At 40.7% G+C, this 57,671-nt stretch carries 58 protein-coding genes and 2 rRNA genes (1 of these 60 running past the window's edge); 45 read left to right on the top strand and 15 right to left on the bottom strand.

Going from position 1 to position 57,671, the window contains the following annotated elements; genetic code table 11:
* The first annotated feature begins 268 nt into the window (after window positions 1-268).
* The 3 genes from rrf (PSI06_RS10545) (at window position 269) to glsB (ending at window position 2,289) form a co-directional block, all read left to right on the top strand.
* Window positions 269-383 (top strand): 5S ribosomal RNA (gene rrf, locus PSI06_RS10545).
* A 63-nt stretch (window positions 384-446) separates the two neighbouring features.
* A 5S ribosomal RNA gene (gene rrf / locus PSI06_RS10550) occupies window positions 447-561 on the top strand.
* Between the two features lie 804 nt (window positions 562-1,365).
* Window positions 1,366-2,289 (top strand): glutaminase B, encoded by a 924-nt coding sequence (gene glsB, locus PSI06_RS10555; RefSeq protein ID WP_004588579.1) that lies wholly within the window; start codon window positions 1,366-1,368, stop codon window positions 2,287-2,289.
* A 34-nt stretch (window positions 2,290-2,323) separates the two neighbouring features.
* Here glsB and PSI06_RS10560 read toward each other — a convergent pair whose 3' ends face one another.
* Window positions 2,324-3,628 carry an inosine/guanosine kinase gene (locus PSI06_RS10560; RefSeq protein ID WP_004588578.1) on the bottom strand — a complete coding sequence of 435 codons (1,305 nt, stop codon included), beginning with the start codon at window positions 3,626-3,628 and terminating at the stop codon, window positions 2,324-2,326.
* A gap of 178 nt (window positions 3,629-3,806) precedes the next feature.
* Between PSI06_RS10560 and tadA the strand changes: the two genes are divergently transcribed.
* On the top strand, window positions 3,807-4,310 hold the full coding sequence (tadA, locus tag PSI06_RS10565; RefSeq protein WP_273603715.1) for a tRNA adenosine(34) deaminase TadA: 504 nt from the start codon (window positions 3,807-3,809) through the stop codon (window positions 4,308-4,310).
* Here the strand turns inward: tadA and PSI06_RS10570 are convergent.
* Entirely contained in the window at window positions 4,307-4,471 is a 165-nt protein-coding gene (locus PSI06_RS10570; protein WP_004588576.1) for a hypothetical protein, read from the bottom strand. The two genes, tadA and PSI06_RS10570, sit on opposite strands and share 4 nt — an antisense overlap.
* Before the next feature lie 245 nt (window positions 4,472-4,716).
* The gene (mltF, locus tag PSI06_RS10575) at window positions 4,717-6,231 is read right to left on the bottom strand and encodes a membrane-bound lytic murein transglycosylase MltF (protein WP_029773557.1); all 1,515 of its coding nucleotides are present in this window, start codon (window positions 6,229-6,231) and stop codon (window positions 4,717-4,719) included.
* 211 nt (window positions 6,232-6,442) lie between these two features.
* On the opposite strand from mltF, the gene purL reads away from it, so the two are divergent.
* The 4 genes from purL (at window position 6,443) to PSI06_RS10595 (ending at window position 13,463) form a co-directional block, all read left to right on the top strand.
* Window positions 6,443-10,333: a phosphoribosylformylglycinamidine synthase gene (purL, locus tag PSI06_RS10580; RefSeq protein ID WP_273603716.1), complete on the top strand. Its 3,891-nt coding sequence runs from the start codon at window positions 6,443-6,445 to the stop codon at window positions 10,331-10,333.
* Between the two features lie 133 nt (window positions 10,334-10,466).
* Window positions 10,467-12,923 carry a YdbH domain-containing protein gene (locus PSI06_RS10585; protein ID WP_273603717.1) on the top strand — a complete coding sequence of 819 codons (2,457 nt, stop codon included), beginning with the start codon at window positions 10,467-10,469 and terminating at the stop codon, window positions 12,921-12,923.
* Between the two features lie 2 nt (window positions 12,924-12,925).
* Window positions 12,926-13,123 (top strand): YnbE family lipoprotein, encoded by a 198-nt coding sequence (locus PSI06_RS10590; RefSeq protein ID WP_004588572.1) that lies wholly within the window; start codon window positions 12,926-12,928, stop codon window positions 13,121-13,123.
* 10 nt (window positions 13,124-13,133) lie between these two features.
* Window positions 13,134-13,463, top strand: coding sequence for a YdbL family protein (locus PSI06_RS10595; RefSeq protein WP_004588571.1), 330 nt, complete (start codon window positions 13,134-13,136; stop codon window positions 13,461-13,463).
* A 36-nt stretch (window positions 13,464-13,499) separates the two neighbouring features.
* On the opposite strand, the gene PSI06_RS10600 is transcribed toward PSI06_RS10595, so the two are convergent.
* Both PSI06_RS10600 and waaA read right to left on the bottom strand, forming a co-directional pair.
* Entirely contained in the window at window positions 13,500-14,048 is a 549-nt protein-coding gene (locus PSI06_RS10600; protein ID WP_273603718.1) for a DUF1415 domain-containing protein, read from the bottom strand.
* A complete protein-coding gene (waaA, locus tag PSI06_RS10605) occupies window positions 14,045-15,328 on the bottom strand; it encodes a lipid IV(A) 3-deoxy-D-manno-octulosonic acid transferase (RefSeq protein ID WP_273603719.1) in 1,284 nt (427 codons plus the stop codon). The genes PSI06_RS10600 and waaA overlap by 4 nt, the downstream gene beginning before the upstream one ends.
* Before the next feature lie 182 nt (window positions 15,329-15,510).
* Between waaA and PSI06_RS10610 the strand changes: the two genes are divergently transcribed.
* Together PSI06_RS10610 and hldE are read left to right on the top strand one after the other, a co-directional pair.
* Window positions 15,511-16,101: a D-sedoheptulose-7-phosphate isomerase gene (locus PSI06_RS10610; RefSeq protein ID WP_004588568.1), complete on the top strand. Its 591-nt coding sequence runs from the start codon at window positions 15,511-15,513 to the stop codon at window positions 16,099-16,101.
* Window positions 16,101-17,540, top strand: coding sequence for a bifunctional D-glycero-beta-D-manno-heptose-7-phosphate kinase/D-glycero-beta-D-manno-heptose 1-phosphate adenylyltransferase HldE (gene hldE, locus PSI06_RS10615; RefSeq protein WP_096740045.1), 1,440 nt, complete (start codon window positions 16,101-16,103; stop codon window positions 17,538-17,540). The genes PSI06_RS10610 and hldE overlap by 1 nt, the downstream gene beginning before the upstream one ends.
* A 98-nt stretch (window positions 17,541-17,638) precedes the next feature.
* Here hldE and PSI06_RS10620 read toward each other — a convergent pair whose 3' ends face one another.
* Window positions 17,639-19,144: a capsule assembly Wzi family protein gene (locus PSI06_RS10620; RefSeq protein WP_273603720.1), complete on the bottom strand. Its 1,506-nt coding sequence runs from the start codon at window positions 19,142-19,144 to the stop codon at window positions 17,639-17,641.
* 211 nt (window positions 19,145-19,355) lie between these two features.
* Here PSI06_RS10620 and PSI06_RS10625 point away from each other — a divergent pair, with 211 nt between their 5' ends.
* Window positions 19,356-20,429, top strand: a complete 1,074-nt coding sequence (locus tag PSI06_RS10625; RefSeq protein ID WP_273603721.1) for a glycosyltransferase family 1 protein — start codon at window positions 19,356-19,358, stop codon at window positions 20,427-20,429.
* Entirely contained in the window at window positions 20,426-21,508 is a 1,083-nt protein-coding gene (locus PSI06_RS10630; protein WP_273603722.1) for a glycosyltransferase, read from the top strand. Before PSI06_RS10625 ends, PSI06_RS10630 begins: the two co-directional genes overlap by 4 nt.
* On the opposite strand, the gene PSI06_RS10635 is transcribed toward PSI06_RS10630, so the two are convergent.
* On the bottom strand, window positions 21,491-22,219 hold the full coding sequence (locus PSI06_RS10635) for a 3-deoxy-D-manno-octulosonic acid kinase (RefSeq protein WP_273603723.1): 729 nt from the start codon (window positions 22,217-22,219) through the stop codon (window positions 21,491-21,493). The two genes, PSI06_RS10630 and PSI06_RS10635, sit on opposite strands and share 18 nt — an antisense overlap.
* A gap of 124 nt (window positions 22,220-22,343) precedes the next feature.
* Between PSI06_RS10635 and PSI06_RS10640 the strand changes: the two genes are divergently transcribed.
* From PSI06_RS10640 to glpG, 6 genes are all read left to right on the top strand, one after another.
* The gene (locus PSI06_RS10640) at window positions 22,344-23,405 is read left to right on the top strand and encodes a glycosyltransferase family 9 protein (RefSeq protein ID WP_273603724.1); all 1,062 of its coding nucleotides are present in this window, start codon (window positions 22,344-22,346) and stop codon (window positions 23,403-23,405) included.
* A complete protein-coding gene (gmhB, locus tag PSI06_RS10645) occupies window positions 23,402-23,965 on the top strand; it encodes a D-glycero-beta-D-manno-heptose 1,7-bisphosphate 7-phosphatase (protein WP_273603725.1) in 564 nt (187 codons plus the stop codon). Before PSI06_RS10640 ends, gmhB begins: the two co-directional genes overlap by 4 nt.
* A 168-nt stretch (window positions 23,966-24,133) precedes the next feature.
* The gene (locus PSI06_RS10650; protein ID WP_004588560.1) at window positions 24,134-25,330 is read left to right on the top strand and encodes a glycine C-acetyltransferase; all 1,197 of its coding nucleotides are present in this window, start codon (window positions 24,134-24,136) and stop codon (window positions 25,328-25,330) included.
* A 49-nt stretch (window positions 25,331-25,379) separates the two neighbouring features.
* The gene (gene tdh, locus PSI06_RS10655) at window positions 25,380-26,405 is read left to right on the top strand and encodes an L-threonine 3-dehydrogenase (protein ID WP_004588559.1); all 1,026 of its coding nucleotides are present in this window, start codon (window positions 25,380-25,382) and stop codon (window positions 26,403-26,405) included.
* Between the two features lie 64 nt (window positions 26,406-26,469).
* Window positions 26,470-26,787 (top strand): thiosulfate sulfurtransferase GlpE, encoded by a 318-nt coding sequence (gene glpE / locus PSI06_RS10660; protein ID WP_004588558.1) that lies wholly within the window; start codon window positions 26,470-26,472, stop codon window positions 26,785-26,787.
* Window positions 26,784-27,605, top strand: a complete 822-nt coding sequence (gene glpG, locus PSI06_RS10665) for a rhomboid family intramembrane serine protease GlpG (RefSeq protein WP_004588557.1) — start codon at window positions 26,784-26,786, stop codon at window positions 27,603-27,605. Before glpE ends, glpG begins: the two co-directional genes overlap by 4 nt.
* Before the next feature lie 2 nt (window positions 27,606-27,607).
* Here glpG and PSI06_RS10670 read toward each other — a convergent pair whose 3' ends face one another.
* On the bottom strand, window positions 27,608-28,006 hold the full coding sequence (locus PSI06_RS10670; protein ID WP_004588556.1) for a flagellar basal body-associated protein FliL: 399 nt from the start codon (window positions 28,004-28,006) through the stop codon (window positions 27,608-27,610).
* Window positions 28,007-28,160: 154 nt separating this feature from the next.
* Between PSI06_RS10670 and PSI06_RS10675 the strand changes: the two genes are divergently transcribed.
* Window positions 28,161-28,700, top strand: coding sequence for a chorismate--pyruvate lyase family protein (locus PSI06_RS10675; protein ID WP_064386916.1), 540 nt, complete (start codon window positions 28,161-28,163; stop codon window positions 28,698-28,700).
* Entirely contained in the window at window positions 28,697-29,575 is an 879-nt protein-coding gene (gene ubiA, locus PSI06_RS10680; RefSeq protein ID WP_273603726.1) for a 4-hydroxybenzoate octaprenyltransferase, read from the top strand. Before PSI06_RS10675 ends, ubiA begins: the two co-directional genes overlap by 4 nt.
* A gap of 63 nt (window positions 29,576-29,638) precedes the next feature.
* On the opposite strand, the gene PSI06_RS10685 is transcribed toward ubiA, so the two are convergent.
* The 3 genes from PSI06_RS10685 to PSI06_RS10695 all read right to left on the bottom strand — a co-directional run bounded on the left by PSI06_RS10685 (window position 29,639) and on the right by PSI06_RS10695 (window position 32,274).
* Window positions 29,639-30,259: a 2OG-Fe(II) oxygenase gene (locus PSI06_RS10685; RefSeq protein WP_055252920.1), complete on the bottom strand. Its 621-nt coding sequence runs from the start codon at window positions 30,257-30,259 to the stop codon at window positions 29,639-29,641.
* A 245-nt stretch (window positions 30,260-30,504) separates the two neighbouring features.
* Window positions 30,505-31,389, bottom strand: a complete 885-nt coding sequence (locus tag PSI06_RS10690; RefSeq protein ID WP_096042148.1) for a LysR family transcriptional regulator — start codon at window positions 31,387-31,389, stop codon at window positions 30,505-30,507.
* A gap of 447 nt (window positions 31,390-31,836) precedes the next feature.
* A complete protein-coding gene (locus PSI06_RS10695; protein ID WP_096740037.1) occupies window positions 31,837-32,274 on the bottom strand; it encodes a DUF2721 domain-containing protein in 438 nt (145 codons plus the stop codon).
* An 83-nt stretch (window positions 32,275-32,357) separates the two neighbouring features.
* Between PSI06_RS10695 and PSI06_RS10700 the strand changes: the two genes are divergently transcribed.
* From PSI06_RS10700 to tsaD, 3 genes are all read left to right on the top strand, one after another.
* Window positions 32,358-32,717 carry a putative signal transducing protein gene (locus PSI06_RS10700; protein WP_024034351.1) on the top strand — a complete coding sequence of 120 codons (360 nt, stop codon included), beginning with the start codon at window positions 32,358-32,360 and terminating at the stop codon, window positions 32,715-32,717.
* Window positions 32,701-33,291, top strand: coding sequence for a YjaG family protein (locus PSI06_RS10705; protein WP_004588549.1), 591 nt, complete (start codon window positions 32,701-32,703; stop codon window positions 33,289-33,291). The genes PSI06_RS10700 and PSI06_RS10705 overlap by 17 nt, the downstream gene beginning before the upstream one ends.
* Window positions 33,292-33,457: 166 nt before the next feature.
* Complete coding sequence (tsaD, locus tag PSI06_RS10710) at window positions 33,458-34,471, top strand: tRNA (adenosine(37)-N6)-threonylcarbamoyltransferase complex transferase subunit TsaD (RefSeq protein WP_273605018.1); 1,014 nt, start codon at window positions 33,458-33,460, stop codon at window positions 34,469-34,471.
* 9 nt (window positions 34,472-34,480) lie between these two features.
* Here the strand turns inward: tsaD and plsY are convergent, their stop codons facing one another.
* Window positions 34,481-35,089, bottom strand: a complete 609-nt coding sequence (plsY, locus tag PSI06_RS10715; RefSeq protein ID WP_273603727.1) for a glycerol-3-phosphate 1-O-acyltransferase PlsY — start codon at window positions 35,087-35,089, stop codon at window positions 34,481-34,483.
* Between the two features lie 230 nt (window positions 35,090-35,319).
* Here plsY and folB point away from each other — a divergent pair, with 230 nt between their 5' ends.
* The 8 genes from folB (at window position 35,320) to trmB (ending at window position 41,480) form a co-directional block, all read left to right on the top strand.
* Window positions 35,320-35,679 (top strand): dihydroneopterin aldolase, encoded by a 360-nt coding sequence (folB, locus tag PSI06_RS10720; protein ID WP_004588546.1) that lies wholly within the window; start codon window positions 35,320-35,322, stop codon window positions 35,677-35,679.
* Window positions 35,680-36,168 carry a 2-amino-4-hydroxy-6-hydroxymethyldihydropteridine diphosphokinase gene (gene folK / locus PSI06_RS10725; RefSeq protein ID WP_121637082.1) on the top strand — a complete coding sequence of 163 codons (489 nt, stop codon included), beginning with the start codon at window positions 35,680-35,682 and terminating at the stop codon, window positions 36,166-36,168.
* Window positions 36,165-36,965 (top strand): undecaprenyl-diphosphate phosphatase, encoded by an 801-nt coding sequence (locus PSI06_RS10730; protein ID WP_004588544.1) that lies wholly within the window; start codon window positions 36,165-36,167, stop codon window positions 36,963-36,965. Before folK ends, PSI06_RS10730 begins: the two co-directional genes overlap by 4 nt.
* 175 nt (window positions 36,966-37,140) lie before the next feature.
* Window positions 37,141-38,496 carry a UDP-N-acetylmuramate:L-alanyl-gamma-D-glutamyl-meso-diaminopimelate ligase gene (gene mpl / locus PSI06_RS10735; protein ID WP_273603728.1) on the top strand — a complete coding sequence of 452 codons (1,356 nt, stop codon included), beginning with the start codon at window positions 37,141-37,143 and terminating at the stop codon, window positions 38,494-38,496.
* Window position 38,497: 1 nt separating this feature from the next.
* Complete coding sequence (locus tag PSI06_RS10740; protein WP_004588542.1) at window positions 38,498-39,118, top strand: flavin prenyltransferase UbiX; 621 nt, start codon at window positions 38,498-38,500, stop codon at window positions 39,116-39,118.
* Window positions 39,118-40,047 (top strand): ABC transporter ATP-binding protein, encoded by a 930-nt coding sequence (locus tag PSI06_RS10745; protein ID WP_004588541.1) that lies wholly within the window; start codon window positions 39,118-39,120, stop codon window positions 40,045-40,047. Before PSI06_RS10740 ends, PSI06_RS10745 begins: the two co-directional genes overlap by 1 nt.
* Complete coding sequence (locus tag PSI06_RS10750) at window positions 40,048-40,815, top strand: ABC transporter permease (RefSeq protein ID WP_004588540.1); 768 nt, start codon at window positions 40,048-40,050, stop codon at window positions 40,813-40,815.
* Entirely contained in the window at window positions 40,815-41,480 is a 666-nt protein-coding gene (gene trmB, locus PSI06_RS10755) for a tRNA (guanine(46)-N(7))-methyltransferase TrmB (protein ID WP_054983169.1), read from the top strand. Before PSI06_RS10750 ends, trmB begins: the two co-directional genes overlap by 1 nt.
* On the opposite strand, the gene PSI06_RS10760 is transcribed toward trmB, so the two are convergent.
* Window positions 41,477-43,357, bottom strand: a complete 1,881-nt coding sequence (locus tag PSI06_RS10760; protein ID WP_407073070.1) for a bifunctional diguanylate cyclase/phosphodiesterase — start codon at window positions 43,355-43,357, stop codon at window positions 41,477-41,479. The genes trmB and PSI06_RS10760 overlap by 4 nt on opposite strands.
* Before the next feature lie 276 nt (window positions 43,358-43,633).
* On the opposite strand from PSI06_RS10760, the gene panP reads away from it, so the two are divergent.
* Window positions 43,634-45,262 (top strand): pyridoxal-dependent aspartate 1-decarboxylase PanP, encoded by a 1,629-nt coding sequence (gene panP / locus PSI06_RS10765; protein ID WP_273603730.1) that lies wholly within the window; start codon window positions 43,634-43,636, stop codon window positions 45,260-45,262.
* A gap of 79 nt (window positions 45,263-45,341) precedes the next feature.
* Here the strand turns inward: panP and argE are convergent, their stop codons facing one another.
* A complete protein-coding gene (gene argE, locus PSI06_RS10770) occupies window positions 45,342-46,493 on the bottom strand; it encodes an acetylornithine deacetylase (RefSeq protein WP_273603731.1) in 1,152 nt (383 codons plus the stop codon).
* A gap of 218 nt (window positions 46,494-46,711) precedes the next feature.
* On the opposite strand from argE, the gene argC reads away from it, so the two are divergent.
* The 12 genes from argC (at window position 46,712) to PSI06_RS10830 (ending at window position 56,407) form a co-directional block, all read left to right on the top strand.
* Window positions 46,712-47,722, top strand: coding sequence for an N-acetyl-gamma-glutamyl-phosphate reductase (argC, locus tag PSI06_RS10775; RefSeq protein ID WP_273603732.1), 1,011 nt, complete (start codon window positions 46,712-46,714; stop codon window positions 47,720-47,722).
* A complete protein-coding gene (gene argB, locus PSI06_RS10780) occupies window positions 47,722-48,489 on the top strand; it encodes an acetylglutamate kinase (RefSeq protein WP_004588534.1) in 768 nt (255 codons plus the stop codon). Before argC ends, argB begins: the two co-directional genes overlap by 1 nt.
* A gap of 7 nt (window positions 48,490-48,496) precedes the next feature.
* A complete protein-coding gene (locus PSI06_RS10785; protein WP_273603733.1) occupies window positions 48,497-49,429 on the top strand; it encodes an ornithine carbamoyltransferase in 933 nt (310 codons plus the stop codon).
* Window positions 49,426-50,628, top strand: coding sequence for an argininosuccinate synthase (locus tag PSI06_RS10790; protein ID WP_273603734.1), 1,203 nt, complete (start codon window positions 49,426-49,428; stop codon window positions 50,626-50,628). The genes PSI06_RS10785 and PSI06_RS10790 overlap by 4 nt, the downstream gene beginning before the upstream one ends.
* 51 nt (window positions 50,629-50,679) lie before the next feature.
* Window positions 50,680-52,545 carry an argininosuccinate lyase gene (argH, locus tag PSI06_RS10795; protein WP_004588531.1) on the top strand — a complete coding sequence of 622 codons (1,866 nt, stop codon included), beginning with the start codon at window positions 50,680-50,682 and terminating at the stop codon, window positions 52,543-52,545.
* A 290-nt stretch (window positions 52,546-52,835) separates the two neighbouring features.
* Window positions 52,836-53,042 carry a hypothetical protein gene (locus PSI06_RS10800; RefSeq protein ID WP_064386906.1) on the top strand — a complete coding sequence of 69 codons (207 nt, stop codon included), beginning with the start codon at window positions 52,836-52,838 and terminating at the stop codon, window positions 53,040-53,042.
* A gap of 15 nt (window positions 53,043-53,057) precedes the next feature.
* Window positions 53,058-53,591: a hypothetical protein gene (locus PSI06_RS10805; protein ID WP_273603735.1), complete on the top strand. Its 534-nt coding sequence runs from the start codon at window positions 53,058-53,060 to the stop codon at window positions 53,589-53,591.
* Window positions 53,592-53,617: 26 nt separating this feature from the next.
* Window positions 53,618-54,067, top strand: a complete 450-nt coding sequence (locus PSI06_RS10810) for a hypothetical protein (protein ID WP_273603736.1) — start codon at window positions 53,618-53,620, stop codon at window positions 54,065-54,067.
* Between the two features lie 225 nt (window positions 54,068-54,292).
* The gene (locus PSI06_RS10815) at window positions 54,293-54,724 is read left to right on the top strand and encodes a hypothetical protein (protein ID WP_095206722.1); all 432 of its coding nucleotides are present in this window, start codon (window positions 54,293-54,295) and stop codon (window positions 54,722-54,724) included.
* Window positions 54,725-54,865: 141 nt separating this feature from the next.
* On the top strand, window positions 54,866-55,375 hold the full coding sequence (locus tag PSI06_RS10820) for a hypothetical protein (RefSeq protein WP_232424005.1): 510 nt from the start codon (window positions 54,866-54,868) through the stop codon (window positions 55,373-55,375).
* Window positions 55,375-55,887 carry a hypothetical protein gene (locus PSI06_RS10825; RefSeq protein WP_273603737.1) on the top strand — a complete coding sequence of 171 codons (513 nt, stop codon included), beginning with the start codon at window positions 55,375-55,377 and terminating at the stop codon, window positions 55,885-55,887. Before PSI06_RS10820 ends, PSI06_RS10825 begins: the two co-directional genes overlap by 1 nt.
* On the top strand, window positions 55,880-56,407 hold the full coding sequence (locus PSI06_RS10830) for a hypothetical protein (protein WP_273603738.1): 528 nt from the start codon (window positions 55,880-55,882) through the stop codon (window positions 56,405-56,407). The genes PSI06_RS10825 and PSI06_RS10830 overlap by 8 nt, the downstream gene beginning before the upstream one ends.
* A gap of 42 nt (window positions 56,408-56,449) precedes the next feature.
* On the opposite strand, the gene coaD is transcribed toward PSI06_RS10830, so the two are convergent.
* Complete coding sequence (gene coaD / locus PSI06_RS10835; RefSeq protein ID WP_004588523.1) at window positions 56,450-56,941, bottom strand: pantetheine-phosphate adenylyltransferase; 492 nt, start codon at window positions 56,939-56,941, stop codon at window positions 56,450-56,452.
* A gap of 327 nt (window positions 56,942-57,268) precedes the next feature.
* Here coaD and PSI06_RS10840 point away from each other — a divergent pair, with 327 nt between their 5' ends.
* On the top strand, window positions 57,269-57,671 hold the 5' portion of the coding sequence (locus PSI06_RS10840) for a TetR/AcrR family transcriptional regulator (RefSeq protein WP_004588522.1). It continues 251 nt past the right edge of the window; only the first 403 of its 654 coding nucleotides appear in the window; it begins with the start codon at window positions 57,269-57,271; its stop codon lies beyond the right edge, outside the window.

Raw genomic sequence — 57,671 nt, forward strand, 5'->3', positions numbered from 1 at the left:
GCAAGATGTGGAAGTGGTGTGAGCCATTAAGCTAACTTGTACTAATTACCCGTGAGGCTTAACCATACAACGCCAAACGCGTTTTGTGACAGAAACAAGCGACAGAAGTTAATAGCTAAAGTAGATAGATACTTAGACTTAAAAAATATTATCAGAGTTTTCCAAATTTATGAGGTGACTCTTAGCGCGTAGCGTTAAAGTAGAGGCACCTTGCGCAAAGGAAATAGTAGCACTACGTGCTTATCATTACTCCTTTGCACCTAATTTGCTTGGTAACCATAGCGTTTTGGACCCACCTGACCCCATGCCGAACTCAGTAGTGAAACGAAACAGCGCCGATGATAGTGTAGCATTTGCTATGTGAAAGTAGGACATTGCCAGGCTCCAAATTCAGTCGAAGGACTTAAAGCTTAATAAATAAAAATAAGAAAATTGAACAGAATTTTCTTGGTAACTATAGCGTTTTGGACCCACCTGACCCCATGCCGAACTCAGTAGTGAAACGAAACAGCGCCGATGATAGTGTAGCATTTGCTATGTGAAAGTAGGACATTGCCAGGATTCAAATTAAAGAAACCCGTTACAGCGATGTAACGGGTTTTTTACTGTCTGGGGTTTAGTAAATAACCAAGAGCCCATGCCAAACTCAGTAGTCAAACAAAACAGCTCAAAGGCGAGCCCCGGCAACGATAGTGTAGCATTTGCTATGTGACTCTCCACCGCTGTGGGCACTACGACATTATCAGGAATTAGTTAAGAGAAACCCGTTACAGCGATGTAACGGGTTTTTTGCTGTCTGGGGTTTAGTAAGTAACCAAGAGCCCATGCCAAACTCAGTAGTGGCCGCTCCTGTACGCCGCGGCATTTGTATTCCTATACATCAAACGAATAGCTCGAAGGCGAGCCCCGGCCAACGATAGTGTAGCATTTGCTATGTGACTCTCCACCGCTGTGGGCACTACGACATTGCCAGGATTCAAATTAAAGAAACCCGTTACAGCGATGTAGCGGGTTTTTTGCTATCTGGAGTTTAATAAAAAGCCAAGATCTCATGCTAACTCAGTCTTTGTAATGCCCGCCCCTGTAAATTCTTTGAGCCATAACATTAGTATCCTTATAGAAAGCTAAGCCATTATAGGGAAAGTCACGGCACACATCGTGCTCAGTGTAATCAGTTTTTTATAGCCCCGCAAAATGATTAAGGCTTATTGCGGATTAGTATTGCTTTGATATAGAAAATATCACTTTGAAAATAAACATTAAGTTCATGCTTATCTGCTATTTTATTCATGTAACATAGCTAGGCGTGCAGAAGTTGTGCGTGTTAAAATCAAATTTTTATAAATGCCAAAATAGAGGTGTCAATTGCCCACTGCTGACTACCAAACTGTACTAGATGAAATAGCACACGAAGTGCGCCCTTTGTTATCACAAGGTAAGGTTGCGGACTATATACCTGCACTTGCTGAGGTTTCTAGCGAGCAGTTTTCTATTGCTATTTATACCACTGATGGCGAAACCATTTGTGCGGGTGATTGCTCAAAACGTTTTACTATTCAGTCAGTTTCTAAAGTAATGACGCTTACAATGGCGCTACAGCGCTATGGCGACGAGCTATGGCATCGGGTAGGCAAAGAGCCCTCAGGAACCGCGTTTAATTCTCTTACGCAATTAGAGTTTGAAAAAGGCGTACCACGTAATCCTTTCATTAATGCTGGCGCGATTGTGACGTGCGATGCTTTGTACAGTCGATTATCAGCACCTCGCCACTCAATGCTTGAAACGTTTAGGCTACTTGCAGGTAATAGTGCAATAGTGATTGATAAAAAAGTGGCTAATTCTGAATACGAGTTTAGGCATAGAAATGCAGCAATGGCGCATTTAATGAAGTCGTTTGGTAATTTTGAGAATGACGTCGATGATGTACTTTGGTCTTACTTCAATTTTTGTGCGATTGAGCTTAACTGTATTGAGTTAGCTAGAGCGTATAACTTTTTAGCGAATAAAGGGGTTGATTACAGCTCGGGTAAGCGCGTTTTGAGTAGTCGCCAGAATAAACAATTAAATTCGATTTTATTTACCAGCGGCTTATATGATGCGGCAGGTGACTTTGGCTACAGAGTGGGTATGCCGGGTAAGTCGGGTGTGTCAGGCACTATATTAGCGGTATTACCGGGTAAGTTTACAGTGGCAGTATATTCACCAGGGCTTAATGAATTTGGTAACTCGGTGGCGGGGATAGCAGCATTAGAGCTGCTATCTAAAAAGCTCGATATTTCGATTTTCTAAAATACCGCAATAGGGAGCACGCACAGTTCCCTATTTATTGATCCCAGTACACTTGCTCTAGGCAGTCTTCGCGCTCTGGCAACCCACGTGATAAACGTGGAGAGTGCTGTACTAATACCTCGTAACTTGCGCGGTTAGCGTACTTACTAATTTGTGCAAGAGAAGAGTAGGTAATGGCCTTTTGTTCGTGTTTTGCTGAGTTAGCGACATTTAACTTATGATAAACGTTTGCTGATAAATCGTGTAACACGGCAGCCAACGCACAATCGCCAGCACCATTGGTGTTTTTGATTGAATCAGGCCCACCCATGAATGGCGCCGTATGGCTATACGCTTTTATCGGGTTTTCGCAATCGGATTTTTTCATTGCACGAGAAAACTCATAGCGATTAAAATCGGCAATGGCACCTGGTAATAATGGGTACTCGGTTGCACGTTTAAAGCTCTCATCAACGTAACCGGCCATAAATAAGCCTTTTTCGCCAGCGGTACAAATAACTAAGTCTACCCAGTCAAGTGCTTTGTCTGCGGCTAATAACGGGTCTTCAAAGCCAGTAATTGCTAGCCCTTCTTCTTCGTTCATGGCAAGTATATCGACATGCTCGTTTACAAAGTTAGCCCACCAGGTTGGATCTTGCTCAATTAAAAACTTAGTGCCGAGTGTTAAAACTACCGGTACACCTGCATCGTTAGCGTATTTAACTGCTTGCATGGTTGCTTCAGTCATTGTTTCATCACCCTGCGTACGCATTAGGTAGGCGCTGATCACGAGTGCTGATGACTGCTCAATTAAGTGTTTATCGATAGACTCAGGCTTTAAGTGATTCATTAAACCGGCGCTAATTGCGAATGTACGCTCGCCTGTTTCATCAATTAAGGTAAAACAACGGCCAATAGGGCCATCGACAGGTTGTAAATAGTCTAAATCAACGCGGCTTGATGTGTTACATAAAAAGCGGTAGGCATAGCTGCCAATTTTTATGTTTTCACTCATGACACCGAGCAATACTGAACGGTCATCTGCTAGTACAGAGTAGTTATGCATTGTGTTACCAATGGTGCCACCGGCAAATTCGTAATCAACCATGTCGTTTAGTTTTAAACGGTCGTAAAGTGCGTTAGTAATATCGCTATCAATAACTTGCGACATTCCTCGGCGAAGTTGAAACTCATCTAAAAAAGCCTGATCGACTTTGGCTTCAATATCAACAACGATCTGATCGATCCCCGTAATGTAGCTACGTTGTAATCGCTCAGTTGCGTTTAGCTGATTAGTAAGTGGATCTTTAGCTTCCACTGGAAAATAATGTTTATGTCTGCGGCGTCCAGGAAATTTCATTTGCTACCTGTGTTGTGAGCTAAATAAAAAAAGCGTGAGATTATAGCGTAAATCACACTCTATGAGCCACGATAAACCACATTATTTTGTTTTATTTTTGCAATAATTTAATCAATTACGCATTTTAAACAGGCAAGTTGATATAATACCGAAAGAAAATTTATTTAAAGTAAGCACTATGAACGATCTTAAAAGCGATGAGTATTGGATGGAGCAGGCATTAGTTTATGCCAATAAGGCGCAGCAATTGGGCGAAATTCCGGTAGGAGCTGTCCTTGTTAAAGATAACACGCTTATTGCAGCGGGTTATAATCGTTCAATTACTGATAATGACCCCTCTGCGCACGCTGAAATGATTGCAGTGCGTGAAGGAGGGAGAGCTTTAAATAATTACCGTTTAATTGATTGCACTTTGTACGTTACGTTAGAGCCATGCTCTATGTGTGCGGGGCTTTTAGTGCATAGCAGAATAAAGCGCCTTGTTTACGGTTCGCCTGATGCTAAAACAGGCTCGGCTGGATCTATTATGAATTTATTGCAAGAGCCGAGGCTGAACCATCAAGTAGAAGTATTAGGTGGGGTGCTTGGTCAAACCTGTGGGAGTACTATTTCGGCGTTTTTTAAACAACGCCGAGAACAAATTAAAGCGGCTAAAAAAGCAGCTCGTCAAATTAGTGACTAGTTAGCCTTATCTGAATCTACTTCTATCATTTGCTGCATAGCAAACATACGACGACGCCAAATAATTTTTTTATGTAAGTTACGCAGCATAATACGACGTCTGGTGGCTGTTGAATGAATAATATTGCGTTTTAGTTTTTGCGTGCGTCTACGTTTTAGCATGTGTTCTCCTAATGCGTGAGAGTGAGAAAGGCACAAGATATATATTAAAAATCAGGTAAATATACTATAAACACACATTAGTGATCATTTCATGACAAGTAAACAGATTTTTAATTTAGTTACTAGAGTGGTTAGGCCTGAAGGGGAAATTAGCGCCTGCTAAAACGAGGAAAGAATCGTTTAATGCCCACATTTTAATGTTTCACAGGCCTGAGCAGCCCATTTAAAACGTAAATATAAACGCTTTACTGAGACTGCTGCGTGTTATTTTCACCTTGCTTACTTTTTTCTTCAGGTGAAAGTGAAGGGGTAGGTTCGGTTTTATCGTTGTTTACAGGCTTTTTGCTTGGCTGAGCTGCTTTTTCAACTTTAGGTGCTTCAGGTTCTGATTCAGGTTCTGGCTCTGGCGCTAGGGCATTATTTTCATCAAGCCATACAAGTGCATCGTAATACCTGCGAATGTTATCAACATATTTTACCGCAACATCGCCACGTGCATAGCCGTAACGGGTTTTACGGTAATAACGTTTTTTGATTAAAAGTGGTAAGCGCTTTTTAACATCGGCCCATTTATCAGGGCTCGCCCCTTGTTGTTCGGTAATAATGCGCGCGTCGTTAACGTGCCCCCAACCTACATTATAGGCTGCCAGTGCAAGCCAAGTTCTATCGGGCTGCGGGATTCTATCGGGGATGCGTTTAACGAGCTTAGCTAAGTATTTAGCTCCGCCACGGATGTTTTGCTCTGGCTCTAACCTATTTGTTACGCCCACCTGTTTAGCGGTACTGCGTGTCAGCATCATAATGCCTCTTACACCTGTAGGCGATTTAGCGCGAGGGTTCCACATAGATTCCTGGTAGCTAAGCGCAGCAAGTAAGCGCCAGTCAAGGCTACCTGCATATTGCTCAAACCAAGGCCTGTAAGTGGGGAGTGTTTCTTTTATAGCTTCTATGTATGCAAGCGTATTAACGTAGTTAAACTGGCGTACGTGCCCAAAGTACTTTTCTTCGAGCACATACAGCTGGTTACTTTGTTTTACGTCGCCAAAAAAGGGCACTAGCAGTGCATAAAGCGAATCATCTTTTGATTTATTAAGGATCCAAGCTATGGGGTCATTTCGGGTAACTGAAAAGCCAATACTTAAATTTGGGTGGTAACGTCTAAACAGCGAAAGCGTGTGTGAGTCGGCGAGGGTGTAATCTATTTCGCCATCGATAACGGCTTGTAAAAGCTCCTCTTCATCGAGTTCTTCGGTTTCTTGCCAGGTTAAATCTGGGTTACTCTTTTTTATTTTTTGTAAGGTTAAAGAGTGGCTACTTTTGGCTATAACTGTAAAGTTTCCATCAAGGTCGTCAAATTCGCGTGGGCGAACTCGACCTTGTTTATAAACCAACTTTTGGCTAATTGTTCTGTAAGTGGGGCCATAGCGATATTGCTGTGCACGTACTTTGTTGTAGGTAAGTCCTGAGGCTATTAAGTCTAAATCGCCGCTTTCAAGGCGCTCAAACATATCGGATAAATTAAAAAACGGCACTATTTCTAGTTCAACACCTAGGTAGTCGGCAAAAGCTTGAGATAGCTCGTATTCAAAACCTTGCTCGCCTTGCACGGCTTGGTAGTAGTTGCTGGCACTGGCAAGGGTACCTACACGTATTTTATTTTGTGCTTTAATTTGGGCAAGTTGAGTTTGTTGCTCCTGCATATTACACGCACACAACAACATAACTAAAGTGATGATAATTATTAGCTTTTCTTTCAACATTAACCGCCCCATAAAGCTCATACCCCGTTATACCAAAACTTCACTATGGCGTCACTTAGCGTTTAGCTTTTATTGGTAATTTTGCTACTGTTTATATAAATAAAAAGTTAATTTTCTGAAAAGCGCAATTTGGAGTTAAAACTCGGTGCTACATAGACTATAATGCCCGCCTAAAATATCGTTCAATCCCTAACCCCGGATGAAATTATCTATGTTGATCCTTCGTGGTGCACCAGCACTTTCAGAGTTCAGAGTTAATAAAATTTTAGCGCGTTGCAAACTATCGCAACTTCCAGTCACCAATGTATATGCCGAGTATGCACATTTTGCCGATTTAACCTCGCCTTTGAGTGTTGATGAGCAAACTAAGCTTGAAAAACTACTTACTTACGGTCCAACTATTGCCGAGCATACCCCAGCTGGCACACTTATTTTAGTTACCCCTCGCCCTGGCACCATTTCACCATGGGCATCTAAAGCAACCGACATAGCGCATAACTGTGGCCTTAAACAGGTTCACCGTGTTGAGCGTGGTATTGCTTATTACGTAGAAGGTGAACTAAGTGCAGATCAGCTTGCTCAAGTAACGGCGTTATTACACGACCGTATGACTGAGGCAACGCATAGCGAACTTGCTTCTGCAGCGCAATTATTCCGCAATGACTCACCTCGCGAAATGTCATCAGTTGACATTTTAGGTGGCGGGCGCGAAGCATTGGCTGCGGCAAACGTTGAACAAGGTTTTGCGCTTGCTGATGACGAGATAGACTACTTAGTAGAAAACTTTAAAAAGTTAGGCCGTAACCCTAACGACATAGAGTTATTTATGTTTGCCCAAGCAAACTCAGAGCATTGTCGTCATAAAATATTTAATGCTGATTGGACAATTGATGGTATTGAGCAGCCTAAATCACTGTTTAAAATGATCAAAAATACATTTGAGCACAATCCTGAAAATGTGCTGTCGGCGTACAAAGATAACGCAGCAGTAATGAAGGGCTCAAAAGCGGGTCGTTTCTTCCCGAATGCGCAAGGTGAATATGCGTATCATCAAGAAGACATAGAAATTTTAATGAAGGTAGAAACCCATAACCACCCAACAGCTATAGCACCATTTTCAGGTGCGGCTACAGGCTCAGGTGGTGAAATTCGCGATGAAGGCGCAACAGGCCGCGGCTCTAAGCCAAAAGCGGGTTTAGTTGGTTTTACTGTTTCTAACTTACGTATTCCGGGTTACGAGCAACCGTGGGAAAGCGACTTTGGCAAACCTAATCGTATCGTAAATGCGCTTGATATTATGATGGACGGCCCTTTAGGCGGCGCGGCATTTAATAATGAGTTTGGACGTCCTAACTTATTAGGCTACTTCCGTACCTACGAAGAAAAAGTAACAAGTCACAATGGTGAAGAGGTGCGTGGTTACCACAAGCCTATTATGCTTGCAGGTGGTTTAGGTAATATTCGTGCTGATCATGTTCAAAAAGGGGATATTCCAGTAGGTGCAAAACTTATTGCACTAGGTGGCCCTGCAATGAACATTGGTTTAGGCGGCGGTGCAGCATCAAGCATGGCATCGGGCCAATCAAACGAAGATTTAGATTTTGCTTCTGTACAGCGTGAAAACCCAGAAATGGAACGCCGTTGCCAAGAAGTGATCGATAAGTGTTGGCAACTAGGGGATGAAAACCCAATTGCGTTTATACACGATGTAGGCGCCGGTGGTTTATCTAATGCGTTTCCTGAGCTTGTAGATGATGGTGGCCGTGGTGGTAAATTCCAACTACGTGATATTCCTAACGATGAGCCGGGCATGGCCCCACACGAAATTTGGTGTAACGAATCGCAAGAACGTTATGTACTGGCTGTTGCTGTTGAAGACTTTGATCGCTTTGAAGCAATTTGTAAGCGCGAACGTGCGCAGTACGCAGTAATAGGTGAAGCCACAGAAGAGCGCCACTTAACTGTTGCCGACAGCCACTTTGATAACAGCCCTGTTGATTTGCCGCTTGATGTATTATTAGGTAAAGCACCTAAAATGCATCGCGATGTAACTTCAAAGCAAGTTACCGGTAAGGCAATTGATGCAGAGACGATTGATATAGCTGAGGCTGCTCAGCGTTTATTACGCTTACCTACTATTGCAGAAAAAACATTCTTAATTACTATTGGCGATCGCTCGGTTACCGGTTTAGTAGCACGAGATCAAATGGTGGGCCCTTGGCAAGTACCTGTGGCTAACTGTGCAGTTACCGCAGCAACGTACGACACATACCACGGTGAAGCTATGTCACTGGGTGAGCGCACGCCGGCAGCACTATTAAATTACGGTGCATCGGCGCGTTTAGCCGTGGCAGAGTCACTAACCAATATTGCCTGTGCCAACATTGGTAGTCTAGAGAACATTAAGCTATCGGCTAACTGGATGGCTGCAGCAGGTCACCCTGGTGAAGACGCCGGCCTTTACGAAGCTGTAAAAGCGGTGGGCGAAGAGCTTTGTCCTGCGCTTGGTTTAACTATCCCTGTAGGTAAAGATTCTATGTCGATGAAAACGACATGGAAAAACGAGGATGATAGTGCTGAGCAATCAGTTACTTCTCCGTTATCACTTATTATTACTGCCTTTGGTCGTGTTGACGACGTGCGTAAAACAGTGACTCCGCAGTTACGTACTGATAAAGGCGATACATCACTTATTTTAGTTGACTTAGGCGCGGGTAAAAACCGACTGGGGGCATCAAGCCTTGCACAGGTTTACAAGCAGCTTGGTGATGTTACTCCAGATGTGGACAGCCCTGAGCTACTTAAAGGCTTTTACAATGCCATGCAAGCACTTGTCGCTGATAGCAAGCTACTTGCCTATCATGACCGCTCAGACGGTGGTTTATTTACTACGGTAACTGAAATGGCGTTTGCTGGGCACACCGGTGTGACTGTTGATTTAGCTGGTTTAACCGGGGCAGATCTAGAAGCCCTTTATAACGAAGAGCTTGGCGCGGTAATCCAAGTTGCTAACAGCGATTTAGATGCCGTAAATGCTGTATTTGAGCAACACGGTGTTGCTGCAATTAGCCACGTGATTGGCTCGCTCAATAGCGACGATAGCATTGTATTTAAGCGCGGTGAGCAAACTGTACTTAATCATAGTCGTACTGAATTACGTACTATTTGGGCCGAAACAACGTACCAAATGCAAGCACGTCGTGATAACCCTGATTGTGCTAAGCAAGAGTTTGATGCCAAGTTTGATGCAAAAGATCCAGGCTTAAATGTAAAACTTAACTTTGACTTAAACGAAGATATAGCCGCACCGTACATTGCAACGGGCGCTAAGCCGCAAATGGCTATTTTACGTGAGCAAGGCGTTAACTCGCATTTAGAAATGGCTGCTGCGTTTAACCGTGCTGGTTTTGCCGCTGTTGATGTACACATGAGCGATATACTCGAAGGGCGTTTAACCCTTGAGCAATTTAAAGGCTTAGTGGCATGTGGTGGTTTCTCTTATGGTGACGTATTAGGCGCCGGTGAAGGCTGGGCTAAGTCTATATTGTTTAACGATATGGCACGCGATCAGTTCCAAAGCTTCTTCCACCGTGAAGACACCTTTAGCTTAGGTGTGTGTAATGGTTGTCAAATGTTATCAACATTGAAAGAGTTAATTCCGGGTACTGAGCATTGGCCACGTTTTGTAACAAATAAGTCAGAGCGTTTTGAAGCTCGCTTCAGTTTAGTTGAAATACAAGAAAACCCGTCTGTGTTCTTTAATGGAATGGCTGGGTCGCGTATGCCAATTGCTGTATCTCATGGTGAAGGTCATGCAGAATTTGCAAACGATGCCGCCACTAAAGCTGCGCTTGAAAGCGGCACTGTTGCGGTTAAATTTGTAGATAACTATGGTAACCCGACAACGCAATATCCGGCTAACCCGAATGGTTCACCAGAGGGTATTACCGGTATTACCTCTACTGATGGCCGTGCCACTGTAATGATGCCGCACCCTGAGCGTGTATTCCGCGCTGTTGCTAACTCGTGGCACCCAGATGAGTGGAAAGAGGATAGCCCATGGATGCGTATGTTCCGCAACGCACGTAAAAATGTAGGTTAAAAACGACATATACAAGTTAGATTCATAATCTAGCTGTAAAATAAAAAAGGCTGCACTGTGCAGCCTTTTTTGATTGCGTAGATTTAAAATTACGATAGTTTGTAAAGTATAAATAAAAGCTTATAAGGACAGTATGTTAAAGCGCGTTGGTTTAATTATGGGTGCTGTGTTGCTAAGTATAGTTTTGCTTGGCTATGTCTTTCGTTTGCCACTATTACAATGGGCTGTAGCGCCTGAGCTTGAAAAAGCAGGTGTTACTTTAAACTGCTTAGATTTTTCGCTTACGAGTAAGTTAAATGTGCACGTACAAAAAGCCTGTCTAAGTTACCAAAATCAAGAGCTTGCTCTTACAGGTATTACTGCTAATACTAAGCATGTTAAAGTTAAACACGCAGTACTTAATGTAAATCCATTTCCTCAAAGTAGTAAAACAAGCACTGCTGCCACAATTTTAGATTTAGCGCTTCCTGAAAAAAGGCCAACAATTACAGTTGAGCATTTAACTATACACAGTGCGCTTTTAAAGCGCCCGCTAATGCTAAATATCACCGAGCCCACTCTTAACCAGTTTGTAGTCAATGGTGATTTAAACGCAAGCGCAACGCTTTACAATAATAAGGTACAAGGGCAGCTTAAAGTTAATGATGGATTATTGAAGCTGCTACTTAAAACAGATAATGAGTTATTAAGTGGACTTAGCTTTAATGCAGCGCAGGCATTTAGCTTTAACGGAGTAGAGGCAAGCCTTACTGGTGATTTACAAGCCCAGTATGACTATAAAATACAAAGCTGCGATATAACAAACAGCTCCAAAGGTGTGCTAAGTGCTACCTATAATTTAAATAGCCAAAACCTTGAGCTTGACCCAAGCAAGCTTAAAAACAATGTAAAACTTAGTAATAACTGCCAATCTCTTATTCCTGAAAGTGCCTACAAGTCATTTGCTGTAAAGCAGCTTCCACTTAATTGGCAATGGGCTTTAGCTAAACCAATTAGCGTTGCACATAACAACCTAACCTTACCGTTAATAACGCTCAAAAGTGCAGAGCAAGCCAAGCAAAATATAGATATAACGTTTACAGATACGTTTATAAATACTGCTGCACCGTTACAAAGCGCACGCACACAGCTAAAAGCACAACTACATACAGATGAAATAGACGCTATAACGCTAAGTACGCAGCTTAAAAACGCTCAATTAAGCGGTAATTACGATATTGCGCTTAACTCTTTGCCTGAATTTTTACCGGCTGAGGCTAATAATATTAAAGCCAAGGGAGATTTTACAGTTACTCAACTTATTGACTTTAAGCCCGAAGGTAGTGCACGTATTGAGTTAAGCGTTGATAGCGCAGCTGCTTATGGCAGCGCTCTTAACGGCTACACAGGTAACCTTGAAGCAAGTATGAATGAAAAGCTCGATGCAAAAGTAACGCTTAAAAGTAAGCTTAAAAGCGTGCAATACAACGAATATAAACTCACTGGTATTAATAACACCCTTAGTGCAAGGGCAAACTTAGGTGTGGGTGAGTTATTTGCTCACTTAAATGCAAACACCCAAATAAATACACTCATTAGTCCAAATATCGATTTAAATACAATAAACGTAACGTCAACTGGGCTGCAAAGTCGCGCGCTTAAAGCGTCTCATCATGTATTTGTAAATGGTGTTGAGCTGGTGGCCAATCATCATGTTTCAAAGGTAGCGCATCCGTTTGAAGTGATTATACCGCAGCAAAGTGTGCTTTCGTTAAATTCAATCGTTAGCCAATTTGAGCCGTTAGCTCAGCTAACCCAAGGAAAATTGGGTGGGCGTATAAGTGGTGATGTAAATTTACAAAAAGCAAATTTTACTTTAACGATGACTGATACCAGTGCACTGTATAACGACTACTTAGCTAATCAATTTAGTATGCAGCTAGGTGGGCAGTACGATTCAGGGCAGCTTAATGTTGCCCCTACTACCTTTAATCTTAATGAATTACGTGCAGGCGCTGTAGTTAAAAGTATCACTGGTAATATTAAAGTGGTTAATAATAGCGCGCAGGCCTTTGATGTTGAAGGCGATATTTTTGGTGGTAAATTTTCTTTAGATAAATACACACTTTTAAAGCAGCAGCAAACAGCTAATGTTACGTTTGAAAATGTTGATGCCAGTAAATTAATAACGCTTGACGATAAGTCGGGTATTACCCTAACAGGTAGGCTAAAAGGGTCGTTGCCGTTTTATTTTGATGACACAGGGGTTGAGGTAAAAAATGGCAGCCTAGCCAATCAAGGCCAAGGGAAGCTTATTATTAGTAATAACGAAGCATTTGACGCTGTTATGCGCCAGCAACAAGAGTTACAACCTGTGCTTGGGTTGCTCAAAAACCTTGATATACAAAAACTTAATAGTACAGTAGCGCTTAAAAGTGATGGCTGGTTAAACTTAGGTGTTAACTTACAAGGCTTTAATGAGCCAGAGCAGCAACAAGTTAACTTTAATTATAATCACGAAGAAAACGTGTTTACGTTGCTAAGAGCGCTTAGACTGAGCGACGAAATAACGCAAAAAGTTGAGCAGCAATACTCTAAAAAAGGAAACTAATGATGAAAAATTTGTTGAGCATTAAGGCCGTTATTGCACTTGCTGCTATTAGCGCTTTAAGCGCATGTACCCACAGAGTAGAGGTGGCAGCGAAAGAGCCGATAACGATCAATCTAAATGTAAAAGTAGATCACGAAATTCGAGTAAAAGTAGATAAAGAACTCGATAACTTATTCAGTGACGACAGTGAATTATTTTAGGAGCTAAATGATGACTATAAAAAATAAATTAAGTATTGCCACTCTAGTAAGTGCGGTATGTTTGTCGTTTTCGGCGTGGGCTATTAGTTTAGATGATGCTAAAAACCAAGGCTTAGTGGGTGAAGATAGCTCAGGTTACTTAGGGCTTGTTGTACAAAACAGCGAGGCAAAAGCCGTGGTTGAAGAAATTAACGCTAAACGTAAAGCACAGTATTTAAAGTTGGCTAAAAAGAACGATTTATCGCTGGCACAAGTAGAAGCACTTGCAGCAGCTAAAACAATCGAAAAGACCAAAAGTGGCCACTATATTGAAGTGAATGGTAACTGGGTTAAAAAGTAATACAAGCAGCTAAACATATTAGTTAAAACCGAGCGTTTAGGCGCTCGGTTTTTTTATATTTGCTAAAAGTTGCTGCCAAAAGTCGAATCCTTTGCGCCTTGCAAGCTTTATATTGTGCTCTGGTATAGATTCAGGCTCGTTATAGTGATCAAGCGCTTCGCTCATACTCAGTTCGCGAATTAAATGCAGTGTAGGGTAGGGTGCTCGGTTGGTGTAATTTGCCGGATCATCTTCATCGCTGTCGGCAAACACGTAATCGGGGTGAAAATTAGCAATTTGGTATTTACCTTCAAAGCCTTGTGCTACCAGTAAGGCATTGGCTAAATCGACTAAATCTAAAAAGTCTTCAAAATCGCTAAAGCCGTTATCAAACAGTATTAATGTGGTTTCGCGCTCTGGATTTTGATCAAGCTGCACACACTGCTCTAGCATGTCCATTACAGCGTCATCAATTTTTGTTGCAGGGCTAAGCACATAATGAATACAGTTATTTTCTACTTCTTTACGGGCAAATGGGCAAAAGTTATATTTTACAATAACAGATGACACCCACTCGCGGGTTTGGGCAATTGCTTGATGAGTCATGCTTTTGGCTCTAAATACTGATTTATAATGGTTAATGTTTTTTCAATGGCGCCTTGGTTTTTTACAACACATTGCTGCGCTTTAATACCCAAGCTTTGGCACGCTTTGGTGTTTTGGCTTAAATTAATTAATTGTTTAGCAAGCTCATCGGTATTTTCAACAACGACAGCCCCTTTAAGTTTAATTAGCTCAGGGTAGATATGATCAAAATTATACGTATGTGGGCCTGTAATAACACCAACCGAAAAAGCAGCAGCTTCTAGTGGGTTGTGCCCACCTCGGCGAATTAAACTGCCGCCTATGTAACTTACATTCGCTGCGCCATATAAACACTGTAGTTCGCCCAGTGTATCAGCTAATAGTACTTGTTCGTTTTGATAGTTATTGTTGCTGCGACGACTAAAGCTAAGTGGGCTTTGAGTTAGCGTATCGGCTACTTTATCAAATTGCTCTGGGTGACGCGGTGCTATAACTAAAAGTGCATTAGGGTATTTTTTTAATAGCTGCTGATGGGCGTTTAATATCATTTCGTGTTCAAGCGGGTGAGTAGAGCCTGCTACCCATACAAAACGTTCTTTGGTTTTATACTCGGCTTTAAGATTTGCAACTTTAGTTAGTTGCTCATTGCTTGGCGTAATGTCGAACTTTATTGAGCCTGTAACATGGCTCTTTGAAGGGGGTAAACCAAGTTCAATAAAGCGCTTAGCATCATTTTTATTATGACTTGCAAGCACTGAAATTGAACGCATAATTATATGCGTTAAGCCTGCCACCTTTTGATACCCCTGTTGCGATTTTTCGCTTAGGCGAGCATTAAGTACTAATACCGGTATATTCTTTTTATGGCTTATTGCCATTAAATTAGGCCACAGCTCAGTTTCTAAAATACACAGTGCTTGTGGATTTACGCGCTTTAAAAATCGAGCGCTCGAACCTGCAAAGTCTATAGGTAAATAACAACACGCCACGGTATTTTTAAATTGTTCACTAATTTGCGCACGCCCGGTAGGAGTATTGCAGGTAATAAGTATATTAAACTGCGGGTGTTGTTTTTGTAGTGCTTTAATCAGTGGCGCTGCAGCAAGCACCTCACCTACAGAAGCGCAGTGGAACACAACCGGTTTAGCGCTATTATTAAATAAGTGTTTGCTAATAAAACCAAAGCGCTCTTTAAAGTGCGCGCGGTAGCCTATATTTTTTTTACCTCTTAGTACATACAAGTAAAATACAATCAGTGGGCTAATTAAAATTAAAGCGAGTGAGTAAAAAATGCGTGCCATACTGAACTTTTATTAAGGTAAGTGGCGCTAGTTTAACGCGAAAGTGATAATTTCTGAACATGTGAAGCACTAAATTATAATTCAGTTCAGCTATATTCCCATAAAATACACACAACTAAATAAAACTATGGAATAATGGATTTAATTTTTTCCTGCCATTTCAGTTCCTAGAGGAATTTTTCATGTCAATTATCGATTCTGTGGCAACAAGCTACGTTGAAAGTTTAAACCGTCATCAAGCCTTATTTGAAACGATGGAGGCTTATCATCAAGAGTCTATGCAATTATTAGAAGCGTGCCACAGTGCATTGCAAGCTGGTGGTAAGGTTATTTGGTTTGGCAACGGCGGAAGTGCTGCCGATGCACAGCATTTAGCTGCCGAATTTGTCGTGCGTTATAAGTTAGAGCGTGGCCCGCTTGCCTCAATGGCGCTGACCACAGATACCTCAATATTAACTGCGCACAGTAACGACTACCACTTTGATACGGTATTTGAACGCCAAGTTCAGGCTTTATGTAAACCAGAAGATTTAGTGATTGGTTTAACAACCTCAGGTACCAGCGCCAATATTAATTTAGCACTGGAAGCGGCTAACAAAATTGGCGCGTTTACGGTTGCCTTAACTGGACGCGAGGGCGGTAAAGTAAAAGACATTGCTAAATTGCCCATTATTATAAAAAATGATGAAACAGCCCGTATCCAAGAGGCACATATGTTTATTGGCCATTGGTTATGTGAAGCTATTGATATGGTTGTTGCGGAGCAGCAGTAATGGATTTATCGCTATTAAAAAACTTATCTAAAGCGCGTATTTTAGTTGTCGGCGATGTCATGCTAGACCGATACTGGTATGGCGATACAGGGCGTATTTCGCCTGAGGCCCCAGTACCCGTTGTTAAAGTAAGCAAGTTTGAAGATAAAGCGGGTGGCGCTGCAAATGTTGCAAAAAACATTGCTAGGCTTGATGCCAAAGTGGGCTTACTTGGTTTAATTGGTGAAGATGAAAGCGGGCAAATCTTAGAAACTATTTTAAAAGGTGAAAAAATACATTCACAGCTTGTTAGTGTATGCGATTTGCCCACTATTTCTAAAATGCGTGTAATTAGCCGCCATCAACAACTTGTGCGCCTAGATTTAGAAGAGACCTTTAGCGAGCAGCATAGCCAGTTGTTATTAAACCGTTTAGAGCTGGTGCTTGATGATTACGACTTTGTGGTATTTTCTGATTACAGCAAAGGCTCGCTGAGCTTAATTAAAGAAATGGTTAGCGTTGCTAAAGCGGCGGGTAAAACTGTGCTTATAGATCCTAAATCGCCCGATTTACACTTATACGAAGGCGCAGACTATATTACCCCTAATTTACATGAATTTAATTTGGCTGGGGGTAAAACAGGCTCTGAAGAAATATTAGCACAAAGCGCGCGTGAGCTAATTAGTAAAAATGGTATTAAAGCCATGCTACTTACACGCTCTGAGCAAGGTATGTCGTTAATTAACGCCGATGAAAAACACGACTTTGCAGCGCAGCAGCTAGAAGTAAGTGATGTAACTGGCGCAGGCGATACTGTTATAGCCACGCTTGCGGTGATGCTCGGGGCAGGTATGGAGCCTAAAGATGCGGTAGAAATTGCTAATTTAGCCGCAGGCATTGTAGTAAGTAAGTTGGGTGCGGCAACGGTTTCACCAGAAGAGCTTAGCCAAAAGCTTGGCCAATACTTGCACATCAATGGCGAGCACTACCAAACTCCGTTTGACGATGTGCTTCAACACATTGAGTTTGCTAAACAAAATGGCGAAACGATAGTGTTTACCAATGGCTGTTTTGATATTTTACACGCAGGCCACGTACGCTATTTAGCCCAAGCTAAAGCGCGTGGAGATAGACTCGTTGTTGGTTTAAATAATGATGATTCAATTACGCGTTTAAAAGGCCCTGAGCGCCCTATAAATCCACTTGATGAGCGCGCAATGGTATTAAGTGCACTTGCCTCTGTAGATTGGGTAATTCCCTTTGGCAGCGCGGACGAAAACGACACTCCCGCTAAATTAATCGAGCAAATAAGCCCCGATATTTTAGTTAAAGGTGGTGATTACACTGTAGAGCAAATAGCTGGCGCCGATCATGTGCTACGCCATGGTGGCAAAGTAGAAGTGCTGACATTTTTAGATGGTTGTTCAACCTCTAAGGTGATTAGCAAAATAAAGCAGTAATATTTACTGATTAAATAAAAAAGGGTTGAAAACTGCGTTTTCAACCCTTTTTTTGTTATAAATAGCTGGCTTTAAAATGCTATTTTTAAATATACGGTTTAAAAATTATATTCGTACTTAGCAAACGCTGATGTGTCGTTTTCTGCGCCATCGTTGTTTGATGCAAAAGCGCCGAGCGTTAAGCGCCCACCCATAGCCAGCTGCCTGTAGCGTAGCTCAACTTGTTTTGAGTTATAACCGGTTTTGGTAATTGTATTACCTAAATCGGGGTTACTAGGGTATCGGTCGAGATTATCGCTGTTGTAATCCACACTACGTAGTTTTACTTGCCAGTCATCGCCATTTGAAAGCTGACCTAAAAGTGTTAATACCACTGACTGTGCATCATTATCAAAGGTTGAGCCAATAGTGCGGCCGTGGTAACGATAGCCCGATTTATAATCGGAGTGTTCGTAGTAGCAGTTTTCATTGGTTGATTCGGCCGAGCACGATACACCTGTATCTATGTATTCAACGTTAACGAGCACATTTTGATTGTAAATGCGCTGCGTAGTTTGTACGCCAAATAAGTACGCTCTGTCGGCAGGTTTGAATTGCGAGCTGGCATCTTCGCCAATTGTACTTGCGTAGATTGCATAGGGGTGACTAAATAAAGTGTCAGACCAACGCACATCTATGCCAGCAAGCTGATTACCAATTTTAGACTCTAGTGAGCTATCACAATTTTCATTGCCATCAATACAACTAGTTTGCCCAGTAATAACATCAATAAAATCACCTGCTGAGCTTGGTTGGCCTTCACCGGCCCACTGCGCAGACCAACTTAAAGCAATTTCAAGCTGTTGTATCGGGCGAAAGTTAACACGACTACTCCAAAGCAGCGCATCAGGAATAACGCGGGTCGATTCTAACTTTGCCATTTGCGCGGTAAAGCTCCATTGCCCAAGCCAACTTAACCAAGGCGTTTCAAACGCTGTGCTTTGCTCACGGGTTACACTTAGTGCCGGTAGTGGCTTTGCATTACCCGACATAATTAAACTGTTATCAACACCTGGGCCCCAAAACTGCTCTACGGCACCGGCTCTAAAAATCCAATTGCCTAAGCGGTAGGCTAAGTAGCTATCGTCAAATGAGGTATCGTTACAATCTTCAAGTGCTTGTTCGTTAGTGGCTATATCATCGGTTGTTTTGCCATCAACTAAGCATTGCTTACCATCGTTACGGTAATTAATGGCTACCTTCGCCGCAAAGTTATCGCCAAGGTAGGCGTAGGCCGCAGAAAGCTCAGATTCTTGTGTGTTGGTTGCCCCAAAGCTGGTGGCTATAATTGGGTCTGATGCGGCAAACGCTGAGAGTTGCACACTGTGCGAGCTGCTGTTTTCTGACTTATAACGATGTTTTACACGAAGCAGTGCATCTTGCAGGCTGGGAGATAAAAGTTCAAGCTTGTTCGATTCTAGCTCGCCAATAAAGCTTTTCCACATTAGCGGGTAGGTGGTTACAGGCGCTAAAATAACACCGGCATCAGCCAGTTGTTGAATGTCGGCACGTAGACCGTAATCGTCTGGCTTTACCCAGGGCTCTGCCGTTACTGATGCGCTCATAGCGCAAAAAAGAGAAGAAAGTAGAAAGATTCTGTTTCGCAAAGTTCAGATCCTTGTGATTAAGATTGCGGCTAAGTTTACCAATCTAACATGGCTATTGCAGTAAATAATCTATTTTAGGGCGTTAAATTTGTGTATAAAAATGTAACCTAGCTATCGTAAAAACAATGGGATTGATATACTGCTGCGCAAATAGGAAATAGAGAATGCAATGAGCAACAAACGACTTTTATTTATACCCGTATCATCGCCACAAGGAATAGGTGAATACATGCGCTCGTTGTTGCTAGCCCAAAGCCTTGAAAGTGAATGTCTAGGTTCACTGACCATCCATTTTGTTTTAAATAAACACACGAACTACGCTAAAAGCTGCCCATATGATACCACCTTGCTTGAGCGCTCTGCGACTAAAGAGCGCGATAAAGTGTGTGAAGTTATAGCCGATTTTAAACCTGACATTGTAATATTTGATTGTGCAGGGCGCGCTGCTCACATGAAAGCTGCAAAAAAAGTGGGTGCCAAAGTGGTGTTTATTTCTCAGCATGCGAAAAAGCGAGCGAAAGGTTTAAAACTTAACCGTATTAACTTAATTGATAGCCATTGGGTGGTACAGCCTGATTACTGCATTGAACCGCTTAGCTGGGCTGAAAAAGCTAAAATAGATATGTTTTCTTTGGCTATGCCTAAAAACGTGGGCCCTTACATAGCATTTTCATCAGCGTGCGATACCAAACAGGTGTTAAAAAAATATCAGCTTGATGAACAAGGCTACTTTATTGTGAGTGCAGGCTCTGGCGGTCATGTACTAGATAATCAAAACTGTGCAGATGTATTTTTTGCCGCCGCAGAGCAAATTTCATTGCAAACAGGGTTAAAGGCGGTGGTGGTATTTGGCCCTAATTATGATAAAGCGTTGCCAGCATCAAATACGGTTATAAATTTGGATACGTTAGAAAATAGTGAGTTTTTGTCGCTTATGGAGCAAGCTAAATTTGCGTTGTTAAGTGCTGGCGACACCCTATTGCAGGCGATTGCTGTTAAAACGCCTGCTGTGGCATGCGCTATATCAAAAGATCAAACACAGCGCCTAGCAAGTTGCGCCACAACTGGCGTGGTAATTAAAGCAAACTTTGAGATTGAAGACATAGTAAATAAAGCCAGTGCTTTACTAATAGAGCCGCATTTTAACCAGCTACTAGAAAAATATTCTTTGCTTGAAAGCGCCCATAGCTATGAAGAAATAACGCAAGGGGTTAAAAGCATGATGATGGTTGCCGATAGATGAATATAGTGATTGTAATAGACTCGTTAGCGGGTGGCGGCGCCGAAAAAGTGATGCTAACCCTTGCTCAGCAGCTAGTAAAAACGCATAGCGTTACTATTTTATCGTTGGCTAATAAATATGAATACACGATCCCTGCGAATATAAAGGTTGAAAGTCTATTCAGTGATAAAGCCACTAAAGTGGATCGTTTTTGGAAAATAAATAAAAGTGTAGCAAAACTAGAGGCGTGGTTTAATAACAAACAAAAACAAACTGGCCCCATAGATTTAGTACTTAGCAATTTAGATAGAAGCAATAACTTATTGGCTAAAAGCCAGATTAAAAATGTTCACTTTGTTATGCATAACTCTGTTAATGCAGAGCTAGCGAGGCAAAAAAAGTTAGGCCCGTTTTCTTATTACTATCTTAAAAAGTCAAAGCAAAACTTAAACGGGAAATCCTTGGTGTGCGTGTCTAAAGGGGTAGAGCAAGAAATTACCCAAGGGCGTTTAATTAGCCCAAGCGCCATCACAACTATTTATAATCCCTTTAATTTAGTGGATATAAAGCGCCTCTCAGATGAGGTTAATACGCAAATTCCACAATCGCCGTATGTTATTCATGTAGGGCGGTTAGCTAAACAAAAGCGCCATGATATTTTATTTGCGGCATTTGCAAAGCTTGATAAAAAATACAAATTAGTCCTTTTATGCAATAAGCCTAGCAAAGCATTTAAGCTTGCAAAAACGTATGGCATTGAGGGACAACTTATAGTGCCAGGGTTTGAACAAAATCCGTATAACTGGATTAAGCAGGCTGAGGCATTAGTATTAAGCTCTGATTTTGAAGGGCTCCCTACAGTGTTAATTGAAGCATTAGCTGTTGGCACGCCTGTAGTAAGTACTAACTGTACGTTTGGGCCGAGCGAAATTTTAACAAACGACTTGGCTAAATATTTAGCGCCTGTAGGGCATAGCGATGAGCTAGCTGCAAAAATTGAGCTGGTTTTAAACACTAAGCCCAATGTAGATAATGCCGATATTTTACAAAAGGTAACGGCTGAACAGGTTGCTAAGCAATACCTAGCTTTGAGTGGTTAATTGCTCTTTATAAATAGCCAATAAAGTTTGCCAGTCATTACTTTGCCAATAAAAAGCGTTGTTACGTCCTTGCTCTTTTAAAAATGAGCGCTCTAAACGTGCCATATTACTTTGTTGCCATTGCTTGTTAGGTGGTTTTATTTCGCCGCGATCAAAGTCGATAATATAAACCTCGCCCGTTTCATTAAATAAAATATTATTTATATTCAAATCAGCGTGGTACACACCTTTAGAGTGAAATAGCGCAACAGTATTGGCAATGCGCTTGAGCTCATCTTCTGTTAGTGGGCGTTCAATTAAAATATCGAGCAGGCTTTTAGCCCCTTTTACAGCCTCTGTAATTATATCGCCACGATAAATTAAGCCTGCGGTTGTTACCTTAGCGGCAATGGGTTTTGGCACATTTAAGCCAAGCTCAATAAGCCTTATCATTAAGCTGAACTCTTTATACACACGGGTGTTTTTAAGCCCAGGGTAGAGGTACTGATCGCTTAACAACTTGCCAACTAAACCGCCGCGCCAATAGTGCCTAAGTACAGCGGTTAAATCATCGTGTTTAAAAAACCAGGCTGTGGCGCGGCCTTTTTTAGCACCGACTATTTTATTTTGCTGTTGCCAATAATCTGCATTGAACCAGTTTAAATCAACCTCGTTAAAATAATCTGGGTGGCTTAAAATAGTGTGCTTACCTTGCGTTAGTGTTTTAAACATAGCTCGTTAAAATAATTCAATAATGCGTGTATATTAACGTGTTTTATAGCGCAGCATAAGTGCTTGCATTAGTGCGAGTATAATTTAAGATCGCAGTCTATTATTTAAAGCCAAAGTGGAACGCGTGACTCAAGTGCCTAATTACTCCTCAATTTGTATTTTAAGACTCTCTGCCATTGGTGATGTGTGTCATGCCGTTAGTGCTGTACAAGCCATTCAAAAAGCACACCCCAATGCAAAAATAACGTGGGTAATGGGTAAAATAGAAGCCATGTTACTTGCCGATTTACCTGGGGTTGAGCTGGTGGTTTTTGATAAAAAACAAGGTAAGGATGCACTTAAAAAGTTAGCACATTCTTTTAAAGGGCAGCAGTTTGATGTGCTGCTTAATATGCAAGTCGCATTAAGAGCTGGCTTTGTTGCGGGCTGTATTCCGGCTAAAGTAAAAATAGGCTTTGATTGGGCACGTTCAAAAGAATTACATAGCTTGTTTATAAATAAACGAATAGCCCCACAAAAAGAAGCGCATGTGCTAGAGGGATTTAAAGGCTTTGCGGGCGCCATTGGAGCTAAAGACTATTCACCTACCTGGGATATGCCTTATACCTTAGCGGATGAGAACAAAGCAGATGCATTATTAGGGCCTGCATATTTGGCAAATAAGTTATTGGTAATATCTCCTGCGGCCAGTAAAGCACAGCGAAACTGGTTGCCAGAGCGCTACGCTGCCCTTGCTGATTACGCGCATGAGCAAGGCTTTAACGTGGTACTAACGGGCGGCCTAACTGAGCTTGAGATTAATTTAGCTAATCAAATTATAAAACACAGTCACTGCACTATTTTAAACTTAGTCGGTAAAACAAAACTTAAAGAGCTGCTATGTGTACTTAAGCGCGCTGATTTAGTTTTAGCCCCCGATACCGGCCCAGCACATATGGCGGTAACGGTAGGTACGCCGGTTATTGGTTTATATGCGCATTCTAATCCTGCACGTACAGGGCCTTATTTATATCAAGACTACGTAGTTGAGGTGTATCATCAAAACCTGCTAAAGCAAACGGGTAAAACAGCTCAACAATTGCCTTGGGGTACGCGCGTTAAGGGCGATGACCTTATGAGCCAAATAACCGTAGACAATGTTAAAGCTATGTTTGATCATGTGGTACAAAAAGAGTCTATAAAATGAGTGTAACAGAAAAAACCAAAGCGCTTTTTTTAGACCGAGATGGCGTGGTAAATATTGATCATGGCTATGTGTATCAAAGTGAAAAATTTGAATTTATAGACGGTGTGTTTAGTACCTGTAAAGCATTTTATGATGCAGGTTATAAAATTATCATAGTGACTAATCAATCGGGAATAGGGCGAGGTTACTACACTGAAGATGACTTTTTAACTTTAACTCAGTGGATGAAAACACAATTTAGTAAGCACAATACTAAAATTACAGATGTGTATTTTTGCCCGCACCATCCCAAAAAAGCGATAGCGCAATATTTAAAACAGTGCCAGTGCAGAAAACCAGCTCCTGGTATGCTGTTACAAGCTATGCAAGAGCATAATATTGACCCTTTGAGCAGTGTTATGGTGGGTGATAAGCTTAGCGATATTCAAGCGGCACAAAAAGCGGCTATTAGCACGCGAGTGCTAGTTCGCTCTGGCCAACAATTTGACGAAAACGCTAAACAATACGCCGATTTAGTGATTGACTCTATTAACGATTTACCAGCACACTACTTGGTATAAAGTGCGTTTATATTATCGCAACTAAAGTGTTAAGTATTGCTACCATTACCTGTATTAGCGACGAGCTGCAAACAGTGCATTTTACTTGTTAAACTTTTACAATACACCCCAACATAAACAGTGGCTTTAATGTTGTTGTTTACCCGTTCATTTAATTGGAGACTACAGATGAGAGCATCTGCTTTTTTTAGCCAACTACAAGAGCAAATTGAAGACGTTAAAGCGCAAGGTTTGTATAAAAGTGAGCGTATTATTACCTCGCAGCAACAAGCTCAAATAGAAGTTGCATCTGGCGATAAAGTTATTAATTTTTGTGCTAACAATTACTTAGGCTTAGCAAATAGCCCTGAGCTAATTAAAGCAGCGCAAGGTGGTTTAGATGACCATGGCTTTGGTGTTGCTTCAGTGCGTTTTATTTGTGGCACGCAAGATATTCATAAAACACTAGAGCAAAAAATTAGCGCGTTTTTAGAAACCGAAGATACAATTTTATACTCGTCTTGTTTTGATGCTAACACGGGCCTATTTGAAACTATTTTAGGCGCTGAAGATGCTATTATTTCTGATTCTCTAAATCACGCATCAATTATTGATGGCGTACGCTTATGTAAAGCTAAGCGTTTTCGTTATGCTAATAACGATATGGAGGATCTTGAAAAGCAACTTATTGCAGCTGATGAAGCGGGCGCTAAAACAAAATTAATTGCCACCGATGGCGTGTTTTCTATGGATGGCGTAATTTGTAACCTTGAAGCTGTGTGTGACCTTGCTGATAAGTATGATGCATTAGTGATGGTTGATGACTCACATGCGGTAGGCTTTATTGGCGAAAACGGTAAAGGCACGCCTGAGTACTGTAATGTGCTTGACCGTGTAGACATTATTACCGGTACGCTAGGTAAAGCGCTGGGCGGTGCATCAGGCGGTTATACATCAGGTAAAAAAGAAATTGTTGAATGGCTACGTCAGCGTTCGCGCCCTTACTTATTCTCAAATTCATTAGCGCCTTCAATTGTAACTGCGTCAATTAAAGTACTCGAAATGCTTGAAAATGGTGGCGAGTTACGCGCTAAACTTTGGTCAAATGCTAAATATTTCCGTGAGCAAATGGAAGCTGCAGGCTTTACGTGTGCGGGTAAAGATCATGCCATTATTCCTGTAATGCTTGGCGATGCTAAAGTTGCTTCATTAATGGCAGACAAACTACTTGCTGAAGGCATTTATGTAACCGGCTTTTCGTTCCCTGTTGTGCCAAAAGGCCAAGCGCGTATTCGTACACAAATTTCTGCTGCGCACAGTATTGAACAACTAGACACCGCAATTGCTGCCTTTACCCGTATTGGTAAAGAAATGGGCGTTATTTAATTTTTTATAAACCGAAGTATTGCTTCGGTTTTTTAGTTGAGTGTTAACTATGAAAGCTTTATCAAAATTAAAAGCCGAAACCGGCATCTGGATGACCGACGTACCCAAGCCTGAAGTAGGGCATAACGATCTACTCATTAAAATTCGTAAAACCGCGATTTGTGGCACCGACGTTCATATTTATAAATGGGATGAGTGGTCACAAAAAACCATTCCGACTCCTATGGTTGTAGGCCATGAGTACGTGGGTGAAGTGGTTGATATGGGCCAAGAAGTACGTGGCTTTGCAGTAGGTGACCGCGTATCTGGCGAGGGACATATTACGTGTGGGCATTGTCGTAACTGTCGTGCTGGTCGTGTGCATTTGTGCCGAAATACAACCGGTGTGGGCGTTAACCGCGAAGGCGCATTTGCAGAATATTTAGTTATTCCGGCCTTTAATGCGTTTAAAATTCCTGACAATATTTCTGACGAGCTTGCGTCTATTTTTGACCCATTTGGTAATGCTGTGCACACCGCTTTATCGTTTGATTTAGTGGGCGAAGATGTGCTTATTACAGGGGCAGGACCAATTGGTATTATGGCGGCGGCCGTTGCTAAGCATGTGGGTGCTCGCCATGTTGTGATTACCGATGTTAACGAATACCGTTTAGAGCTTGCGCGTAAAATGGGCGCTACACGTGCCGTAAACGTTGCGAATGATAAACTTGAAGATGTAATGAATGAGCTAGGTATGACTGAAGGCTTTGATATTGGCCTTGAAATGTCAGGTGTGCCAAGCGCCTTTAATTCTATGTTAAATAACATGAACCATGGTGGCAAAATTGCCATGTTGGGTATTCCGCCATCAGATATGGCCGTAGATTGGAATAAAGTTATATTTAAAGGCTTAGTGATCAAAGGTATATATGGTCGCGAGATGTTCGAAACGTGGTACAAAATGGCAAGCTTGATTCAATCGGGCCTTAATTTAGACCCTATTATTACGCATCAATATTCGGTAGATGACTTCCAAGCTGGCTTTGATATGATGATTTCAGGTCAATCTGGTAAAGTAATTTTAAACTGGGAATAGTTTAAAGTTTGCATACAGAGGCGGCTTTAGCCGCCTTTTTATTATATTTTTAAAAGAGATTTCAATGGCATTTAAACATATATCTATAGCACAAACGCACGAACTACTTGATAAAGAAGATGTAGTGATCGCAGATATACGCGATCCTAATTCGTACCAAGCAGGGCATATTCCTGGCTCTGAAGCGCTTTCAAATGCCAATATAGCTCAGTTTATGATGGAAAAAGAGTTCGATCAGCCTATTATTATTGTTTGCTACCACGGCATGAGCTCACAAGGTGCGGCTAGTTATTTAGTAGAGCAGGGCTTTGAAGATGTATATAGCATGGATGGTGGCTTTACAGCTTGGGAAGCGGCTTACAGCGAGAAAGTGGAACGATGATTGAGCTAGGTAGTTTAAATAATCCTCGTGCCGCACAGGGCTTTATAGATTATTTAAAAAGCCAAGGCTTAGAAGGGCAACTGCGCAGTGCTGATGGCAGTAATGTTATTATTTGTGTTGCGGGCGAGCACTTTCATCAAGTGCAACCTTTGTGGGCTGAATTTGTACAAAACCCCAATCATGAGCGTTATCAACAAGCCTCTTGGGATGTGGGCAGTACGCAATCTGGCTTAACGTATCAGGGACAGTCGCTTAATTTAGTGGCGCGCTTTAAAGCACTAAGCTGGCTAAATAAAACCGTAAGTATTGTAAGCGTTGCTATTTACTTTGCATTTTTATTGGGTGGCTTTGAGCAAATTTATACTGCTTTGCAGTTTAACCCGAGCCAACCACTTAACTGGTTAACGCCGGCACTTGTTCATTTTAGCGCAATGCACATTGTATTTAACCTAATTTGGTGGATGTCGTTAGGTGATAATATTGAAAAGCAATGCGGTAAGCTGAGTTTAGTTGGGCTATTTGTGGTTACTGCACTTATTAGTAACTGGGCTCAGTTTTTAATTGTGGGGCCTAACTTTGGCGGCTTAAGTGGCGTTGTGTATGGTTTATTGGGTTTTTGTTGGATCCACAGCTATTTAAATCCTAAGCAGCCTGCGCTAGTAAGCACTGCCATTATTGGCTTTATGTTAATTTGGCTGGTACTCGGTTTTGCTGATGTGTTGTTTGTTGGTATGGCTAATTGGGCGCATTTAGGTGGGCTTTTAAGCGGCATGGCTTATGCCGTAACCGCTAATTTATTTAATGCTAAAAAAGCGTAAGCTTAGTGGTATAAATACTTAGTAAATAATACTTCACGAATAATCTCTTGGCCTGTTTCTTCTTTTAACAGGCTTTTTAATTTTTCGGCACACTTTGCTCTAATTTCTTCACGCCCAGTAAGCGACTTTATTTTTTCTTCAGGTTCTTTAGATAGTATTTCTACTAACGCATCGCGTAAAAGCGGGGTATGGTGCTCTACAATAGCAATATTTTCATTATTGCTAAGCATTAAATCTATAGTCACGCGTACATAGCCCATTTTTTTACTTGAAGCGCCTATGTAATTGGTAATAATGTCTGGCTCAAAACCAAAATAGCCCACTGTCGATTCCGCTTTTGCCGAAAAGCTAAAACAGTTTAAGATCAGTGCTAAAAAACCTGCGTATACTATTTTTTTCATCTTTAGTGTGTTTCCATTTTCTTAATACAAATAGTTTATACTTAATAGCGCCTAATAAACAGCTCCTGCAATTATTTATCGGCAGTAAAACATCACTTTTTCAAATGCTTTGGCAATGTTATCATCGTCTCGGTTTTTATTTTATTGAGCTATTGTGATTACATTTCCGCTTTCTATATCTGCCAATTGGCAATGTGCTTCTTTGGTAAATAACTTATCTGCGTTAGAGCAAGAGTGGCTATTTGAGCTACATTCATTAACCGCTAAATTAAAAAGTAATGCACAAAGTTTTAGTGTAAAAGTGCTTAATGAGCAAACTTTTACCCTAAGCGATGCACAGCAACAACTACTTGGCTCAAATACAAATAAAGCGCTTAATCGTGAGGTGCTTTTATTGTGTGATAATACGCCCATGGTGTATGCCCAAAGTTGGCTGCCCAGTACACAAACGCAAACAACACTGCACAATATGGGCGCGCGCCCTTTAGGTGATGTTATTTTTCAGCACCCTGAACTTACCCGAAGTAATATTGAGGTAGGGCGCTTTGACTCAGAGCATGCGCTGCAATCACTTGTTAAAGAGTTGAATTTAACTACGCACCCTTTATTAGGTCGTCGTAGTGTGTTTTCTATTAATGATTATCACTTTTTAGTGTGCGAAGTATTTTTACCCGGAGCCTATTTGTACTCATGAAATTAGCCCCTTTGCAATTACAGCATAGCCCTTTTTATATTCAGCTCATGCGCATTGACAAACCTATCGGTACATTACTATTACTGTGGCCTACTTATTGGGCTCTATGGCTTGCAAACGCTGGTATGCCAAGCCTAGTTAACTTTATTGTATTTACCTTAGGCGTAATTGTTATGCGCAGTGCTGGCTGCGTTATTAATGATTTTGCAGATAGAAAAATAGACGGCTCAGTTAAGCGTACAGCAGGGCGGCCTTTAGCCACCGGACAAGTAAGTGCAGGTGAAGCACTGAGTTTATTTATATTACTGATAGCCATTGCTTTTGTATTGGTATTACTACTTAGCATCAACACTATTTTATTGTCACTTGGGGCGTTGGCACTGGCATTTTGCTACCCGTTTATGAAACGCTATACACATCTTCCGCAAGTAGTCCTAGGCGCTGCATTTGGTTGGGCGATACCTATGGCATATATGGCATCAGTTGACTCATTACCGCTGCAGGCGTGGCTGTTATTTGTTGCAAATATTTGTTGGACGGTAGCGTACGACACTATGTATGCCATGGTTGACAGAGATGACGATTTAAAAATAGGGGTTAAATCTACTGCTATTTTATTTGGTAAATACGACCGCCATATTATATTTTTATTAAACGCTAATTTTATAGCGTTGTTGGCGCTTATTGGCTTAATTAATCAGCTAGGCTTAGCGTTTGTTGCAGGTTTATTTACTGCCGCTGGGTTACTTATTTATCAGCAAGTGCTTATTCATAAACGTGCGCGTGATGCATGTTTTAAAGCGTTTTTAAATAATCACTATGTTGGATTAGCTATTTTTGTTGGCTTGTTCTTGTCATTTGTATTTGCGCGTTAATTTCATCTCAACGCTATTAATTTAACCTCAGCATAGCCACTAGTTGTTGTGGCTATGTTGGTTCTATCGTGGCGGGTCAATTACTCCACTTATTGAGGCGTTCTTTCTAAACCAGCCAGCAATAGAGTAGCGCTCATTAATGGCAGGTAATACCTCGTGTGCAAAACGCTCGCTTTCAAACATAACGAGTGTCCCCGCGGTGGGTTTAATTATTATCTCTACTTGCTTACTTTTTGGCTTGTAAATAACAAGCTCGCCGCCTTGCTCGGGCGTATTTAAATAAAGGATTGTTGTAAAAACGCGGTTAGATCGCCCTTTAAATGCATCAAAATGCTTTTTATAAAAGTCGCCTTGGGTGTATTTAGCGTAGTGGCACTCATAATCAAATAAGCCCATAAAAAACTGCCGATTAAGTGTGGTTTTTATACTTTCCATTGTTGCTTGATAAGTTAGCTGTGCTTGTGAGCTGCCATCAAACCAATAGGTTTTATCTTTACGAATGGTTTTATCTATTTGTAAGTCATTTAAACGGCCAATACCTGCAGCGCTAAAATGCGGGTTAATACGGTGGCAATCGGTGATTAAACTCTCTACTAGCTCGCTAATAAGTGCGTTAGGAATAACAACATAACCATGGGTTTCTATTGCATCTAAATAAACATCAGAACTAAAAAGTGTGTTCATTTATGTCTGTTGATTAAAAAAGGTGCGACAGTGTAGCCTAAAAAAATTTAATAGCTAGTGGTTTGTGCTCTGCTATTTAAGCAAATAAAAACCTAACGCGTAAGCATAAAAACTAAAAGGGCTTTTTAGGTTAAGCTGCTGTGCTGCAGATTTTGGTAACAAGAAGAGTAAATCAGTAAGGGCTATCTAAATTGGTTGCCCTTAAAAGGTTTAAGGGCAATGCGGTATGCTATTTTTATCTTGGCTTAAGTAATAGTCGTAGATGCTTTTTTGATAAGAGATAATAAATGGTCAATGTGTTCGCTAACTGCTGCTTGTTGGCTTGTTTGTATAACAAGTTGTTCGTGACTTAAGTCTTTATTTGTTTTTAGCTGTACAAGCTCTGTGTGCTCTGCAAGAGTGCTCGCGTGTTCAATACTTGCAATAGCAAAGTGATCTGATTTAACCAACCCTGACATTACTTGCTCAATGCTGCCTACCTTAATGCTAGCCGATTTATTGAGCATGTCGATGGCTTCGTTAAGCATGCTTTGTACTTGTTTAGACTGAGAAAAACAGCCGTACATAGGGTAGCTATCTAAATCGTGTTTGCTGATATCGCTTTTATTTGCTAACGGATGATGTTTAGAAACAAACAATACCAGTTGGTCTGGCAGGTGTATGTCGCTGCCGATGCTGTTAATTGCCTGCGAATAAACACTAATATCAATCTCGCCCTCTTGCAGTTTGCGTGCAAGTTCGTGCTGCTCTTGCAATTGCATTTCTATTTTAACATGGGGGTATTGTGCTAAAAATTGCCCGCATGAGATAGGCACTACACTGCTGGCTTTGTTGGTATAGCCAATAACTAACTTTTCGTCAGTATTGCCGTTAACCGATTGAGAAATTCGTTTTTTTGTATGCTCAAGTTCGGCAAGGGTGTTTTTGGCGTAATCAAGAAATAACTCGCCTTCGGGTGTTAACTTTACTGAACGTGTTGAGCGTTTCACCAGTTCGTACCCCATTTCGTCTTCTAGGGTTTGAATGCTGCGCGTTAGCGCTGATGTGCTAATTTGAGTTTGTTCGGCTGCTTGTCTGAAGTGGCGTAACACACCAAGCGCTACAAATTGTTCTAACTGTTCAAATCTCACTTTATAGTCCCTTTTTATAAGTAAGTCGCGTGTGCCGCGAACATCAATAATATTAGATTCGAGCTTTCAAAAAGCGAAGCCTAATATGTAACTGTGTTTGCAAATTTATGACATATTTGCAATCAGCATATCCCTCTTTTAGTATTATTTAAAGAGAAGACGCATTTAAAAGTATTACCAATTAGGCTTATTTATAGTGATTTATTACTCTATTTAAAACTAAGCTATGTTAGCAAGTAAGACTAAATACAATGACTTAGGTGCTTTGATGCTTTTAAAAGTAATACTTTAGACATAATTTAGCATTAATTAATAAAAAAGTATGCCAGAAAAAAGGCTATAGGAAAATCCTACGTAGTGATTTGTAATGAAGTGAGGCATAAACGTTTATAGTTTTAGGGTATGCCATCGCTTTATTATTGTTTAAGATTTTAGAAAAATAAGCCGCTAAGGCTTATTACTTTTGTTAGTAAAGTTTTTAGTAATGCGGTTACTTAAGGGTTTGTCTTCAATACTTTGTAGCTCTATTTCTATGGCGTCGCACGAAATATGAATTTCAAATAACGATGTTAATAACGAAAGGCTTAAGCACGCTAAGCTCACCCCAAACAAAATAATGCCTGTGGTATTAAATTCTATAAATAAGGCAAACATTGATAGCGTACACAATAAAAAAGACGCCACACCATACACTTGCATGGTACGTATTAGCTTAATGCGCTTTCTTAAGTTTGTTATTTGAGCCACAACAACGGGGCGAATAGATTCACCTTCTCGAGAATTTAATTCTCGGATTAATTGCGCTAGTACTAAAAAGCGGTTTGTGTAAGCAAGCAGCAACAGTGAGATTGCTGGAAAAAGTAAACCTGGGGTAGTAAGTGTCATTGTTTTATCCTAAAAAGTTACCTGCTATACACTTTAGTAGAGTATCGTAGGATATTGTAAACACAAAATAATTGAGGTGATAATTGCAAAATATTAATACTCATAGTACTCAGCAAGCTTTTCAGTGGGTAACGCTCTACAAAGCAGATAACACATTAGAGGCAAATATAATCAAAGGGCTGTTATTAAGCGCGGGAATTGAGTGCCAAATTCAAGGTGAAATGCTTCAAGGCGCCTTAGGCGAAATCCCCTTTGAACAAACCCAAGTAAGTGTGCAGGTTTATTCGATAAAAGAGCGCCACGCGCGCGAAATATTGGTAAACTACCAACAAGTAAAACAATCCGCTCCAGATTGGGTATGCCCTAACTGTAATGAGCATAATGGATCAACATTTGATTTTTGTTGGTCATGTGAGACGTTAAGAAATGACAAAAGCGAATAACTTTCAGCGTATTAGAGAGCTAAACTACTTACAAAAAGCGGTGTTAGCAAGTGCTTTAATTGAGCGTATGTTACCTAATTATGGTTTATTTAGTGAAGCCACCGGTTTTGGTGATGAAGCCTTATTACGCAGTGCGTTAAATGTTTGCTGGGAAAAAATATTACTACCAAAAAGTAAAATAGATCTCGAAAAACAAGTAGAAAAAATTGAGCCAAATGTACCTGAACTTGCCGACTTTGATATGTTTGGCACTTACCCCGCAATAGACGCTGCAACCTCGCTTTTGAGCCTAATGCACGGCTTGATGGGGCAAGACGAGCAAGAATTTATAAGCGTTAGTAAAATATCGCAAGCAACGGTGGCGCGTTTTATTGAATACCAAATGACGGTTGAAGGTGAAGTGGCTGACAATAAAGCCGTACGAGAACACCCATTAATGCAATACGAAATTGAAGTTTTGAGTGAGCTAATCGACTTTGTAGAAAATATGGGCCGCGTGACTTCTGAAAACGTTAAGGCACTTAAAAAGCAGGCCGTTGCAGATGGACAAACCAATATTGGTTTGGCGTTATAGTTGTAATTAATTAACTGTGGTTAATTGCTCTCTAGCAATTTTAGCGTTTATTACGCTGAACTTAGTAAAAACCTTAGCTAGAGAATGATAAAATAGTTTTAAATATGTGTGTAAATCTCTTAACCACAGTGCAGGTTAATCAGTAAATAAAGGCAGGAGAAGTAAAGTGCGAATTTTAGGCATTGAGTCATCGTGTGATGAAACCGGTATTGCAATTTACGATGATGAAAAAGGCTTATTGGCTCACCAGTTATACAGCCAAGTAAAAGTACATGCAGATTATGGCGGTGTTGTACCTGAGCTTGCATCGCGCGATCACGTACGTAAAACCCTGCCACTTATTGACGCTGCGTTTGCTCAAGCCGGTTGTGGTCCTGAAGATTTAGATGGCATTGCATACACCGCAGGCCCTGGTTTAGTAGGGGCGTTATTGGTAGGCACCTCTATTGGCCGTTCTTTAGCCTATGGTTGGGATATTCCAGCTGTTGCCGTGCATCATATGGAAGGGCATTTACTTGCTCCTATGCTTGAAGAAAACGTGCCTGAGTTTCCCTTTATTGCTTTGCTAGTGTCGGGCGGCCATACCATGATGGTAAAAGTAGCCGGTATAGGCCAGTACGAAGTATTGGGTGAATCTGTTGATGATGCCGCAGGTGAAGCATTTGATAAAACAGCTAAACTGCTAGGGCTTGATTACCCAGGCGGCCCTCGACTAGCTAAAATGGCTGAGCAAGGTGTTGCAAAACGGTTTGTTTTTCCACGTCCTATGACGGATAAGCCAGGCCTTGATTTTAGCTTTAGTGGCTTAAAAACAGCAGCTTCTATAGCGATTCGCGAAAATGATGATGACGCACAAACCAAAGCAGATATCGCCCATGCGTTTCAAACAGCAGTGATTGATACATTGGTTATTAAGTGTAAGCGTGCTCTAAAACAAACTGGGATAAAACGTTTAGTGATTGCCGGCGGAGTAAGTGCAAATACACAGCTGCGCTTACAGCTTGAGCGTGTTATGCAAGGGGTGAAAGGACAGGTTTACTATCCACGTACTGAGTTTTGTACTGATAATGGCGCAATGATTGCCTACGCTGGTATGCAGCGCTTAAAAGCAGGCCAATTTGCCACACTCGACATGAAAACTAAACCGCGTTGGCCAATAGACAGCTTAGAAGCCATTTAACATCAATAATTATTGATTTTTTTCATTAGTGGGTGCTTTTTTAGCGCCCACTTTTGGTTCTTGACCTTTAAAAAGGCGAATAATATTAGTGCGATGACGAAATATAATTAGCACAGTAATAAAGGTTACCGGTAGGGTGTAAAGCGGTTTAATCAACCACGTATACAGTGGAGCAAGTGACACCGTGACCAAAGCGCCTAATGAAGAAAAGCGCGTAATAGCAACCACAATAATCCAGGTACTTATTAATAGCCCCGCCAACGATAAACCAATCGGCAATAAAGAGCCAAACGCAGTGGCTACCGCCTTTCCGCCTTTAAAGCTAAAAAATAGTGGGTACATATGCCCTAAGCACGCGGCAACGGCGACCAAACCAAGTGCTAAAGGCGTTAGGTCTAAAAAATAAGCCCCCCATACGGGGATGGTGCCTTTTAAAATATCAAACACTAATACTAAGCACGCAGGAAAGGCTCCACCTAAACGATACACATTGGTGGCACCTGGGTTATTTGAACCGCTGCTGCGAGGGTCTGGCAGTTTGAATAGCCGAGACACTAATATAGCCGATGAAATCGACCCTAATAAGTAGGCTAAAACAAACAGTAAAATGGCTAACACAAAGTCCCTTATTTTTTAATTGCTATACCCATCGATAGCACTTTTACGCTATTATTGGCGGCACAATTTATCGTGAAAATTATTAACTGCTGTATTTTGCAGTTAATCTAGCTATTTGGCTATTGTAGAAGTAATTTTTACATATTTAAACACTGCTTAAAGCATATACAGTATTAATTTTATCAATGCATTGTATGCTTAGAGAGTGTTTATAGTTATTTGGAGTATCAATGGATAAGGTTTTTATATCTCAACTACACGTCGACACAATTATTGGAGTGTACGACTTTGAAAAAGAAAGTAAACAAAGCCTTTATTTTGATATTGAAATGCTCAGCGATATAAAGCCTGCAGCAGCAAATGATGACATTAATTTAGCACTCGATTATGCAAAAGTAAGCGAGCGAGTGATTGAGCACACTACGGCTAAGCCGGTTGAGTTACTTGAAACCTTAGTAGAGCAACTAGCAACTATTATATTAACCGAATTTAATACACCACAAGTAACAATTAGAGTGAGCAAACCGGCCGCTGTAGCGCAAGCAAACACCGTAGGTGTAGAAATAACACGCACAAAGGCTATGAGCTAAATGGCGCAAATTTATATCAGCTTAGGCTCAAATATAAATAAAGCGCATTATATTCGCTGTGCGCTTGATGCACTTGAGCAACACTTTACAAATATTGTGCATTCATCTGTTTTTGAAAGCGAAGCTGTAGGGTTTAAAGGAAATAACTTTTATAACTCGGTGGTGGCTGCTACCACATCAATGCCGCTTGAGCGTGTATGTAAGTTATTAAAACAAATAGAGCGTGATAACGGGCGTAAAGCGGATGATAAAAAATTTAGCCCCCGTACATTAGATTTAGATCTGCTCTTTTACGATGACGTTGTTTGCGATTCGCCTGCACAATTACCTCGCGATGAAATTACCAAAAACGCTTTTGTACTTCAGCCTCTTTGTGAAGTCGCCCCCAATTTTTATCACCCCGTTGCTAAGCAAACCATTGCTGCGCTATGGAGTGCGTATAACAACCCTCAACAAAAACTATGGAAGGTGGAGTTTTCTAACCCATGAGTATTTTAGAAATAATTATTTTAGCCCTGATACAAGGATTTACTGAGTTTTTACCTATTTCGAGCTCAGCTCACTTAATTTTACCTTCGCAAATTTTGGGATGGGAAGACCAAGGCCTTGCTTTTGATGTGGCTGTGCATGTTGGTACGTTAATAGCGGTTGTTATATATTTTCGTAAAGAAGTGGCTGATATTCTCAGCGCCTGGTTTAAATCGTTTGGCGCCCAAGGCACCACCGACGACAGTAAACTTGGCTGGTGGATTATATTGGGCACTGTACCTGCTGCGTTATTAGGCTTATTGCTAAAAGACGTTGTTGAGCTGTACTTGCGCAGTGCGTGGGTTATAGCAGCTACGACTATTATTTTTGGTTTATTACTTTGGTACGCCGATGCCAAAGGTAAGCAAATGAAAACAATTTATCAGCTTAACTGGAAAACAGCGCTGCTTATTGGCTTTGCTCAAGCGGTGGCTATGATCCCAGGTACCTCTCGCTCTGGCATTACCATGACAGCGGGTTTATTGCTGGGCATGAACAAACAAAGCGCAGCGCGTTTTTCGTTTTTACTCGCTATACCTATTATTTCTATGATGGGCCTTTACTACACGATAGAGCTGGCTTTAGGCGATCATGTGGTTGATTGGAGCACATTAATTTTAGGTGTAGTCCTCTCGTTTTTATCGGCGTACGCCTGCATTTTCATGTTTTTAAAAGTGATAGAACGAATGGGCATGCTACCGTTTGTAATTTACAGACTTTTACTTGGCGTTGGCTTAATTGTATTTTTAACGCTGTAATTTAGCTTATTGTCAGCAAGCCCTCTTACTTAGGTAAGAGGGCTTTTTTATTTTATTAACGCTGTTTTAGCATCAGTGAATTGACGAGACGTGCATAGTCACGAAGCCTAAAATTTGGCATTATAGCGCCATTAAACTTCACAGACGTGCGAAGTACGAAAGGATTTAAAAAGTTATGCATATTCATATATTAGGCATTTGCGGCACCTTTATGGGCGGTATAGCGGCTATTGCTAAATCGCTTGGACATAAAGTGACGGGCTCTGATCAAAATGTTTACCCGCCGATGAGCACTCAACTTGAGCAGTTGGGCATTGAGCTAACCCAAGGTTACGACGTAAAACAGTTAGAGCCAAAGCCAGATATGGTGGTTATTGGTAATGCCATGAGCCGAGGCAACCCCTGTGTAGAACATGTGTTAGATAAGGGCTTGCCGTATACATCGGGGCCAGAGTGGCTTAAACATAACCTATTGCAAAATGCTTGGGTACTTGCGGTGGCAGGCACACATGGCAAAACCACCACAGCAAGCATGCTGGCGTGGATTTTAGAGTATGCAGGTTTAAAACCCGGGTTTTTAATTGGTGGCATAGTTCAAAACTTTGGTGTGTCAGCCAAAGTGGGCGAAACCCCATTTTTTGTAATAGAAGCGGATGAATACGATACCGCTTTTTTTGATAAGCGCAGTAAATTTGTGCATTACTTACCACGTACGCTCATTTTAAATAACCTTGAGTTTGACCACGCCGATATTTTTGACGATTTAAACGCAATAAAAAAACAATTTCATCACTTAATGCGTACATTACCTCATACTGGCAAGGTAATTTGGCCAAAAGACGATGTCGCACTTGATGATGTTATTAAGCAAGGGCTCTGGAGCGAAAGCGAAACCCTAAATGGTGATTGGCATTATGACTTGCTAAGCGCTGATGGCAGCCAATTTAATGTGCTTTTAAACAATGAGCTTCAAGGTACGGTTAATTGGCAAGCAATAGGCGAGCATAATGTTAAAAATGCCATTATGGCTATCGCGGCAGCGCGCCATGTAGGTATAGCCGTTGAGCATAGCATTGCAGCGCTTGAAGAGTTTATTAGCCCTAAACGGCGTATGGAGCTTAAAGCCGATATAAATAACATTAAAGTGTACGACGATTTTGCGCACCACCCAACAGCCATAAAAACCACGCTTGCGGGGTTACGAGCAAAAGTGGGTGATGAAAAAATTATTGCTATTTTAGAGCCTCGCTCAAACACCATGAAGATGGGTGTACACCAAAATACGCTACTTGCTTCGTTAAGTGATGCCGATGACGTGCTGTTATTTGAGCCCGATAACCTAAATTGGTCTCTTAAAGCGCAAGCCGATAATGCCGGTATGCAGTGTTTTAATAGTACGCAAATGATTATTGACACTGTGCTTGAAAATATAATGCCAAATCAGCACATATTAATTATGAGCAATGGCGGTTTTAATGGCTTACATCAACACTTAGTTGATGGTTTAGCTAAAAAATACAGCGGAGAATAATGTGCAGTTTAAAGATAAAATTACACTGGCGTTTAGTGGTGCTTCAGGCGCGCCTTACGGTTTAAGATTACTTGAAGTATTACTCGCGCAGCAATTTCAAGTGTATGTACTTATATCAAGTGCTGCGCGCGTGGTGCTCGATACAGAGTCAAACATTAAACTCTCAGCTAATGAAGATAAAGCAACTGAGCAGTTAAGTGCTTTATTTAATGCCAAGCCAGAGCAGTTAAAAGTATTTGGTAAAGATAACTGGTTTAGCCCTGTAGCTTCAGGCTCTGCAGCCCCTAAAAAAATGGTAGTATGTCCGTGCAGTGCAGGGTCTGTGTCTGCTATTGCGCTCGGAGCATCAGATAACCTACTCGAGCGTGCAGCCGATGTGGTTATTAAAGAGCGAGGGCAATTAATTTTAGTGCCACGCGAAACGCCCTTTAGCGAAATTCACCTTGAGAATATGTTAAAGCTTGCGCGTTTAGGGGTCACTATTATGCCCGCTGCGCCTGGTTTTTATCACAAGCCACAACGTATTGAAGACTTAGTTGATTTTATGGTGGCGCGAATTTTAGATCATTTAAACATTGAACATAACCTAACTAAACGTTGGGGTTATGGTGAGGGTAAATAATGAATAAGCAAAATGTTGCTTTAAATATAGAAGGCCTGACCAAGGTTTATAAAAACGGTGTAGAGGCCGTGAAAGGTGTTGATTTGCAAGTTTTTGAAGGCGACTTTTTTGCCTTACTTGGCCCAAATGGTGCCGGTAAGTCGACCACTATTGGTGTTATATCGTCCTTGGTTAATAAAACACAAGGTAAGGTGGAAGTGTTTGGTCACAACATCGATACCGACCTTGAAGCTGCTAAAGCGCATTTAGGCCTTGTGCCACAAGAGTTTAACTTTAGTCAGTTTGAAACGCTTGGCCAAATATTGGTAAATCAAGCAGGCTACTACGGTGTTACTCGCGCAGAAGCGCATAAGCGTGCCGATAAATATTTAACTCAGCTTGGCTTATTAGAAAAAAAAGACAAGCAAGCACGTACGCTTTCTGGGGGCATGAAACGCCGTTTAATGATTGCCCGTGCATTAATGCATGAGCCAAAGCTACTAATATTAGATGAACCCACAGCAGGGGTTGATATAGAGCTGCGCCGCTCAATGTGGGACTTTTTACGCCAAATTAATGAGCAAGGCGTAACGATTATTTTAACCACGCATTACCTTGAAGAAGCTGAGCTTTTATGTAAAAACATCGCGATTATTGATACTGGTCGTATTGTTGAAAACACCACTATAAAAGCGTTACTAGCTAAGCTTGATAAAGAAACCTTTGTGCTTGATTTAAAACAGCCAGCACAGCCAGTCACCCTTGAGGGGTACTCGTTTAGCATGCCTGATGAGCACACCATAGAAGTTGAAGTGGCTAAATCTCAAGGGTTAAATGCAGTTTTCAGCGCGCTAACCGAGCAAGGTAACACTGTTTTGAGTATGCGTAATAAAGCAAACAGATTAGAAGAGTTATTTGTAGGATTACTAGAGCAAGGGCGGGGCGAATAAATGTTTAAATATGGCGTAGCCTTAAAGAGTTTATGGATTAAAGAGTGTATTCGTTTTTTACGTATTTGGGTGCAAACCTTAGTACCGCCGGCGATTACGATGAGTTTATACTTTGTTATTTTTGGTAATTTAATTGGCTCACGTATTGGTGAAATGGGTGGTTTTAGCTACATGGAATTTATTGTTCCGGGGCTAATAATGATGTCGGTTATTACCAACTCATATTCTAATGTTGCTTCTAGTTTTTATTCAACCAAGTTCCAAAAAAGTATTGAAGAGCTATTGGTTGCGCCTGTGCCTAATTACATAATTGTACTTGGTTATATGGGCGGCGGTATGACCCGCGGCATGATGGTGGGCTTTATTGTTACCTGTGTATCGCTATTGTTTGTTGATATTCAAATACACAATATATTTGTAATTATGGCGACGGTAATTTTAACCTCAGCGGTGTTTGCACTAGGTGGTTTAATTAACGCTATTTACGCCAATAGTTTTGACGATATTAGTATTATCCCAACCTTTATTTTAACGCCACTAACATACTTAGGTGGCGTATTTTATTCAATTACGCTACTGCCAGAGTTTTGGCAAAATGTATCGCAAATAAACCCAATTATTTATATGGTTAATGCGTTTCGTTATGGCTTTTTAGGCGTGTCGGATGTTGATTTAAGTGTCGCGCTTGGCGTTATATTAGTATTTATTACGGTGCTATTTACTTTAGCGCTAACGTTAATTAAAAAAGGTGTGGGGCTTAGACATTAATGAGCGATGCAAATTCACGCAGTATTGTATCTAATCAGGCGGGTATACACGAAAAGCTTGATGAAATCGTTAACAAGCATTTAAACGCAGAGTTTAAAAAGCCTATTGCTGAGCACACTCAACAAGCGTTTGATGAAGTCAATGAGCAGGTTCAAGCTTTTAATGGACCGCTTATTATAGACTCATGTTGTGGAGTAGGAGAGAGCTCGGCTAATTTAGCTAAGCGCCACCCAGATGCATTAATTATTGGTATTGATAAATCGTCACACCGCTTAGATAAGCACGATGTTGAATATAAACAAACAGACAGCGGCCAGTACATTTTGGTCCAAGCTGACTTAAATGACTTTTGGCGTTTAGCTGTGGCTGCTAATTGGCAGCCTACTCATCATTATTTGCTTTATCCTAACCCATGGCCTAAATCTAAGCATATCCAGCGTAGGTGGCACGGCGCGGCTATTTTTCCGTTTATTGTTAAGCTAGGCGGTCGATTAGAGGTGCGCAGCAACTGGGATATTTATGTAAAAGAGTTTGCCAGAGCGCTTGAGCTAACGGGACACCCGTGTGAGGTAACGCTGTATGAGTCAAACGAAGCGATTACTCCGTTTGAGCGTAAATACTGGGCCAGCGGCCAACAAAGCCATCGTTTAGTGATAGACCTTTAAACGGCCACTTCCTCTTGGCTAGATGAGTTAACATGTGGTGCTGGGTAAGCAAAGTAATTGCCTTGCATCAGCGCCACATCTACATTTTTAAGCGCATTTTCAATACTTACATTTTCTACCGACTCTGCCATGAGCGTTAAACCAAGTTGCTTTGCAGCATGAACTGTATGCTCAATAAATAAGGCTATATTTTCATCACTTACTGCTTGTTTTACTAATGCGCCGTCGAGTTTTATACCGTTTACTTCAAGCTTTAGCGCATTCGAAATATTTGAATAACCACTACCAAAACCAGTAATAATGACATTCACCCCTTTGGTTTTTACCATAGAAATAAACGTTTTAACCTCTAAAAAATTAGTAATAGCGTGTGACTCTAAAAGGCCAAGCGTTATGTTTTCTGGGTGCGGGTAGCGCTTAAGCTCGTTAGCAATGTATTCACTCAAACTAGGGTCGAGTATATCTTTATCGCTGATATTTAAGCTCCAGCATATATCTGTTTTTCTAAACCGCTCTATACATTGGCTAAATAGCGTGCGCGTTAATAGTCCGCCCATTCTTGAGCGGCTCACTACATTTAAAAATGAGTCGGGTTTTAAAATTTCGCCATTTTTAGTTACCATTCTAGCTAAGCATTCGTAATGTACTACTTCATTATTAGTGGTGTGAAACATAGCCTGAAAATAAGGCACTATGCGGTTGTTATCAAATGCTTCTTGAACCTCTTTGGCAAGGCTTACATTGTATTGATATTGGTTTTTTACATCGCTCATTACTTTTGAGTAGCTAACAACCTTACCGCGGCCATGTTTAGCCTGAAGCGTTGCAATGTGCGCGTTTTCAATCAGTAGTGATTTATTACCACTGGCGATACCTGCGCAGTAAGTTATATAAATAAATGGGTTTGTTAATACCGGGCTGTTTGCGTTATACGACTCAACTAAATCGCTCAGTTCGCTGCTTTTAAAGCTTTTAGGGGTAAGCACGGCAATTTTATTAGTAGCAAGGCGATACACCTTACAGCTTTGCGGGCTGCGGCTTTGATAATGACTGAGCAAGTTTTTCATTACGTTGTCGCCAACTTGAGTGCCATAAAAGCTATTAATATCTTCAATTTCGTTCACCCAAATAATGGCAAGCTGCATGTGGTGTGAATTACTCTTTTTGATGAAGTACTCAAGCGCAATATGATTGGCAAAGCCCGTACTGGCATCTGTTGCTAGGGTACGCTTTAACAAATATATATAAATAGCTGCAACCAGTACCGCAATAAAAAAGAAAAAACACGCCGTTATTATGGCTTTAGTGACGCTGTATTGAAGCTTTTTATTTAAATCATCTAAGGTTATGTCGGCACCCGTAATGTAGGTAGTACCATATTTATCTACAAAGGGAATAAAAACAGTTTTAAAATCACCCCATTGGTCGCTCGATTGCTCAAAAACAGGCTCGGTAGAATAAAACGCGCCCCTGTTAATGTCGGTGGCCTCTGGGTATAAATCAAGAAATTGTGTAACACGTGCGTTTTCTTGATCGTCTTTAGTGTAGCTGGATGAGGTAAAATAAACTTTGTTATCGCGCATGACCATCGAATAAACGTAAGCTATATCAAGCGCTTGTGCAAGCTCTGAGAGTTGTTTGCTTTTAGTTTGGTAAACCGAAAAACCAATATCGTAACCTTGGCTAATTCTATCGTGGTAACTTTGCCCTAAAATATGTTTTACGCTGGTGGCGGCATTTAGAAGGCGCTCATCGACAGCGTGCATTATTTCGCTACGCGCTAAGCTATAGGTGTAATAAACATAGACTAATAAACTGACCAAAAACAATGTAAAGCCAGCTATAAACCACTTCCCTTTTAATTTCCCTGTGAGCATACTTGTCCCTTATTGTTACACATATTAAGTATACGCATAAATGCAATTTGCCCAAAACTAAAATGTGACTTTTTAATAAAATCCTATTATTGAAATTTTTTTACAATATTTGTCATCCGTTTAGTCGCTTTTATGGCTTAAAGGGAGACATTTTACTTATATTGCAGTAAAGTTAGCGCAATTTTTAAAAGAAGCACGCTGCTTATAATAGCGCCATAGTTTGGCATTTTTAACTGTTAAACGCGTGTTTTAGCTACACACACACTAGGTATAAAGATGGATCAAAAGCGTTGTGCCGTCGCCTCTAAAGAAAGCCTTAAGCGTATATTTACTGTACCTGAAGCGCCAGACTCAACTTTAAGCAAAATTGAGCTTGAAATTTCGAGTAATTTAGCAGGGTTTTTAAACGAAAATATAGCGGCAATTGAAAAACCATTACACGAAATTGAAAAAGATTTTCAGGCTGCGGTGATCCCAGAAAACCCAACGTTTGTATCTGCTTACGCCCAAGATATTATGGAGCAGCTAGTTGCCCATTCGGTACACACGGCTGCGCCTAGCTTTATTGGGCATATGACATCGGCTCTTCCGCATTTTTTACTACCGCTTTCAAAATTGATGGTGGGGCTTAATCAAAACCTAGTAAAAATAGAAACCTCAAAAGCATTTACGCCCCTAGAGCGCCAAGTGCTTGGCATGATGCATCATTTAGCTTACTCGCAAGATGAGTCGTTTTATTCTAAATGGATGCACAGTGCTAAAACATCACTCGGTGCTTTTTGTTCCGGTGGTACAGTTGCAAACATAACGGCACTGTGGATTGCGCGTAACCGCTTATTAAAACCCGACGGCAGCTTTAAAGGCATAGCCGCTCAAGGGCTCGTTGCCGGTATGCTGCATTATGGCTACAAAGGGCTGGCCGTTTTAGTGTCGGAGCGAGGGCATTATTCTTTAGGTAAATCAATTGACTTACTAGGCATCGGCCGTGAAAATTTAATTGGTGTAAAAACCTGCGAAAATAATAAGGTTGATGTGAATGCCATGCGCGAAAAAGCCTTAGAGCTTGAATCGCAAGGCATAAAAGTTATGGCGATTGTTGGGGTTGCTGGCACAACCGAGACCGGTAATATCGACCCTCTTGATGATATGGCCGATTTAGCACAGCAAATAAACTGTCATTTTCACGTTGATGCAGCGTGGGGTGGGGCAACGCTTTTATCGCAAACGCATCGCCCATTATTAAAAGGAGTTGAGCGCGCAGATTCAATTACCATTGATGCACACAAACAAATGTATGTGCCAATGGGCGCAGGCTTGGTGTTATTTAAAGACCCAACTGCTACGGATGCAATAGAGCACCATGCAGAGTACATATTACGTAAAGGTTCAAAAGATTTAGGAAGCCATACACTCGAAGGCAGCCGCCCAGGTATGGCTATGTTAGTACATGCTTGCTTACGCGTTATTGGCCGCAAAGGCTACGAAATGCTTATTGATCGTAGTATCAAAAAAGCACATTACTTTGCTGATTTAATTAAAGCCGATGAAGACTTTGAGCTGATTTCAGAGCCTGAGCTGTGTTTGCTTACATACCGCTATGTGCCTAAACAAATTAAACAAGCCATAGCCCAAGCAGATGCCGCAACACGGTTAGAAATTTTCGCGTCGCTCAATCGCTTTACTGCCAGTATGCAAAAACGCCAACGTGAATCAGGGCGCTCGTTTGTATCGCGTACTCGCTTAACCCCTTCAAAGTACGATAATCAGCCGACGGTGGTATTTAGAGTGGTATTGGCTAATCCGCTCACATCGGGTGTTATATTAAAAGAGATTTTAGCTGAGCAAAAAGAGCTTGCTAAAACAGACCCTGTATTTAAAAAGTACTTAAGTAAGTATATGCAGTAACGCCTAGGTATAAACTAAAACAAAGGCGCCAATGGGCGCCTTTGTTATTTTTGCTGTGAGTTTTAATACAGTCTTCTTTTTAAGCGTTAAAGCAGTTTGCCCTAATAATGTCAGTTATAATTTTTTGCGATGGGTTTATTTTCTCCATTGCTAAAAATTCATCAGGTTGGTGGGCTTGATTAATTGAGCCTGGCCCCATGACTATTGTTTCACAGCCAAGTTGCTGAATAAACGGAGCTTCTGTGCAATAATTTACTGCAACGGCTTTTTCTCCTGCAATTTTTTCTGCCATTTTAACGAGTGCGCTATCAGTGCTGCCACTAAAAGCTGGAATGGGCTCGTGTAAATCAATTACGCTCACTGAGCTTGGGTATTGCGCGTTTATATCGCTGGTGGCATCAATAAGTAAAGCTTGTAAGTCTTTAATGCTTAACCCTGGGAGCGGACGCATGTCTATATGCATTTCGCAGCAGCCACAAATTCGATTTGCGTTGTCGCCACCATGAATATTACCTAAATTTAAGGTAGGGTAAGGTATTTCAAAATGTTCAACTGAATATTTATTCTTTAACTGCTCTTTTAAGATCAGCAACTTTGTAATCACTTTATGCATGACTTCGATGGCGTTAAGACCACGTTCGGGATCGGAACTATGACCTGAGCGGCCAATCACTCTTATAGCCGTGCTCATATGTCCTTTGTGAGTAAATACAGGAGTCATATCAGTAGGTTCACCAATAATACAACGCGCAGGTTTTAAATTAGGATGCTTACAAATTTGCTGCGCTCCCGCCATGGTGGTTTCTTCATCGGCAGTGGCGAGTATTAAAATAGGTTGTGTTTGCTGTTTTATATCAAGCTCACTAATAGCTTGTAATACAAAAGCAAAAAAGCCTTTCATATCAATACTACCTAACCCATATAAGTTATTATTATGTTCAGTGAGTTTAAATGGGTCGTGGTTCCAGCGGCTATCGTCAAACGGTACGGTGTCTGTATGGCCGGCAAGCATTAAGCCGCCATCGCCTTGCCCCCGCTTTGCAAGTAGATTGTATCGGCCTTTCCCACCTTCTAACTCTATAATTTCGCAAGTAAAACCTAAACTTTCGCACCAACGTGCTAGCAGCTCTATTACCCCTTTATTACTCATACAAAGTTCATCTTCTATTGCACTAATAGAGGGGGCTGCAATGAGTTGTTGGTACATAGAGATAAATGACGGCAAAGACATAAAAAAATCCAAAATAATTATTCAATTTAATTGCATAACAATATAAAAGTATTTATGATGAATATCAATTCACTTTTTAAGCATAAATATATTAAGTATAGCCATGAAGATAATGCGACGATAATCAACAATTCATTGAGAAAAGTATTAGCTAGCATCTAAGCTAGTGTAAGCGAACACCACACCTATTTAGTAGTAAATTTATAAACGAGTAACAAATGAATGTAGCGATTATTGGCGCAAGCGGTTATAGCGGCGCAGAATTAGCAAGCTTAGTTGCTAAGCACCCTAATTTAACGTTATCGGGCTGTTATGTCTCTGAGGGAAGTTTAGATAAACATAAATTATTAAGTGATTTATACCCAGAGCATAGAAATCTTCTTGATATTCCTCTACTACCACTGAGCGAATCAGCGTTTGATGACATTAATTCGAGTGCCGATTACATCTGTTTATGTACTGATCACAAAGTAAGTGTTGATTTAGCCCCACAGTTTTTAGCAATGGGTAAAAAAGTATTTGACCTATCGGGCGGTTACCGCCTTGCTAACAACGACGACTATGTTACTTACTATGGTTTTGAGCACCAACATCCTGAGTTATTAAACGAAGCAGCCTACGGGTTAGCCGAATGGAATAGCAGTGCAATTGCCAATGCAAATCTTGTGGCAGTAGCCGGCTGTTACCCAACCGCTGCGCTTAATGCGTTAAAGCCGTTGCAACAGGCTGGCTTGTTGAGTGATGAAAAAGTGATTATTAATGCTGTTTCAGGTGTTACTGGCGCAGGGCGTAAAGCCAGCGTAGGTACTCATTTTTGTGAAGTATCGCTTGCCCCGTATGGTTTATTTAACCATCGTCATGGGCCTGAAATTGAACAACACCTTGGCCACAAGGTGTTATTTACACCGCACTTAGGTAATTTTCCGCGTGGAATATTAGAAACTATTTATGTACAGCTTAAGCCAGGCGTTACCAAGGAAAACGTATCTGATGCTTATCAAGTACTTAAGAACGAGCCGTTGATTCGTTTGTTAGCTGATAAAGTGCCATCTATTAAAAGCGTGGTAAAACAACCCTATGTTGATATTGGTTGGCAGCAGCAAGGCACTCAACTGATTGTTATGGCAGCGATAGATAATCTATTAAAAGGCGCTGCGGGCCAAGCCTTGCAATGTATTAACTTATCAATGAACTTAGATCACACCACTGGCTTAAAAGGAGCCTTTTAATGAGCACTAAAACGTGGGTAATTAAATTAGGTGGTGCTGTACTTAATACAGAAAACGCGGCAAAAGCTTTGTTTGACGTATTAAGCGCTGATCAAAATAATCAGTTTGTTATTGTTCATGGTGGTGGCTCGTTAGTTGACACTTGGCTAAAACAAGCAGGCTTTGCTAGTGCAAAGCACCAAGGACTGCGTATTAGCCCAAGTGAGCAAATGCCTTACATAGTGGGGGCGCTGGCTGGCTGTGCAAATAAGCAGCTGGTAAGCCAAGCTATTAATGCAGGCCATAAACCTGTTGGCCTTTGTTTGTATGAAGCCGGAGTTATGGCGTCTCAAAAGCTAAAAGCGCTTGGGCAAGTAGGTAAGTGCGAAAGTAATGATGATTCAATTGTTAACGATTTACTTAAGCTTGGCCGGTTACCTATCGTGAGCTCTATTGGGTTTGATGAGCAAGGTAACTGGTACAACGTTAATGCTGATGAAGCTGCCGCAGCGATTGCTAGCAACTTAAATGCAGAACTTATTTTTATGACAGATGTAGAAGCGGTACTTGATGCAAACAAGCAGCCGTTACATCAACTTGACACAAAACACATTGATACTTTAATTGATGAAGGGGTAATTTTGGGCGGAATGGAGGTCAAAGTTAAGACCAGCCTGTACGCTGCCCAACATTTACGACGCGGTGTGTATATTTCCAGCTGGCAAAAGCCAGACAATTTAACTGCTTTGCTACAGGGCGAGCATGTCGGAACAAAAATTACACCATAGGGTTATCATGTTAGAGAATTTTTTAACGGGTCTAGAATTAGACCAACAAGGCGCACTAAATTTACTAAAACTAGCGCGTGATTTAAAAGCAAAGCCAGAAAAGTACAGCCAAGTATTAGCGGGTAAGTCAATTGTTACCTTATTTGAAAAGCAAAGTTTACGTACGCGTTTATCGTTTGATATTGGTATTAACCGTTTAGGCGGCCACGCTGTGTATTTAGATCAGCAAAACGGCGCTATGGGTGCACGTGAATCTGTAAAAGACTTTGCACTTAATATTTCTACGTGGGCTGAAGGTATTGTAGCGCGTGTAAACCAGCACAGCACGTTAACCACCTTAGGTGAATACTCTAGTGTACCTGTCGTGAATAGCTTGTGTGATTTATATCACCCGTGCCAAGCATTGGCTGATTTTTTAACGCTACAAGAAGTACACGGCGATGTAAGCGAGCTAAAAGTGGCTTACTTAGGTGAAGGTAACAACGTTACTCATTCACTTATGTTATTAGCGGCAACGCTAGGTACAGATTTTGTTGCTGTTACACCAAAAGGCAGCTCGCCTGATTCGCAAATTCTTAAAAAGGCAGAGCAAATTGCTGCAATGAACGGCGCATCAGTAATGGTAAGCGACCGTGTAGAAGCCGCTGTAGGCGCTAATGTTGTATATGCAGATACGTGGGTGTCTATGGGCGATGATACGCCTCTTGAGCAAGTTAAAGAAAAATACATGCCTTATCAGCTAAACCAAGCATTGCTAGAACAAACAGGTGCGACTACGGTATTACATTGCCAGCCGGCACACCGTGAGTTTGAAATTACCTCTGAGGTAATGGATGGCCCAGCATCAAAAATTATTCAACAAGCAGAAAATCGCATGCATGCGCAAAATGCTCTGCTAGTTACATTACTAAATCCAAATTTTGTTAAGGAACACCTATGAGTTCAATTAAAAAAGTCGTTTTAGCCTATTCAGGTGGTCTTGATACTTCAGCTATCGTGCCATGGTTAAAAGAAAACTACGGTTGTGAAGTAATTGCCTTTGTTGCCGATGTAGGCCAAGGCGCTGAAGAACTTGAAGGCGTTGAAGAAAAAGCCATCGCATCAGGCGCATCTGAGTGTTACGTAGTTGACTTAAAAGATGAAATGGTAAGTGAGTACATTTACCCAACGCTTAAAACGGGTTCTATTTACGAAGGTACTTATTTATTAGGTACGTCTATGGCGCGTCCTATTATTGCTAAAGCGCAAGTTGAAATTGCACGTAAAGTAGGTGCCGATGCACTTTCGCATGGTTGTACTGGTAAAGGTAATGACCAAGTACGTTTTGAATCATGTTTTGCAGCGCTTGCACCCGATTTAAAAGTAATTGCACCATGGCGTGAGTGGGATTTATCAAGCCGTGAATCATTATTAGATTACTTGGCTGAGCGTGATATTCCGTGTTCTGCTTCAGCAACAAAAATTTACAGCCGTGATGCTAACGCGTGGCATATTTCGCACGAAGGCGGCGAGCTTGAAGATCCATGGTGTGAGCCTAGTGACCAAGTTTGGACCTGGACTAATTCACCAGAGCAAGCACCCGATAAAGCTGAGCATGTAACGCTTACGGTTATTGAGGGTGAAGTGGTTGCCGTAAATGACGAGCAGCTTAAGCCTTACGACTGTTTAGTTAAATTAAACGACATTGCTGCGCCACATGGTGTTGGTCGTGTAGATATTGTAGAAAACCGTTTAGTAGGCATGAAATCGCGCGGCTGTTACGAAACACCTGGTGGCACCGTTATTATGGCGGCACTGCAAGCCATTGACGAACTAGTGCTTGATAAATCAAGCCGTAAGTGGAAAGAAGTACTGGGCGGTGAATTTTCGCATTTAGTCTATGACGGTCGTTGGTTTACACCACTAAAAGACTCTATTTTAGCCGGTGCAGAAGCACTTTCTACACTTGCTACAGGTGAAGTTGTACTTAAGCTTTACAAAGGCCAAGTGACAGCCGTTCAGAAAAAATCACCTAATAGCTTATACAGCGAAGACTTTGCTACATTTGGTGAAGACGACGTATATGACCAGTCACACGCTGAAGGCTTTATTCGTTTATTCTCGCTTTCGAGCAGAATTTCAGCAATGGCTAAAAAGTAAATTATTTATAGCCCCTTGTATAAGGGGCATTACAGGGTTTGGAGAGATTTCATGGCATTATGGGGCGGACGTTTTTCTACGGGTCCAGATGAGGCGTTTAAACAATTTAACGACTCACTTCCGTTCGATTATCAGTTAGCAGAGCAAGATATTATTGGCTCTGTGGCATGGGCAGGTGCGCTTGAGCAAGTAAATGTACTTACAAGCGATGAGCACACCAAGTTGGTTGCAGCACTAAATGAACTGCTTGAAGAAGTAAAAGCAGATCCACAAGCAGTGGCAACCTCAGGTGCAGAAGACATTCACTCGCACGTAGAAGCTGCACTAATCGAAAAAGTAGGTGATTTAGCTAAAAAGCTACACACAGGCCGAAGCCGTAATGATCAAGTAGCCACTGACTTTAGATTATGGTGCCGTGATACTGCCGATCATTTGCTTGGTGCTATTGCTGCACTAAAAGCTGAGTTTGTGGCGTTAGCTGAGCGCGAGCTGGGCACTATATTGCCAGGCTATACGCATTTACAACGTGCTCAACCTGTATTGTTTAGCCATTGGTGTATGGCTTATGTAGAAATGCTAGAGCGTGATGAAAGCCGCTTGCAAGATGCCAAAGCGCGTTTTAATTTTTGCCCTCTAGGGAGTGGCGCACTAGCAGGTACTGCCTACCCAATTGATCGCCAAGCTTTGGCGCAAGGCCTAGGCTTTACTGGCGCAACTAAAAACAGCCTTGATGGCGTATCTGACCGTGATTTTGTAGTAGAGCTTTTAAGCTGTGCCTCTATTTCGATGATTCACTTATCACGTATGGCTGAAGATTTAATATTTTATAATTCTGGTGAAGCCGGATTTATAGAGCTTGCTGATAATGTTACCTCTGGCTCATCGTTAATGCCGCAGAAAAAGAACCCTGATGCACTAGAGCTTATTCGTGGTAAAACGGGCCGTGTATTTGGCGCGTTTAGTGCCATGATGATGACCTTAAAAGCACTCCCTCTTGCGTACAATAAAGATATGCAAGAAGACAAAGAAGGCCTTTTTGACGCCATGCCAACTTGGCTTGCCTGTATTCACATGGCGCAAGCGTGTATTAAAGGCGTAAAAGTAAACGGCGATAAAACGCTTGCAGCGGCAAAAGGTGGCCATGCTAATGCGACAGAGCTTGCAGACTACTTAGTAGCTAAAGGTGTGCCATTTAGAGAAGGCCACCACATTGTGGGTGTACTTGTGCAGCTTGCTATAAGCGAAGGTAAAACCTTAGAGGAGCTTTCGCTTGAGCAGTACAAATCAGTTAATGACGTGTTTGAAGATGACGTTTACCCAGTACTTGAAATAGATGCCTGTATTAAAGCACGTCAAGCGCTTGGCGGTACATCTATTGAACAAGTTACTAAAGCGGTTAAAGAAGCCAAAAAAAAACAGCAAATAACGGTTCGTGATGCAAATTTAGATGATGTTGAAGATATTGCTAGGCTGATACAGCACTGGGCTACGGTAGGTGAAAACTTGCCGCGTGCTAAAAGCGACATGGTGCATTCAATTAACGAATTTGCAGTAACAGAAATAGACGGCAAAGTGTCGGGATGTGCATCGTTATACATTTACGATACGGGGCTTGCTGAAATACGCTCTTTAGGCATAGATCCACAAAGCGCGGTAACTGGGCAGGGTAGGCAGCTTGTAGAGCACTTATTAGCAAAAGCCAAAAAATTGGCGCTTAATCGCGTTATTGTATTAACCCGTGTGCCAGACTTTTTCGAACAGCAGCGTTTTACTTTTTGTAGTAAAGAATCGTTACCAGAGAAGGTAATGAAAGATTGCGAACTTTGCCTTCGTAAAGAAAATTGTGACGAAGTAGCAATGGAATATATTTTAAAGCCAAGTACACGTGCGGAGATCCCGTGTAAATACGTGGCTTAAATTCCCTGGATATAAAAAACGTACGGTTACTCCTGTGCGTTTTTTTATGTGTATAATGCACTGGTCAGATGAGTGAGGTGTTAGCTAGGGTTTTAGATTTAGTTTTAATAAATAGCTGTAGGTAGCATGTGTTTTTAATATGTCAAAAAATGTTGGCACATTGGTTGCTTTGTATAAGTCAGATAGCAAAATAGCTATCACTGCTTAAAACAGGTAATGCAATTACCTACATGATGGTGTGATTAAAGGTTGCGCCAAATAATATTAAAACTTATACAAGGATCAATCACATGCAAGTTTCAGCTAATAGCCAATTACAAATGCAAGCATACAATAAAACACAACAATTACAGCCTGCAACGGAACAAACTGCTAGCCCTAAAACCCTACAATCTGATACAGTAAGTTTCTCTCAAGAGGCGATGAGTGCTGCGAGCAATGAAAGCATGGGACATCTTCCAACTATTCTTCCTGGAGGCAATCCTCGTCCAAGATAATTTGTAAGGTAAAAGATGTTTCTAACTGAGTTATTTGGTCATTTTTCTTTATCGGCTTTTATAATGTGGGCTTTCTTAATGGCCCTATTCTTTAACATTTTTGTCTACAGTTTAGATATAAAAAGGAATACGACCTTATTACTCAGCTCTTTCGTAATGTTTTTATCTTGTGCTTTATTTGATTATTTCTTAGATTGGTTTTCAATATATGACCTGACGTATTTTGATTTCGTTGTAAATAATTTTATGATTATTTTACTTCTTCTAGGCTCTAGAGCCATAATGAAAGTTACTACTCCTTCATATCTATACTTATTAGTAGGCCTTACTATTAATATTGTTTTAGCCCTCGGTATGCAGTTAGATGTATTTATTCTTGGGAATACTGAACCATGGTTTTTTTGGGATTTGTATACTTTTTCAGTTTTCACACTTGATTTACTAATGGCTGTAGCGCTAATCGTAGATAGAGATTTTTTGTTGCTTAATAGGTTGAAGAAGAAGTTAGCCATTGCTTTGAAATCATCCATAAGCAAACCAACAACCTAGCTTAAATGTACTTATCTGAAGCCCTAATGGATTATGTAGCGGCTTTCACCCAGTGGGGCTTTTTAATGGCCTTCCTATTTTGTTTGGTCTCCAGCATAAACAAAGAAAATAAGTCACCAGTTTACCTATCTGCGCTAATGCTCTGCTCATATATTTTTGGCAGCTATATAAGATTGTTAGATAACCTATATCTTAATTGGGCGTTCTACGATTTTATTACAATTGTAGCGCTGCTCTCTTTGCAGTACTTCAATGTTTTTAAACGTAACAAAGCTTTCCTGTTCCTCGTTCTGGCTTTAATTACTAATGCCGTACTTACGTTGCTTTTGCATTATGACTTATATGTTCTATATAACTTTGAGCCATGGTGGTATTGGAGTGTTTATTCTATCGGCGTAAACGTAATTGATGTTTTAATGATGCTTTCACTAGTGGTTAACCAGCTAAAGAGTAATTGGCTTATTGAAAAGTTATAATGTGGCTGAACTTTAATACCTTGAGGTTTGCTGCATTTGTGGGGCTATTGAGTTTTAGTTGCCAGGTGAGGGCTATGGTACTGACGAAGGTCAGATGAATTATGTTAATATTACTTATTTTTTGCCTAACTACATAGTGTTTCAACCAACATGGCTATTATTGATGTAATCTCTAACTTCGATTTCGCTTATATATTAAGCGCCATTGTGCAGTGGGGGTTTCTCATGGCCTTTTTATACTCATTAGTATCTTCAATAAATAATCCCTTTAAAGGCTTTGTTGTACTTTCGAGTATTATGGCGATAGGTTATTTGCCTTGGATATTCACAAACTTTCAGACGGTTACTTATTTAGATTTTGCCCTTTTAGATATCGCTATTTTAGTTGCTGTGTATGTAACTCAGCGTTATTTTATTAAAGAGAAAACGACAGCTTATGTCTACTTAATCATCGGCCTTAGCGTTAACACCTTTTTAGCCCTATGCATGTATCTAGATACCAATATTCTATATAATTACACCTACTGGTGGTTTTGGCGCTTTTATTCATCGGCTGTTATGTTTTCTGATTTGTGTATGATTGCCGTACTAATCATTAATAGAGACTTTTTAGGCTTAATTAAGCTTAAAAGGTGGCTTTTGCAGCTAGCGTTTTAAAGTCGAGTTATTGATACGTTTATGGCGATGAAAGTTTTTTTAGTTTTAATAAGTAAAATACTAAGCTAGGTGCTCAGTTAATGGTGTTGTTTATTATTTTTGAGGTGCTTATTATTAGCGTTTACTTTTAAGATGGATATCATGTCTTTTTTATTAGATGTGAGAATTGCACATATAATCGGTGTGGTATTGCAATGGGGGTTCCTCATGGCATTTTTATATTCTTTAGTCTCATCTATCAATTCACACTTTAAAGCGTTAGTTATACTTTCATCGATTATGGCTATTTCGTATTTTCCAGGTGTTTTGTTCAATTACCAAACTATTACTTACCTTGATCTCGCTATTTTAGACGCTATCACCATTGTGGTTTTAATTATTGCCCAATACTTTTATATTAAAGAGAAAACGGTTGCATTTATGTATCTTATGCTTGGGCTGAGTATCAACATGTGCTTTGCTCTAGGTATGTATTTAGACTCTTATATTTTACATAATTACACCTATTGGTGGTTTTGGGGATTGTATTCATCAGTGGTGGCCATTTCTGATCTGAGTATGATTTTAGTGCTGTTTATCAATAGAGATTTTTTAAAAATTATTTATTTAAAAAACCTTATTTACTCGTTCTTTGCTAAGAAACCGCAATAGTGAATAATGTTCTAATCCCTCCTGAAGTGTCAGTTTATATCGGTGCGTTAGTGCAGTGGGGGTTTTTAATGGCCTTTTTATATTCACTAACAACTAGCATTAACAATCCATCAAAACAGGCAGTATGGCTATCTTTAGTTATGGTAGTTTCTTACTGCTTAAGTACAGTTATAGATATTTACAACATTAGTTACATAGAACTGTTTTGCTATGATGTAGGCACTTTATTTTTTATTTTATTTCTGCGGTATTTCCTACCTGAAAAGCGCATATCTACTTACTTATTATTTGGCTTGAGCATCAATTCGTTATTATTTTTAGCTATGCACATAGATGTGTTTGTACGTGGTAATTACGAACCGTGGTGGTTTTGGTCTGTTTATACAGTTGTTATTAATATGATGGATATCATCATGGTTGGTATTTTTTTCGTAAAAAAGGATTTTTTAAGGTTAGTGCATGCTACTGATAAGTTGGTTAGCGGTGTTATGAGATTGAAGCAAAATGGCTGATATTCTTTGGGGACTGGTCGATTTAGGGAACAACGTAGGTATTTTGTTTACGTGGTTTTTTCTTATTGCCTTTTTGTATAACTTATCTGCAAGTATTAATAAGTCAGATAAGAGCAGGGCACAACTTTCATTTGTAATGATGGTATCCTACATAGCTAGTTTGTTTATGGATCCAATTATAGAAACACCGCACTTAAATTATTTTTATTATGATGCTGTAACTATCTTGGTTTTACTTCTGTGGCGTAATTTCACCAAACAAACTATACCTACGCCCTTTTATTATTTAATTGTAGGGCTGAGCTTTAATGCCTGTTTATTTTTAGGTATGCATTACGACATTGTTATACAAGGTACACTTTACTATTGGTGGTTTTGGGCGGTATATATTTTTGGGATGTATTTTAGCGATTTCACAATGGCAATTGTACTAATTATAAACAAAGATATTTTAGGCTTGGTTAAGCTTAAACACGCTTTATTTAACCGCAATGAATTAGAAGCTATGGCTAAAAAGTAGTTAGGTATATTAGCGCACCTAAAGTGCGCTAATTGTGTTTATTTAGCTTGCGTCGCAGCCTAACTTTTGTTTTAAAGCATCCACTACAAGTGGGCTTACAAATTCGCTCACATCGCCATTATGGCGGGCAACTTCTTTTACCAAGGTTGATGATATAAATGAGTTGCGCTCAGAAGGTGTTAAAAACACGCTTTCTAAATCTGGATTTAGGCGGCGGTTCATATTTGCGAGCTGAAATTCGTAATCAAAATCAGATACCGCTCTAATACCGCGAATAAGCACATCGGCTTTATGATCAAAAGCTAAATCGGCTAGTAAGCCTGAAAAGCCAATCACTTTTACATTACTTAAATGCCCTAAAATAGTGTTGGCTAAATCAACTCGCTCATCAAGACTAAAGCACGGCTTTTTAGAAGGGTTATGAGCAATAGCAACAATAACCGTGCTAAACATTTTAGCTGCGCGCTGAATTAGGTCGGTGTGGCCGTTGGTTAACGGGTCGAATGTACCAGGATAGATTGCCGTAACGTTCATAGATTTCACTAACTATTATTTTTTAAGTAGTCTATCAGTGTTTGTTCTACAAATCAGCCTAGGAGATCAGGTTGAGCTTTTATGTTTGATATTTAATCAGTAAAAGTGCTTTAAATGCGTTACCATTTTTTAAAGTGTAATTACGCTGCTTAGGCTTTGCTTTAGTTAACAGCACCACATTAATGCAAATGCCTGCGTGCAGCATAATCAGACCCCCGTTTTTTAAAATAGTAAATTATGATGGTATTTAAACCAGCCCGATTTGTTTATACTGCAAGGCTGATATTTAGTGTAATGTAGTTTATAAGTTAATTTGAGTCGTCGCATATGAATACTAAGGATAAAATAATACACACCAGTATTTCGTTATTTAATGAACATGGTGAGCGTGCAATATCAACCAATCATATTGCATCACATTTAGGGATGAGCCCGGGTAATCTTTACTATCATTTTAAAAATAAAGAAGACATTATCCGACATATTTTTGCGCTTTACAGCGAGCATTTACATACTCATTTTAAACCCATTGAAGCAAACGATGATGCGTTTGATCATTTAACTGCTTATTTAGATTCATTATTTGAGCTAATGTGGCGCTATCATTTTTTTTACGACAACTTAGGCGACATCCTCTCAAGGGATGAAAGCTTAAAACAAGCCTACATTGGTTTTCAGTCAACTTTATTAGAGCAGGTTCGCCAAGTTATTTTAGGCCTGCGCGATAACG

The organism is Pseudoalteromonas sp. GABNS16E, assembly GCF_028598715.1.
Taxonomy (GTDB): domain Bacteria; phylum Pseudomonadota; class Gammaproteobacteria; order Enterobacterales; family Alteromonadaceae; genus Pseudoalteromonas; species Pseudoalteromonas atlantica.

Coding starts and splice junctions, on each gene's coding strand:
- PSI06_RS10590 (WP_004588572.1), top strand. CDS start 12,926: ATGAAAAATTTGTTGAGCATTAAGGCCGTTATTGCACTTGCTGCTATT.
- mltF (WP_029773557.1), bottom strand. CDS start 6,231: ATGTTGAAAGAAAAGCTAATAATTATCATCACTTTAGTTATGTTGTTG.
- PSI06_RS10620 (WP_273603720.1), bottom strand. CDS start 19,144: ATGAGCGCATCAGTAACGGCAGAGCCCTGGGTAAAGCCAGACGATTAC.
- PSI06_RS10650 (WP_004588560.1), top strand. CDS start 24,134: ATGAGAGCATCTGCTTTTTTTAGCCAACTACAAGAGCAAATTGAAGAC.
- PSI06_RS10695 (WP_096740037.1), bottom strand. CDS start 32,274: ATGACACTTACTACCCCAGGTTTACTTTTTCCAGCAATCTCACTGTTG.
- gmhB (WP_273603725.1), top strand. CDS start 23,402: ATGAGTGTAACAGAAAAAACCAAAGCGCTTTTTTTAGACCGAGATGGC.
- PSI06_RS10585 (WP_273603717.1), top strand. CDS start 10,467: ATGTTAAAGCGCGTTGGTTTAATTATGGGTGCTGTGTTGCTAAGTATA.
- PSI06_RS10815 (WP_095206722.1), top strand. CDS start 54,293: ATGGCCTTTTTATACTCATTAGTATCTTCAATAAATAATCCCTTTAAA.
- tadA (WP_273603715.1), top strand. CDS start 3,807: ATGAACGATCTTAAAAGCGATGAGTATTGGATGGAGCAGGCATTAGTT.
- PSI06_RS10790 (WP_273603734.1), top strand. CDS start 49,426: ATGAGTTCAATTAAAAAAGTCGTTTTAGCCTATTCAGGTGGTCTTGAT.
- PSI06_RS10785 (WP_273603733.1), top strand. CDS start 48,497: ATGTTAGAGAATTTTTTAACGGGTCTAGAATTAGACCAACAAGGCGCA.
- trmB (WP_054983169.1), top strand. CDS start 40,815: ATGAGCGATGCAAATTCACGCAGTATTGTATCTAATCAGGCGGGTATA.
- PSI06_RS10610 (WP_004588568.1), top strand. CDS start 15,511: ATGTCAATTATCGATTCTGTGGCAACAAGCTACGTTGAAAGTTTAAAC.
- PSI06_RS10560 (WP_004588578.1), bottom strand. CDS start 3,628: ATGAAATTTCCTGGACGCCGCAGACATAAACATTATTTTCCAGTGGAA.
- glpE (WP_004588558.1), top strand. CDS start 26,470: ATGGCATTTAAACATATATCTATAGCACAAACGCACGAACTACTTGAT.
- tdh (WP_004588559.1), top strand. CDS start 25,380: ATGAAAGCTTTATCAAAATTAAAAGCCGAAACCGGCATCTGGATGACC.
- mpl (WP_273603728.1), top strand. CDS start 37,141: ATGCATATTCATATATTAGGCATTTGCGGCACCTTTATGGGCGGTATA.
- argH (WP_004588531.1), top strand. CDS start 50,680: ATGGCATTATGGGGCGGACGTTTTTCTACGGGTCCAGATGAGGCGTTT.
- folK (WP_121637082.1), top strand. CDS start 35,680: ATGGCGCAAATTTATATCAGCTTAGGCTCAAATATAAATAAAGCGCAT.
- PSI06_RS10805 (WP_273603735.1), top strand. CDS start 53,058: ATGTTTCTAACTGAGTTATTTGGTCATTTTTCTTTATCGGCTTTTATA.
- PSI06_RS10625 (WP_273603721.1), top strand. CDS start 19,356: ATGAGCAACAAACGACTTTTATTTATACCCGTATCATCGCCACAAGGA.
- PSI06_RS10800 (WP_064386906.1), top strand. CDS start 52,836: ATGCAAGTTTCAGCTAATAGCCAATTACAAATGCAAGCATACAATAAA.
- PSI06_RS10685 (WP_055252920.1), bottom strand. CDS start 30,259: ATGAACACACTTTTTAGTTCTGATGTTTATTTAGATGCAATAGAAACC.
- argE (WP_273603731.1), bottom strand. CDS start 46,493: ATGTCTTTGCCGTCATTTATCTCTATGTACCAACAACTCATTGCAGCC.
- argC (WP_273603732.1), top strand. CDS start 46,712: ATGAATGTAGCGATTATTGGCGCAAGCGGTTATAGCGGCGCAGAATTA.
- glpG (WP_004588557.1), top strand. CDS start 26,784: ATGATTGAGCTAGGTAGTTTAAATAATCCTCGTGCCGCACAGGGCTTT.
- PSI06_RS10745 (WP_004588541.1), top strand. CDS start 39,118: ATGAATAAGCAAAATGTTGCTTTAAATATAGAAGGCCTGACCAAGGTT.
- PSI06_RS10820 (WP_232424005.1), top strand. CDS start 54,866: ATGTCTTTTTTATTAGATGTGAGAATTGCACATATAATCGGTGTGGTA.
- waaA (WP_273603719.1), bottom strand. CDS start 15,328: ATGGCACGCATTTTTTACTCACTCGCTTTAATTTTAATTAGCCCACTG.
- ubiA (WP_273603726.1), top strand. CDS start 28,697: ATGAAATTAGCCCCTTTGCAATTACAGCATAGCCCTTTTTATATTCAG.
- PSI06_RS10570 (WP_004588576.1), bottom strand. CDS start 4,471: ATGCTAAAACGTAGACGCACGCAAAAACTAAAACGCAATATTATTCAT.
- PSI06_RS10595 (WP_004588571.1), top strand. CDS start 13,134: ATGACTATAAAAAATAAATTAAGTATTGCCACTCTAGTAAGTGCGGTA.
- PSI06_RS10630 (WP_273603722.1), top strand. CDS start 20,426: ATGAATATAGTGATTGTAATAGACTCGTTAGCGGGTGGCGGCGCCGAA.
- hldE (WP_096740045.1), top strand. CDS start 16,101: ATGGATTTATCGCTATTAAAAAACTTATCTAAAGCGCGTATTTTAGTT.
- PSI06_RS10830 (WP_273603738.1), top strand. CDS start 55,880: ATGGCTGATATTCTTTGGGGACTGGTCGATTTAGGGAACAACGTAGGT.
- PSI06_RS10600 (WP_273603718.1), bottom strand. CDS start 14,048: ATGACTCATCAAGCAATTGCCCAAACCCGCGAGTGGGTGTCATCTGTT.
- PSI06_RS10810 (WP_273603736.1), top strand. CDS start 53,618: ATGGATTATGTAGCGGCTTTCACCCAGTGGGGCTTTTTAATGGCCTTC.
- PSI06_RS10635 (WP_273603723.1), bottom strand. CDS start 22,219: ATGTTTAAAACACTAACGCAAGGTAAGCACACTATTTTAAGCCACCCA.
- PSI06_RS10670 (WP_004588556.1), bottom strand. CDS start 28,006: ATGAAAAAAATAGTATACGCAGGTTTTTTAGCACTGATCTTAAACTGT.
- folB (WP_004588546.1), top strand. CDS start 35,320: ATGGATAAGGTTTTTATATCTCAACTACACGTCGACACAATTATTGGA.
- coaD (WP_004588523.1), bottom strand. CDS start 56,941: ATGAACGTTACGGCAATCTATCCTGGTACATTCGACCCGTTAACCAAC.
- panP (WP_273603730.1), top strand. CDS start 43,634: ATGGATCAAAAGCGTTGTGCCGTCGCCTCTAAAGAAAGCCTTAAGCGT.
- PSI06_RS10705 (WP_004588549.1), top strand. CDS start 32,701: ATGACAAAAGCGAATAACTTTCAGCGTATTAGAGAGCTAAACTACTTA.
- purL (WP_273603716.1), top strand. CDS start 6,443: ATGTTGATCCTTCGTGGTGCACCAGCACTTTCAGAGTTCAGAGTTAAT.
- PSI06_RS10730 (WP_004588544.1), top strand. CDS start 36,165: ATGAGTATTTTAGAAATAATTATTTTAGCCCTGATACAAGGATTTACT.
- PSI06_RS10750 (WP_004588540.1), top strand. CDS start 40,048: ATGTTTAAATATGGCGTAGCCTTAAAGAGTTTATGGATTAAAGAGTGT.
- argB (WP_004588534.1), top strand. CDS start 47,722: ATGAGCACTAAAACGTGGGTAATTAAATTAGGTGGTGCTGTACTTAAT.
- PSI06_RS10760 (WP_407073070.1), bottom strand. CDS start 43,357: ATGCTCACAGGGAAATTAAAAGGGAAGTGGTTTATAGCTGGCTTTACA.